The organism is Jeotgalicoccus huakuii (genome assembly GCF_036665975.1).
Classification (GTDB): Bacteria; Bacillota; Bacilli; order Staphylococcales; family Salinicoccaceae; genus Jeotgalicoccus; species Jeotgalicoccus marinus.
The window spans coordinates 1-57,671 of record NZ_JAVIYN010000010.1; the positions used below are offsets into that span (position 1 = coordinate 1).

Consider the following 57,671-nt stretch of genomic DNA (forward strand, 5'->3'; position numbering starts at 1 on the left):
AAGTCAAATACGCGCCAATGAACGGGTCACAATGGCGCGAAAAGTCAAATACGCGCCAATGAGTAGATCACAATGGCGCGAAAAGTCAAATACGCGCCAATGAGCGGATCACAATGGCGCGAAAAGTCAAATACGCGCCAATGAGCGGATCACAATGGCGCGAAAAGTCAAATACGTGCCAATGAGCGGATCACATAGGCGCGTACATATCATAGAATCAATATATATTTACTTATCTTTCAAGTGTGTCATTCCGTTAACAAACTCGATACGACCTTCTTTTAAGAGACCGCCTAAAGCGCGTTTGAACTGACCTTTAGATAGGTTGAAGACACGCTTGATGTCTTCGGGTGAACTTTTATCGTTAAATTCCATCATGTCATCATGCATCTGCATGTATTCGACGATACGTTCTCCGTCTGTACCGAGACGTTTATAGGATTTTTCTAGGAATGAGCCATTGACTTCACCCTTGTCATTAATGCCAATCAATCTAAAGGAAACTTCTTGACCGAGGCGTGGTTCTTGCTCTCTTTCACTCTCGTGAACGAAGACCTTGTAGCCCTCATCTGAAATCAGGAAGGTTCCGACTTTAAGTAAGCGGTATGGACGACCTTTTAGCCACTTGTTACCGAGGGTCTCATAGTCCTCACGAGTCAATTTCTGGAACTTTTCACTTACTTCTGTTTCAGTAATTAGGCGGCCGTACAACTGATCATCTGCCTCAACACGAATCGTTGCGTAGACCATATCATCGACAGCTGGCCAAACTTCCTTCATCCGTGGAAGATCAATCCAAGGAATGAGGATTTCACGTGGTGAGCCAATGTCTAAGTATGCCCCATCACGATTGACTTCGCTCACTCGTGCGTAGCCGAATTTGTCCGCTGTAATGCTCGGGATTTTAGGGGTTGCGAAGAGTTCACCTGAGCGGTTTGGATAGATAAAGACCGGCACCTCTTCGTCAATATCATAATCCAAGTCCCCTTCTATTTCTGAACGGTTCATACGGATATACTTTTCATCTTCAGTTACAAGATGATAGGTTGAGCTTTCTTTTTTGATTACTTTTAAAAATTGTACTGTACCTGATATTTTAGTCATTTTAAGTCCTCATTTGTTTCACAAATTGTTTTAATATTATTTGTTTTATTTTAGCAATGGCCTCATTGGTTTCAAAGGTTAACTATATTCCAATAATATCATATTTATGGTATCATCGCTTATGAATGTAAACTTTTAAAACGAATGTTTAATATAAAGGAGAATGCACATGCTGCAAGTAAGTGACGTGAGTCTGAGATTTGGAGATAGAAAACTTTTTGAAGATGTAAACATTAAATTCACACCAGGAAATTGTTACGGTTTAATCGGTGCAAATGGTGCAGGTAAATCTACATTTCTTAAGGTTTTAACTGGTGAAGTTGACTCAGATGGCCACGTGATTTTAGGACAAGACGAACGCATGGCGTTCTTAAGACAGGATCACTTTGGTTATGAAGACACAAGAGTCTTAGATGTTGTCATGATGGGCCATGAGAAATTATGGAATGTCATGAACGAAAAAAATGAAATCTACATGAAACCTGATTTCTCAGATGAGGACGGTATTAGAGCGGCTGAACTTGAAGGAGAATTTGGTGAGATGGGTGGTTGGACTGCAGAAAGTGATGCAGAGTCCCTACTCCACGGTCTTGGAATTCCCCACGACTTAGTAGATAAGAACATGTCTGAACTCGATAATACACAAAAGGTAAAAGTACTTTTAGCTCAAAGTCTATTCGGTAATCCTGATGTACTGTTACTCGATGAGCCGACCAACGGTTTAGACATTGAAGCGGTACAGTGGTTAGAAGAGTTCCTAATCGATTTTGAAAATACTGTAATCGTCGTATCCCACGACAGACACTTCCTAAATAATGTATGTACACATATTGCGGATTTAGACTTTGGTAAGATTAAAGTTTATGTTGGAAACTACGATTTCTGGTATCAATCTAGTCAGATGGCTCTACAAATGGCCCAAGACCAAAATAAGAAAAAAGAAGAAAAAATTAAAGAACTGAAAGACTTCGTTGCTAGGTTCTCAGCCAACGCTTCTAAATCTAAGCAGGCAACGAGTCGTAAGAAAATGCTTGATAAGATTGAACTTGAAGATATTCAACCTTCATCTCGTCGCTATCCATTTGTTAACTTTACTGCAGGTAGAGAAATCGGTAATGAGCTCTTACAAGTTACTGGACTATCCTACTCTATTGACGGAGAAAAAGTACTTGATAATCTATCGTTTACTTTAGCACCTTATAGTAAAGTCATTTTAACAGGTGGATCAGAATTACAAAGAACGACCCTACTCCGAATTTTAGCTGGTGAAATTGAAGCAGATGAAGGCGAAGTTCGCTGGGGTGTCACAACATCACAATCTTACTTCCCTAAAGATAATAGCGAATACTTTGAAGGTGTCGACTTAAGTCTTGTTGAATGGTTACGTCAGTATGCACCACCAGAAGAACAGACTGAAACATTCTTAAGAGGCTTCCTAGGTCGTATGCTCTTTTCTGGTGAAGAAGCGAAGAAAAAAGCGAGCGTATTATCAGGGGGAGAGAAGGTACGCGCCATGCTCAGTAAGATGATGTTATCTCAAGCGAACGTCATTCTACTTGATGAGCCAACAAACCACTTGGACCTAGAAAGTATTACTGCTGTCAACGATGGCTTGAAGAAATTTAAAGGTTCTATGATCTTTACATCACACGACTTAGAGTTCATCAATACAATTTCAAACACAGTCTTAGACATCTCTGACAACAAGGCAATCGTTAAGGAAATTGGTTATGAAGATTACCTTATAGAAAAAGGAATTATCAAGAAATAAGAACTTTCTGTTTACTTTGAATATTACCTTATGTATAATGACATCTAACGACAAAAAACTAAATATTATTAAGATGAGGCGCATCAATCATGAGTACTCATATACTTAACTTCTGCGAAAGTGTATATGATTAAAGGGTGAGATGCCGAAATGAATGGTAGAAACGCAGCTACCACTCGTTGGATTCGTAGGTTAAGAGCTAAGGATTTGTCATTATTTTCACGGATAATGGAGTGCATCACTTGTATATAAATTTTAAACAAGTCTGGTCACCCAGGCTTGTTTTTTTATTTACATTTTTGAATGTACTTAGAAAACTAGGAGGCATGTTATGAAATTAGCAGTAGTTGGTGCAACAGGTGTTGTAGGTACAAAAATGTTAGAAATGATTGAGCAATATGAAATTCCTTTTGATGACTTGGTCTTATTTTCATCCAAGCGTTCAAGTGGTAAGGAAGTTGAGTTTAAAGGACAAACTTACATTGTCGAAGAATTAACGGAAGATAAAACAAAAGATGGCTTTGATTACGTCGTCATGAGTGCAGGGGGGCGGGCGAGTGAAAAGTTCGCCCCACTCTTTGAAGACAATGGCGCAATCATTATCGATAACTCAAGTTTTTGGAGAATGAAGGATGATATCGACCTCATCGTTCCAGAAATCAATGAGCCTAGATTAAATAGAAAGATTATAGCGAATCCGAACTGTTCAACAATTCAATCTGTGATTGCCTTACAACCGCTCTACGATAACTTTGGTATCAAGCGTGTCCATTACGCAACTTACCAGTCGGTATCTGGTTCAGGTGCAGGTGGTATTAGGGATTTAGAAGAAGGTGCCAAAGGTGAAGCACCGACAACATATCCGAAACCCATTTATAATAATGTGATTCCTCAAATTGACGTCTTTTTAGAAGATGGTTATACAAAAGAAGAAGTCAAAATGATTGATGAAACGAAAAAGATTCTTGGAAATGATGATATTCAGGTCACTGCAACTTGTGTGAGAGTACCAGTAATTTCGAGTCATAGTGTTCAGATCAATGTCACACTAGATAAAAGAGCAACAGAAGAAGAAGTTAGGGAAGCTTTTAGAAACGTACCACACATTGTCTTGATGGATGATCCTAAAAATGGTGTCTACCCTACACCTTTTGAAGCATCTCATCAAAATGAGATTTACGTCGGTCGTATTAGAAAAGACCCTACACTCGAGAACACCTTCCACGTATGGTGTGTCGGAGACAACTTACTTAAAGGTGCCGCACAAAACACAGTTCAAATTCTTAAAACGCTAATCGATAATAAATAAGGAGCGGATATATATGACCCATATTTTTGAAGGTATTGGTGTCGCAATGACCACCCCATTTTCGAATAATCAAGTGGATTACGAAGCATATAAAAATCATATTGAATTTTTAATAGAGAACAACGCACAAAGCTTAATTATCAATGGCACAACTGGAGAATCCCCTACCCTTGCAGATGATGAAATCAAAGGACTGTTAAAAACAGCGATTGAAACAGTGAATGGTCGTGTTCCAGTGATTGCTGGGACCGGAACAAACTCTACAGAGCGCTCAATTGCCCTATCGAAATATGCTGAAGAAGCGGGTGCTGACGCAGTCATGTTAATTACGCCTTATTACAATAAGAGTAATCAACGCGGTTTAGTCGCACACTTCACAACGATTGCAGATGCCATTAACATTCCGATTGTCTTATATAATGTGCCGTCCAGAACGAACTTATCAATTGAACCTGAGACGGTACTAGAACTCAGCCAACACAGAAATATTGTCGCTTTAAAAGATGCTGTTGGTGACTTAAACTACACAATCAACGTCTTAAACTTAGTCGATGAAAACTTTGCCCTTTACAGTGGCAACGATGATAATTTCACAGACTTTACAGATCTTGGCGGTAAAGGTTTAATTTCAGTAGTCGGTAATGTGATTCCAAAAGAATTACAAGATGTCTACGAGCGTCAAACTAATAATGACCGTGAGACTGCAAGAGCACGTTTTAAAGATTTAATGCCGGTCATCAATGCAGTACAAATAGACGTCAACCCAATCCCAGTTAAAGCACTCACAGCAGAACTTGGTTTTGGTCAATATGAATTAAGACTTCCACTCCTACCATTAGATGAAGCAGTTAGACAGACTGTTGTTGAAGTTTATCAAAGTTATAAAGAAGGTGTCAGAGTATGAAGATACTCTTGATTGGTTACGGGACGATGAATCAAATTGTTAGTCGTCTCGCTAAGGAAAAGGGACATGAGATTATCGGTGTGATTTCATCATCGACAGATGCCTACCCAAATTTTACGACTATTGATGAAGCAGGTGCAGATGTTGCAATTGATTTTTCAAATCCTGAAAGATTGATTCCTTTGATTTCAGAAGATTTTAAAACACCACTCGTCGTTGCAACGACAGGATCTAAAGAAGAGATTGTTAGCTTACTGGAAAAGAGAGCTGAATCGTCTCCTGTGTTCTTTAGTGCCAATATGAGTTATGGTGTAAATGTCTTAAATAATTTACTTAAAAAAGCCTTAAGTGAATTGAAAGACTATGACCTAGAATTAATTGAGCGTCACCATAATAAAAAAGTTGACGCCCCGAGTGGTACTTTAGTTAAACTGTTAGATACAGCACTTGAAGAAAGACCAGGAAGCTATCCAGTTTACGATCGATCCAGTGCTACAACACCACGCAGTAAAGAAGAGATTGGTGTAAGTGCCATTCGAGGTGGGACGATTGTCGGTACCCATGACGCAATATTTGCAGGTCATGATGAGGTTATTGAACTGAGACACACCGCCCAGTCAAAAGATATCTTTGCAAACGGTGCAATAAAGGCAGCAGAGGCTTTGATTCATAAAGAAAATGGATTTTATAACTACAACAATTTATTTTAAGGAGAAATTTACACATGGAGAAATTTACAGCAGAAGAACTTATTAATTACATTTCAGAGGCAGAAAAAGAAACACCTTTAAAGATATATATCAATGGAGATTTTTCTGATGTCACTTTTGATGCGTCATTTAAAGTATTTGGTACGAATGAATCTAAAACGATTTTTGCCGACTCAAAAGATTGGCAAGCCTTTTACCCTTCAATTGAAGACAAGGTAACTGATATTGTCGTAGAACAAGATCGTCGTAACTCAGCCATTCCACTCATGGACCTTACTAATACAAATGCACGTATTGAACCCGGTGCTTTCATTCGTGAACATGCAGTTATCGAAGATGGTGCGGTAGTCATGATGGGTGCTTCTATTAATATTGGTGCCATCGTTGGTGAAGGTACTATGATTGATATGAACGCTGTTTTAGGTGGCCGTGCGACGACAGGTAAAAATGTTCACGTCGGTGCTGGAGCAGTACTTGCTGGGGTGATTGAACCGCCAAGTGCCTCACCTGTTGTTATTGAAGACGATGTATTAATCGGTGCGAACGCTGTAATTTTAGAAGGTGTTACAGTCGGACAAGGCTCAATTGTTGCAGCTGGTGCAATCGTGACTGAAGATGTACCTGCAGGTTCGGTTGTTGCAGGCACACCGGCAAAAGTCATCAAACAAGCAAGTGAAGTGACTGACTCTAAAAAAGAAATCGTTCAAGCACTGAGAAAGTTGAAATAAGATGACTAGTGCAACAAATGAAGAATTAGAATTCGTTATTAAACATAGAAGACATTTACATCAACACCCTGAGCTAAGTATGGAAGAATTCGAGACGACTGAATATATTATCAGTGTGCTTGAGGCACTTGATGTGCCCTACTACCGTGTGCTAGAAACGGGTGTGATTGTTGAATTAAAAGGAAATAGTGATAAGATTCTTGGCTTTAGAGCTGATATTGATGCCCTACCGATTCAAGAAGTGAATGACGTAGAGTATAAGAGTCAAGTAGATAATGTAATGCATGCGTGTGGCCATGATGGCCACACGACTGCCCTCTTACTCTTTATAAAGCGGATGAAAAAAGTGTTTGATCAAGGGGAATTAAAGCACAACTGTGTCTTTATCTTTCAACCGAGTGAAGAAAGTAACGCAGGTGCAAATCTTTTACTTAAGGCATGGGAGAATAGACCGGAATTTGATGCCATATTTGGCATTCATCTAATGCCAGATGAACTAGAAGGTACAGCGCACTATAGGGATGAGGAATTAACTGCGAGTGCGAATGAGTTCCACTTTACTGTTGATGGTACTAGTGCGCATGTGGCTCAAAAACATCAAGGGCGTTCTGCACTTGAGGCAATCATTAAAATTGCCAATGAAGTTTCAAATATTCAACAGTTCCACCTGGATGGTTTAAATAGAAATATTGTACACATGGGTGAACTACAAGCAGGAGAAGCAATTAATACAGTACCAGCTAAAGCTTCTCTTAGAGGAACAATACGTACTTATGAAGAAGCGGATTTAAGTCAGATTAAAACACAGATGGCTAAAATAAAAGAAGCTTCTGAGCTACTCTACGGTGTGAGAACAGATTTAGCATATAATAGTGGCTATCCTGCGGTAAGAAATAATGGAAGTCTTAAAGGTTTAGTAGAAAAATCCTTATCGTCAATCGGCATGGAAGTGAATGACATGGAAAAACCTTACTTATTCGGTGAAGATTTTTCATTCTACGGAGAAATCGCACCGGCGTATTTTGTTTTTATCGGTTCGAGAAATATCGATCAAGGTTTCGTTACAGGACTACACACCAATACTTTTAACTTTGATGAACGTGTCCTGATTGATGTAGCGAACTACTATGAAGCAATTTTAAATCACTATTAACGGTCAGGAGTGGCGAATATGGGCGGCGTATTTCAAGTCGATCAGGCTGAATTTATTGAACAAGCAAAACAATTTCAGCTAGAGGGTCAAACAATTGCGGTTGTAAAAAATAATGCATATAACTATGGTTTAGACTTCGCAGTGAAGGCCTTTGCCATAGCAGGCATAGATTATTTTGCAACGACTTCAATCGAAGATGCAATTTATATCAGAAAAATTTGTGGGCAGAAGGTTAATATCTTTCTCCTAAACCCGACAACTGATTTTAAGCGGGTCAAACAGCATCGACTTGAGATTACCCTACCTTCACTTGACTATTATATGTCCTATAAGCATGAATTAGCGGACATTGACTTACATATTGAATTCGAGGGACTATTTAAGCGCTCAGGGTTCGCTAAAATCAATGAGGTCGAAGCATTTTTAAAAGATGCAAAGTTTGAAGATTTTGACTTAAATATTAAAGGACTATGGACACATTTCGGTTATGCCGATGAATTTGATGGTGTATACGAAAAGGAAAGACAGCTATGGCTGGATTTTGTAGAAGGTGTTTTTGAACTGGGGGTTCACCCACCAGTGATTCATGCACAAAATAGCGCGTCATATAAGCGTGATGGCCTTTTTAATAATCATAGTCATGTTCGCCTCGGCATCGGCTTATATGGATCCAAACCCTTTAAATCATTAGATAGTAAAGACTTCATACAAAGTGTGTCTGTCACTGCCCCAATTGTCCAAATTAGGCAGTTAAAAGCGGGAGAATCACTTGGCTATAGTAAAGCATTTACGGCGACAGAAGATTGTAAGGTCGCTATTGTTGATATCGGCTATGGTGATGGTATTTTAAGAGAAAGAATTAAACATGGCTGTGAAATTGGTGATCGTTCATATGAGATTGTTGCCTTGATGATGAGTCACATGGCAGTTTTGGTTGATGATCACGTTAAGATGCACATGCCGGTTTACTTATATGGTAAAAGCCAAAGGATTGATTACTTTACAGCACTTGGAGTCGGTGCAAACTCAGAACAACTCGGTGCTTTTAATTACAACTCGATGAGGAGAGAAATTGTTTATGACGACTGAATACGAAAACGGACAATTAATGATGCGGGGCCATAAAATTGCAGACCTTGCAAAAGAATATGGCACACCATTAATAATCTATGATGAGGATAAAATGACTTCAATGATGAATCAATATCATCAAATCTTTAAAAGACATCAAGTCCCCTACTCAATTTCTTATGCCTCCAAAGCATTTTCAAGCATTCAAATGATTAAACTTCTAAATCGTCAACAAATGGAACTGGACGTTGTATCAGTTGGAGAACTCTATACCGCACTAGAGGCAGGTTTTCCAGTAGAAGATATTCACTTTCATGGTAATAATAAGACGCCATTTGAAATCGACTACGCGATTAAAGCGGGCGTACGATTTTTTATTATCGATGCGATAGATGAGATAGACTTGATTAATGCGCTTGCTAGTGATCTAGCTGAAACCGACCGAATCAATGTCTTGATTCGTATCAATCCAAGTGTTGAAGTCAATACACATGAGTATATTTCAACCGGCCAAGAAGACAGTAAATTTGGCCTGTCCTTATCTAACGGTGCAGCTAAAACGGCGATTGATTTGATTCAGCAAAGTGAGCATTTAACGTTTAAAGGTATACACTACCATTTAGGCTCGCAGCTGTCAGAGAGTAGACCGTTCATTAATACCATTACCAATGTCGTTACTTGGCTAGATGAAGAGGATATTAATATTGAAATCTTAAACATGGGTGGCGGTTACGGTGTGAAATATACACAAGATGATGTGCGTTTCCCTATAGAGTCCGGATTTGATGAGATATTAACACATTTAGAAGAAACTTTAGAAGCGTCTAATCGTCCAATGCCTCACTTAATGATAGAGCCAGGCCGTTCAATTACCGCAGAAGCTGGGCTTACAGTATATGAAGTGGGCACTATAAAAAATATCCACGGTATTAGTAAGTACGTATCCATCGATGGAGGTATGAGTGATCATATTCGTACGCCCCTTTACGGTGCAGAATACGAAGTCATCCCAGTAAAACTTAGCAATGATAACGCTCAAGTCTCAACACATGTCGTCGGTAAGTTATGTGAATCCGGTGATGTCATTGGTAAGCACAAGATGTTACCGCACGACTTAAAACGTGGGGATCTCCTGGCCGTTAGGTCAACAGGTGCCTACCATTACTCCATGGCTTCGAACTATAATCAAATGCAAAAACCAGCCGTTATTTTTGTTAGCGATTCAGGTGTTCGAGAAGTCATTAGACGTCAAAGTTTAGCACAATTAATAGAAAATGATGTGAGATGATATCATACCTCCAAATTGTTAAATTTGGAGGTGTTTTTCTTTGAACACTGCTTTTGTTGAACAAATACGATCTCGCCTTTCGAATTATCATGAGTTTACTACTCGTATACTCTGCGATTAGTATATTTCTGTGAGTTGTGGGTGGATTAAGTGGACTGGAGTTCAACGGTGAACTGGTGTTGACCTTCAGGAGTGTTAGGAGTTCAACGGTGAACTGGTGTTGATCTCCAGGAGTGCTAGGAGTTCAACGGTGAACTGGTGTTGACCTTCAGGAGTGCTAGGAGTTCAACGGTGAACTGGTGTTGACCTTCAGGAGTGTTAGGAGTTCAACGGTGAACTGGTGTTAACCTTCAGGAGTGCTAGGAGTTCAACGGTGAACTGGTGTTAACCTTCAGGAGTACTAGGAGTTCAACGAAGAACTGGTGTTAACCTCCAAGGTTACATTCAATCATTTAATATGATCTCTGTACCTCAATTTAACAGTGGGTTCTTTTAAAGCATCATCGAAATCAAAGTATTTAAACATATATGTACTTTGATTACCCATATTCTTTTGAATACAATGTTTCTTCAGCATTCGTTTAACAATACCGACTGAAATTTCATAATCAATAAACGCCATCAAATCGTTTCTGGTCATTTCTTCTTTGTAGAATAAAAATTTATAGTCACTCATTGCTCTCAGAAGGTGTGTTTCATTGCTTTCAACAGACCCACACTTGTTACAGACGAGATGGAATCTTTTTCTATTTAAGTTAAAGTGACCACATGAACCGAAGTAAAGACCGAGTTTCAGGCGGGTTTTATCAGTTGAAGGGTTAAAATATGGATTTTCTATTATAGATTGGCTGACCAAACGGGAAATATAGTTAGCCTTATTCCCTAAACGCTGACTTGAACGATTGAGTTGTCGGAAGTATTCACGCATGCCAGAGCGTAAAATAATCTTATTACAGTTTGAAGAATCATCGGTCCGTAGCACTAACGAGTCGTTAGGAAATACCAACTTCCCACTTATATTAAAATCACTCTGCCCTGAATTTCTTAGATCCATTAATTTTCCTAGTGACCGGTTGAGTTGACTAAAAGCATCGTTTGGCAATTGATAGTTATTATTGAACCAAGTGCCATTTTCAATTGTGTAATTCCCAGTAAAATTTTTAACTTCGTTACTAATAATGCCTTGGTCAGTGATGATAAGCGTGTCGTACTGGGTACAAGAATTACCAATCTGAAGATAAAGATCTCGGTATATGTACAAGTAATCATGACCCATACGGTCAAAAATCCTGTCATACAGGCACTCACCTTCATAACCCTTTATAGCATTTTTGTATTTAAAATCCTCACTTTTCGTTAATTTAACACGTCGATTCAAGGCTTCATAATGTAGTAATTCATGGGGTTTATTTCTACTATTTATAAAAATTGCTATCCCTCCTAAAAGTCCATCTACTCTATATATACAAAAAAAAAGCAGCTTTTCTTTTTTTCGGACAAGTTTATACAAATTTTATAAAATTGCTTAAGTTTTCACCTCTCTTAACCGATAAAAGTTAAATTTCCCCAAAAATATATTTCAATAAGTCTTACTTAAGTAAATAAGCACAAAAAAATAGGACCCCAATAACTGGGATCCTGTAGTTTACAAATTATTCTAATGAATCAATTTATAATTATAGTTTAGCAACGTTAGCAGCTTGTGGACCGCGGTCGCCTTCAACTACTTCAAATTCTACTTCTTGACCTTCTTCAAGTGATTTGTAACCTTCTTGGTTAATAGCTGAGAAGTGTACGAATACATCGTTTTCGCCTTCAACTTCGATGAAGCCGAAACCTTTTTCTGCGTTAAACCATTTTACTGTACCTTGTTTCATTAATAAAATCCTCCAAAAGACGTTAATTATCAATAAGCATAACTTACTGATAATTCATATTATACAAGAAGGATTGTTATATTGCAATCTCATTTTCAGGACTTTTCTTTAATTGTCTTCATAGTTGAAAAATTCATTATTTTTAGTCATCAATGGCGTATAGTAAATTTGCATATCTTCTTCGCAGTCTTCGCAATACTCTATATCACAAGCATTGAAAAAAGCAATAATATTATATTTTCCTGTTATATGGCTATTATACTTTTGTTTCATCTCGTCGATGATTGTATTGTATGCGTGCAAGAGATTATTTAAGTCAGTCGCCTGATACCGTTTGATGATATCTTCTTGCCAACCATCAAATAGCCACCAACCTTCATAATCAGCCTTTATGATTACAACTTCATACATGTTTAAAACTCCATTTCACTAGCCTATCGTTGAAATCATTATAAACGCGAATAATTAGCATTATCAAGCATTACGCTTTATAATTGTAATAAATAGCCACATTTTATTAAGGAGTTTTGAACGATGAAAGGTAACTATTCTCATTTCATTGCTTCTGTGATCGCCGTACCTATAGGACTGATTACCTGGGTACTCTCCTCAAACATATTTGACATTCATATGTTTCTCGATGTAGTGCTAGGTATAGGTGGTTTTGGTGCATCCTACCTCCCCTCACATCGAATCGCTCACAATAAGCATTTAGAAGAAATAAACTTAACGAATAGTGAATATAAATATATCAAGAGCCAGTTACATCAGGTTGATGAACAGATGAAAAGGCTGAGATCCAGCTATATGAATATTCGTTCGATCAAAGATGCAAAATTAATTTTTGAAATCAATAGAATAATTAAAACAATCATATCTTCAGTTGAAGAAGAGCCTCGGAAGTTTTATCGAGGTCAACAGTTCTTTCACTCTAACTTAGAGTCTGCAGTTAATACGATTGAAAAGTATTTATATTTATATAAGATGCCGGGTAAATCTAAAAATGAACGTATCCAATTACATGAAACCCGCCTTTCGCTATTAGAGCTGAAAAGAACTTTACAATCGAATTTATCTTACATGAATCAAGCGAGTTATAATGATCTCGATATAGAAAGAGAAATTATTAGAAGAAATGCATCGAGATCAAAAAAACGCCAAGCAATGTTAGGTAACAAGCTTGATAAGGAAAAAGTAAATCTAAAACGTGAAGAAAAAGAAGATGAAATACTATATCGAGGTGAACAGAATGACGGAAGATAACTTAAAAAATGAACTATTAAAAGACCCATTTAAAAGTATAAATGAACCTGGTGAACAGGATGACTTCGTACTCCAAAAGGAAGTTCAACCAGAGACAAATAGTCAATCTAATTCAGTACTGACGACTTTTCAAGATCAGTTCTCAGAAGAGGATTTAAAGACAATCAAAGACATCAAAAACAAGATTCAACCGCTTGATAACGATGCCTTGATTACTTACGGTGCGAATGCACAGCAGGCAATGTCTAAGTTCTCTCACCAAATGTTAAATGAGGTTCAATCAAAAGATGTTGGGCCGATCGGTGATACGCTTGAAGATTTGATGAAGAAGCTTAAAGAGATTGACCCTGAAGAGTTAACGAATGAAAAAAGTAACATCTTTAAGCGTATGTTCGGTAAAGTCAAACGCTCAGTCAATGAGATGATCTCAAAACACCAAAGTATTGCTTCACAAGTAGATCGTATCTCAATCCAACTTGAACATGCTAAAGAAGTATTGGTTAAAGATGTGAACATGTTAGATGGTCTTTATAACCAAAACAAAGATTACTTTGATGCCATTAATATTTATATTGCAGCGGCTGAACTTAAAAAAGAAGAGCTTGAAAATGAAGAGCTACCAAGACTTAAAAAGAAAGCAAATGAATCGAATAACCAGATGGATGTTCAAGATGTGAATGATATGATGCAGTATGTAAATCGTCTTGAAAAACGTATACACGATTTAAAACTGTCTAGACAAATCACATTACAATCTGCACCTCAAATTCGTATGATTCAAAATATTAATCAGACCTTAGCGGAGAAAATTCAGAGTTCAATTTTGACTTCTATTCCATTATGGAAGAATCAAATGGCGATTGCCCTGACCCTACTTCGTCAAGAATCGGCATCTAAGGCACAACAAGAAGTGACGAATACAACCAATGACTTATTAACGAAGAATAGCGAAATGCTTAGACAAAATTCACTGAGAACAGCAACTGAAAATGAACGTGGTATTGTAGATATTGAGACATTGAAACTGACTCAGGAGAATCTTGTATCCACAATTGAAGAAACATTAAAAATTCAGTCCGAAGGTTCACAGAAGCGTAAATCAGCTGAGGCTGAACTTGTAACAATGGAAAAAGAATTGAAGGAACGACTCTTACAATTAAAAGATGAATATAGATATTAATTAATAACTATAATAATCGACACAAAAATGGGAGCTAGCAAAATCGCTAGCTCCCGTTTTTTATGTTTTAAGAGTACTCTACTTTTGGTTTATTCAGTGCGATAACATAACCAAGAATGTAACCGACAATCATGAATGGTAGCCATTCAAAACTTGCACTAAACAGAGGTAATACTTCTAGCCAATCCATTGTCAGCCATCCGTTTCGGTGAATAACTGAAAGAATAGAAAGAATTGCAACTAATAATACTGGAATTTGCAAACTCAGTTTTGGTGATGGTACAAAGTATGTTAGCACTAGTAGGACGACTGTTGTCATTGCAACAGGATAAATAATCGACAAAATTGGAACGCTTGTTGCAATAACTTGGTCTAGACCTTGGTTGGCAAGACCAAATGAAATAAGTACGAATAAGACAACCCATACTTTGTAAGGTACTTTAGGTAAAATGCTATTAAAGTAGCCAGATACAGAAACTATCAATCCAGTTCCAGTAGTTAAACAAGCTAAGAATACTATAGTACCTAATAAGATTGGTCCAAAAATACCAAAAATATCAGAACTCATGAAAGTCAGTAAGAACGTACCTAAGTTTTGGTCATCAACAGCTGCCCCGCCGAGATCAACTTTGTTCGCTAACCAACCGAGTGAGATGTATATGACACCTAGTAAAATCGCTGCTAGAAATGCTGACTTGATTGTGCCAAACAGCAAATCCTTTCTATTGGTAATTCCAAGTTGACGAATAGAATTTAAAACTAAAACACTAAAGGCAATTGCTGCGATTGCATCCATTGTTAAATATCCCTCTGTGAAACCAATAGAGAAAGGTGAAGTCGCTTCAAATGTTTCATTTGCAGGATTAATTGGATTATTAAAATATGCAATACCTGCAAAGATAATTAATAAAACAATACTGATTAATAGTAAAGGTGTTAATACTTGCCCAATACTATTAACGAGTGAGCCTGGTTTAATACTAAGTAAAAATACGATAATAAAGTACACAAGTGAAAATATTAATAACCATAATCCAGTATTTTCACTCAAGAACGGTACTACTGCCATTTCATAAGCTGTTGTTGCTGTTCTTGGAATGGCAAAGAATGGTCCAATCGTTAAATAAATAACAACTAGGAAAATTACTGCAAATGCTGGATGTATATTTTTAAGAGACTCTCTATATCCATCTTTTGAAATTGAACCAACAATGACACCTAAAAGTGGTAAACCTACCCCAGTTAAGACAAAGGCAATAATTGCTGTCCAGAAATATTCTCCGCTAGAAAAACCGAGAGCAGGTGGAAAAATTAAATTACCTGCGCCAAAAAACATGGCAAACAGGGTGAAACCTACCATTATGACTTGCTTCGTACTCATATGCATCCCTCATCTAAAAATTAGTATGCAATTAGTCTACACTAGAACGTATAAAAAATCTATGAGTTATTTAAATTATCTGAATTATTTTCTAAGAAAAGTAAGTTTTGTAATATCCAGCAGGCTTTCCTGAATTGTCTATAACAAAAATATATTCTTCAGTTTCGTTAATGACTCTATACTCCTTACCTACAGTTAACATATCAGAGACTTTAAACTTTTCTGCATCTGTATGTTTAACTGTGACAGTACCTAGATTATTATCTTGCCAATTTTCTTGAATCATATTATTCCTCCTATAAAAAAGAAAAGGTATCCCTTGGATACCTTTATCTTTAAAAGTATTTAATAAATTAACCTTCTAGTAACAGGTCTTCTGGATTTTCGATTAATTCTTTAACAGTTTTTAAGAAGCCAACTGATTCTGCACCGTCAATGATTCTGTGGTCATAGCTTAATGCAATGTACATCATTGGGCGGATTTCAATGTCATCTCCAACCGCGACAGGACGTTTTTGGATTGTGTGCATACCTAAGATTGCAGCTTGTGTACCATTGATGATTGGTGTAGACATTAATGATCCAAATACCCCACCGTTAGTAATTGTGAATGAGCCACCTGACATTTCATCAAGAGAAAGTTTCTTCTCTCTCGCTTTTGTTGCGAGGTCAGCAATATCGTTTTCAATTTCAGCAAATGTTTTTCTATCTGTGTTACGTACTACCGGTACAACAAGTCCTTCTTCTGTAGATACAGCAATCGATACATCAAAGAATTCTTTATAAACTAAGTCTGTGCCATCAATTTCAGCATTTACAGCTGGGTACTTACGAAGTGCGGCTGTTACAGCTTTAGTAAAGAATGACATAAAGCCAAGTTTAGTACCATCATTACGTTCCATGAATGATTCTTTTTTGCGTTTTCTTAATGCCATAACATTCGTCATATCTATCTCGTTGAATGTTGTTAACATTGCAGTATTTTGAGAAACATCTAATAGACGTTTAGCAATGGTTTGTCTACGGCGTGACATTTTTTCACGTCTAACTGGTTTTTCAGGTGTTGTATTTTGTTTCGTCTCAGCTTTAGGTGCTTCTTCTTTTTTAGCAGCAGGCTGACTTGAAGCTTGACCGTGATTTTCAACATCTTGGCTACGTACAAGACCGCGTGGATCAGCAGCATTGATGTCTGAAAGGCTAATGCCTTTTTCACGTGCAAGTTTTCTAGCAGATGGTGTGGCAACGATTGTACCATCTTCAGTTTTCACAGTTGTTGTTTCTTCTTCTTTTTCTTTAGGTGCTGAAGTAGATTCTTCTTTTGCTTCAGCTTTAGGTGCTTCTTTTTCTGAACTTTCTTCTTTTGCAGGTGCACCACTACCCTCACCGACTACGGCAATGACTTGACCAACTTCTACAGTGTCACCTTCTTCAGCTTTAATTTCTGAAATGACACCAGCTTCTTCACTGACAATTTCTACGTTTACTTTATCAGTTTCTAATTCAAGGACGTTTTCACCTTTTTCTACACTGTCGCCTACTTGCTTAAACCAAGTAGATATAGTTCCTTCTGTAATTGATTCTGCTAATTCAGGCACGATGATTTCAGCCATTTATATAATACCTCCTATTATTTTAAAGCGTTCTCGATGATACTTTGTTGTACTAGTTTGTAAGATCCACCGTTACCTTCGGCTGTTGAAGCACTTGGTTTTCTTCCTACATAATTTAATGTCGCTTTAGATGGTACGATATCGAGCAAGTACGGTAGAACGAAGTGATATGCACCTTGGTTTTGTGGCTCTTCTTGAACGAAGCGTACTTCACTAAGATTCGTTAAGCCAGATAAGATTTCTTTAATTGCCTCGCTTGGGAATGGATATAGCTGTTCAAGTCTAATGATGAGTAATTCATCGTTAGGTGATTCGTTTTTCGCTTCTGCTTCAAGTATATCTACAGCGACTTTACCACTTGCAATTACAACAGTTTTAACTTTAGTTTTCTTGTATTCCGGAACAATAATTTCTTTGAATTGACCGTTTACAAATTCACTTACAGGTTGGCTGGCTGTTGAGTTTCTAAGCAAACTCTTAGGTGACATTACAACGAGTGGACGCATTTTTTCAGTGTTCAAGTATTTCGCTTGTCTACGTAAAATGTGGAAGTAGTTTGCACTACTAGACAAGTTAACCACTGTCATATTATTTTCTGCACATAGCTGTAAATACTTCTCTAAACGTGCAGATGAGTGTTCAGGACCTTGTCCTTCTTGAGCATGTGGTAGAAGTAAAGTTAAGGCAGTTCTTTCACCCCATTTAGAGTGGGCACTTGACATAAATACATCAAAAATTGCTTGGGCCATGTTGGAGAAATCTCCGTATTGTGCTTCCCAAATTGCCATAGCTTCATTGTTCTCAACGTTGTAACCATACTCATAAGCAACAACCGCCATCTCAGTTAATGGTGAGTTATAAAGTTCAAATGATGCTTTAGAATCACTGATGTTGTGAAGTGGTGTATGTCTTTTACCTGTCTCTGGGTCATGTAAAACAGCATGACGTTGAGCGAATGTACCACGTTCTGCATCTTCACCTGTAAATCGAATTGGCGTACCGTCTTGGTTAATTGTTGCAAATGCAAGGGCTTCAGCATGTGCCCAGTCAACAAGTGCTGTGTCGTCTTCAAATGGTTTCTTACGACGATCTAAAACATTACCTAATTTCTTAAGTGGTTTGAAGTCCTCCGGGTATGTTAACAGCTCTTCATTGATCTTCGCTAATCTCTCTCTAGAGATTTCAGTTTCTTGATCATTTGACTGTCCTTCTAAGATTTCATCAGGTGTCTTGATATCTTTAGTGACAATCGTATCATCTTTGTTGATCTTGTCATGTTCCGCTCTTAATTCATCTTGAATTGCTTGCATAATCGATTCTTTGTCTTCTTTTGTTAAGACACCCTCTTCAACAAGTTGATCACCGTAAAGATTATCAATAGTTGGATATTCATGAACTTCATTATAAAGTTTAGGGTTTGTTGTCATTGGCTCATCCATTTCGTTATGACCATAACGACGGTAACCAATCAAATCAATTACAAGGTCTTTTTTGAATTTCTGACGATATTGTATTGCAATATCAATGACGCGTAAAACATATTCCGGGCGGTCAGCATTGACGTGGAATACTGGCATATCAAAGCCTTTAGCGATATCAGATGCATATAGTGTTGAACGTGCATCCCACTCCTCTGTTGTAAAGCCAATACGGTTATTCGTAATGATGTGAAGTGCCCCACCAACCGTATAGCCTGCGAGGTTTGATAAGTTCATTGATTCAGGGTTAACACCTTGTCCAGGGAAGGCTGCGTCACCATGAATGATCACACCAAGTGAATTATCAGTATCATGTACTGCTTTACCACTTTGGTTTGTTGAATCTTGTTGTGCGCGCGTACGTCCTTGGACAACGGGTCCAACAATCTCTAAGTGTGATGGGTTATTAGCAAGTGTAACAGTCTGTGTGATTCCTTTGTCTGTTCTTGTTTTCACACCACCTAAGTGATATTTAACATCGCCCATCCAACCATTCGTCAATTCTAGTGAACCGTCTTCTGGTAAGAATTTCATTGGGTCGGTAGACATAAATTCACTTAACATCATAGCGTAAGGTTTTTGTAATGTATGTGTGAGTACATTTAAGCGACCACGGTGTGCCATTCCAATTTGTAGATGTGGAATATTTTCATCCGCCATGCGTTGTAATAAGTGATCTAACATGGGTACAAGTGAGTCTACACCCTCAATAGAAAAACGTTTTGCACCAACAAAGTTTTTGTGAAGGTATTTTTCAAATCCTTCTGTTTTAACAAGTTCTTTAAACAGATGAAGTTTTTCTTCTTCTGATAAATTCACTTCGCCTTCACTTTCAATAGCGTTTTGTAACCATTCTCTTTCCTCGCTATTGTTGATGTGCGTATATTCATAAGATAAAGGAGACGTGTAAACCTGTTCTAAATAACGTGCTGCATCCAAGGCATTATCGAACTTATCAGCCATCGCTTCTGATACGATACTTGCTGGTAGAGCTTCTAAATCCGCATCCTGGAAGCCGTATGCATTGAAATCAAAATCTGGTGCATTATCAATTTCTGGAGCATATACTGGATACACATCGGCTTTTAAATGACCATATTGACGAACGTCGTTTAGCCATTGTAAAATCCCTTTAATCTTGTCTTGTCCTGCAGCAGATAACTGCTTGCCGTCCTGACGAGTATTACCTTCCTGATCAGTTGAAATGTTATCAAAAAGATACTTCATTTCATCTGATACTGAATCTGGGTCATTCTTGTACATGTCAAAATATTCAAGAATTAAACCAAGATTTGTACCAAATCTAAGTGGTGCATTCTCAAATTCTCTTTCTTGCATTGTACTGCCACCTCGTTTTATTTTTTTAATACTCTTTATACCTAAACTTTACCATTTTGTGCCTCTTCTTTAAAGCACGAACATTGATAAGTGTAAATTTAATCTCGCTTATTTTTGAACTTTTGGAAATTTGATATGAACAGTGGTCGATTGACCTTCAACACTAGAAATCCAGACCTGTCCACGGTACAATTCTGCTACTTTTTTAGCAATAGAGAGACCGAGTCCATTGCCACCTTGTTGACGACTTCTTGATTTATCAACGCGGTAAAAACGATTAAACACTTGATCGATTTCATCTTTAGGAATACCGATTCCACTATCGCTTATTTCAATCAATACATCACCCTTATTATCAACTTCAGTTGATACTGTGATATGTTTGTTTTCTTTATCGAATTTAATGGCATTATCTAAGAAGATAATGAGCATCTGTTCAAAGTGATAGTTGTTGATAGGATACATAAGATTCGCCTTAGTAAAGTCGGTTGTAAACATGTAGTCTGGATGCACTTTTCTAAGGCTTGATAAACGACTTTCAATCTCATCATTAATGTTAACCAAATCGGGTTGTACATACTCCGAACCTTCATTTTTAGTCAGTAGTAATAACTCTTCAACTAGACGATTGATTCGCTTTAATTCATCTATAGAGATACCGAGTGACTCATCGAGTACTTCAGGATTATTTCTCCCCCATCGATTGATCAACTGTAGGTGACCCTGAATAATTTGTAGGGGTGTTCTAAGTTCGTGTGAAGCATCTTCAACGAATTGCTTTTGCTGATTATAGGATTCCTCTAGGGCATCCATCATATTATTAAAGGATTCAATCATATAGTCTGTTTCAACAATATTCGTTTTTAGTTCCAAACGTTCAGCAAAGCCTTGGTTTTCAATCTTTTTCAGTTGATTGGTAAATCGACCGATGGGTTTAACCATCTGGATTGAAAAGAAGTAAGAAATAACAGACGTAAACGTGATAGATAAGAACCCGATAATTGTTGCGATGAACAGCATCATTCGAATAATTGTATTATACTCATTGAGCGGATGGATGACTGCAACATAGCCATGCCAAAAATCAGATTGAATCATCTGAGTCGCAACTAAATAATCATCCCCCTCAATACTTTTCTCATTAATCAAAGGGTTGTCCGATTGCTGAAAATCCAATTCAAAATACAATTCAGAACGCGCTGGCCATCTGTATACTTCCTCACCACTTAATGTATATAAAGCCATCTGTTGGTTGTCAATTAAGCTAGAGTATATGTCTCGCTCAGTAATGGTATTAAAAGCTTGATTGGCATAGAGCGTACTCACATCATCCAATGCCCTTGAAACAGATCGGTATTCTTGATCTTTTAAATAAACACTCGTGGCATAAATTAAAAGTGAACTAAATAAAAGATAGGTAATTGTAATGATAAGTATAGATAATTTTAGCCACTGGGAACGTAATGATTTGTTCGTATTCATTGTCGAATCACGTAACCGACGCCACGAACCGTTTCGATAACCTTATCCTTCTCGAAAGGTTTAAGCTTGTTTCTCAAATATCTGATGTATACATCGACGACATTGGTCTCAACTTCACTATCATAGCCCCAGATAATATCTAAAATCTGTTCTCTTTTCATAACAATACCAGTGTTCTTAGCAAGTAAATAAAGTAACTCATGCTCAGTTTTTGTCAGTTCAATCGGCTGATCATCAATCGATACAGTATAGGCGGTTGTATCGATTTGGATGCCATGTAATTCAACAGTGTCATGGTTCACTTCAACAGATTGGTTTCTACGCATTATCACGCGAAGACGCGCCAGTAACTCTTCTATTTCAAAAGGCTTAACAATATAATCATCTGCACCATAGTCTAGGCCGACAACCTTATCATAGGTCTCCCCTTTTGCTGTAATTATAATAATCGGCGTATTCTTCGTTTTTCTTAATTTACGACACACTTCTAGTCCATTCAGCTTTGGTAACATTAAGTCTAAAAGAATGGCATCGTAATCATTATCATAAGCAAGATTAAAACCCTCTTGCCCATCATCTGCAATCGTTACTTCATAGCCTTCATGGCTTAATTCTAATTCGATAAAACGTGCTAAATTCGTTTCATCCTCTACTACTAATATTTTCGGCATCTTTACCCACCTCATTTTCTATAATATTATCATGAAAATGAAAACTAAAGAAATATGAGCATCAGTCATAAATACATATACATAAAAGTAAAAAAAGCGGAACTTAAATAAGTTCCACTTTTTTACGATATAAAGATTAACTCACTATAGTAGATGGCGTTTCCATCATATAGCTCTGTTGTTTAATTAATAAGTTCTTTTTAACTTCAGGCCATTCGTCATCGATAATTGAATAGATAATCAGATTTCTAGGAACACCGTGTAGTGCACGTTCCTTTCTTATAATGCCCTCTTTTGTAAAACCAATGCGTTCGATCGCTTTGTTCGAACGCTCATTTCTTTCATCTGCTCGTACTTGAACCCGCATGAGGTTCAATACCTCAAAACAATATTCGAGTAATAGGAATTTGCTGTCGGAGTTAATGAAGGTGCGCTGGGCTTTAGTACCAAACCATGATGCACCGATTTCACAGCTCTGACGCTCGTAATCAATATGTTGGATTCTCGTTGAGCCAACGACTTCTCCTGTAGATTTTAAGACGACAACAAAGGGAATTGTATTCATCTCACCACGTAAGTCTATGGCACTTTGAATCCATTCACGCATTGTATCTTCTGTAGTCGCTTGAAAAAGCATATAAGTCCAAATACTGTCATGGTTTATTGCCTGTAATTCTTCTGCATGACTGAGTTGCATCGGAAGAAGTCTAATTCTGTCGTTTTCAAGTGTGATGTTTTCATATAAATTTATCACCATAAAATCACCTGCCGTCTTAAAATATTTCTAAAGCAAATCAATTATAATTCCCCTACTCACCTTTAGCAATCAAAAAAATTACGGCTCCGATCTTAAAATCGAAGCCGCTTTTTAAACTTGTTGTGCATGAGCGCACTGGTGCCAATAACAACGGCAAGACCGATGATGACACCGGCTAAGACGTCGGTTGGATAATGGACACCGAGGTAAACTCTTGAAGACGAAATCATCAAGATGAAGGTAGCGCAAATGGTCATTAATAGCGCCTTATTATTTAAATTCGTTTCTTTTATGACGTGAGCAACGGAACCAAAAAATATGGTGGAACCGACTGCATGGCCGCTCGGAAAACTGAAACCTGAGATTTCAATTAATCTTAAAAAGCTTGGACGTTCTCTATCAAAAGAATTTTTTAATACTGGGATTAAAACTGTTGAAATCAACATTGAAATAATGAAAAACAGTGTATGAATTTTAAGTTTATACAGCATTAAGATAGAAATCATTATTAATGACATAACAATCATAGATAAAAGTTCACCAAGCTGAGTAAAACCTAGCATTAATGCTGTGGTAATGAAGCTTTCAGAGGCATAGATAAATTCATAGACTTCTCGGTCGATCCAGCGGCCGAGCCTAGACTCATGGAATATTGCTATGACACCAAAAATTAAAGTGAACACTAAAAATAAGGATATTTTCTTTTGTCGGCTCACTTCTCTGCCTCCTCGATTAGCTTATCTGCGAATTCACTTGGTTGATAAGCGTGTTTAAACTGTGTCATTTTAATCGTAATTTCACTGTAATTCTCATCGATGTGTGTCAATTTATTTTGTAGGTTGTCTAGATTTAAATCATCTTCTTCAATTACTTCTGCATAGCCATGCTTTTTAAAATGCTTGGCATTTTGGATTTGATCCCCACGACTTTGATCTAAACCAAGTGGAATTAAAACCATTGGTTTTTTAGCGAGCAGAAATTCAAAAATTGCATTTGAACCTGCTCTTGAAATTACAACATCAGAAATTGCGAGTAGATGCTTTAAATCCTCATCTGCATACTCCAGTTGAAGGTAGCGATCATGCTTCACACTGTCGTTTTTGTTTCCCTTACCCGTAAGGTGAATAATTTGATATTTGTCACACAGTGTCGACAAGTGACTCCATACAAATTCATTGATTTTCTTTGAACCAAGTGAGCCACCCATTATTAATAGAACTGGCGTTTGACTTGTGAAATGGCTGATCTCATAGCCAGTTTCGTTATTACCAGTATTCAGTTCTGTTCTTAATACTGGTCCTAAGTATTCTGCCTTTACGTCAGTGAAATGACGTGTTGTTTCTTCAAATGTACAGAAGACCTTAGTTGCAAATTTACTTGCAATTCTATTTGCTAATCCAGGTGTTAAGTCGGATTCATGTATATAGACAGGGACATCTTTTGCCGCTGCTGCTAAAACGACAGGGACTGAGACAAAGCCGCCCTTAGAAAAGACGAATAAGGGTTGTTCTTGTTTTAAGATTTTTTTTGCATCAGTCACACCTTTTAAAACTTTAAAGATGTCTTTAAGATTCTCAAAAGATAAATAGCGTCTTAGCTTTCCACTTGAAATTTCATGGAATGGAATATTAGTGGTGCCAATAATTTCTCTTTCTATTCCTTTTTTAGAACCGATGTAATGTGGATCTATCCCTCTTTCTATAAGTTCAGGAATAAGTAATTTATTGAGCATAACGTGCCCGACTGTTCCACCACCAGTGAGCATTGCTTTTTTATTTGTAGAAACCATAAGCGCCTCCATAATACTTGTTAATCTTAACTTTAAACTATTTAGATAAGCTCTACAAGAAAAATTCCGTACAAGATTATTGTACGGAATTTAGTCTTATTCTTCTGTCTCTTCGCTATCATCTCTAAGGTTTTGTTCTTCCTCTTCAACAACAGGAATGTGTGTGGCATTATTTCTCGCTTCTTGTTCAATTTCCATAATAGACATGTCGCTATTAATGTAATCAATTAAATAGTTGAGCTGAGCATCCTCTTCTTGGATGAGTGATCTAACATCTGAAATAATACTTGTTGTTGTTTCGCCAGTTACGATACCGTCTACTGGTAAATCGTTGGCATTTTGATAGGCTTCAACCTGACTTGTAAGTTCTTCATCGAAGGTCGAATTAAATGTTGAAATATCATAGCCGAGTGCATCAAGAGCGACTTTAATAGACAAGATTTTCTCATTTGTTTGACCTTCAGTGAACACTTCATCTTCAGTGAGCAGTTCGATTCTGTAGTGATCAGGTGTGATCAGCTCAATATCCGGTGTAATACCTTCATCTTGTACCCATGTCTTATTCGGTGTTAGCCATTTAGTATTCGTATATTTCAACATGGAATTGTCTTTAAATTCACTCGTTCTTTGTACGACACCTTTACCGAATGACGTTGTACCGACTGTTTTAATGTCGATTAAGTCAGATAGTGCACCTGTAAACACTTCTGAAGCACTTGCTGAACCCTCATTGATGAGTACATAAACTTCATCGAACTGCTCAGCATTCGGATTCTTTTCATTCTCTGTGAGGAGTTCTTGCTGATTACCTTGATTATCTTCAAGGTAAAGTGCAGTGGTGTCCTTATCAACGAATTGGTTAATTAGTGTCACTGCTTCGTTTAAGAGTCCACCTGGATTATAACGGAAGTCGATAACGAGTTCTTCTACCCCATCTTCTGCAGCTTGATTAAAGAACCTCTCAAACTCTTCAGTCGTGCCTTGTTGGAATCTGTTAACAGAGATGTGCCCGACGCCTTCAATTTCTTCATACGTTACACTATCAATGTGTATAGTATTACGGGTAATAGTGATATCACTTGGACTAGCTTCACCGCGTTGGATCGTTAAGGTGACATCTGTTCCCTTTTCTCCACGAATCAACTGGACAGCCTCAGTTGTTGTCATACCTTCTATTGACTCCCCATCAACTGCAAGAATCTGATCGCCTGGTTCTAGACCTGCCTCTTCAGCGGGCGACCCTCTCATTGGACTAGAAATTAAGATTTTGTTGCCTTCTTGCATGATTTCAGCGCCAATACCTTCGAAGTCACCTGTAATACTTTCTTCAAATTCTCCAGTCTCGTCGATATTCATATATTCACTATAAGGGTCATCTAAACCTTCAACCATACCTTTAATTGATGATTCAATTAGAGCATCTTGATCAACATCTTCATAATAGTTTTCAGTTAAAGTGTCATAGACATTATATAGCTTGGCAAATTCAGTACGCGTATCAGTGCCAACGTTAACTGCGCGCTCTTGGTTATTAGACATCGCGACAGCTGTAATCACTACGCTGATTATAATCGTCGTCAGTATAATAACGATAAACCAAAAGACATTAATCTGTAGAGATTTAAGCCTATGGCCGACATTCTTTTCATTGTTTTCTTCGCTCAACTTATGCACCTAATTTCTACTACGTATATTACTCATATATTATCAGTTTCTTTCATCAAATAAAAGAAAGAACAGTGAAATCACTGTTCTTCGATAAATGGTACTGCTGCATCAAGTGCAACTTCAATCATATCGTTGAATGTTGTTTGTCTTTCCTCAGCAGTTGTTACTTCTCCAGTTATTAAGTGGTCAGAGATTGTTAAGATTGCTAGCGCTCTTGCTTTGTACTCTTGAGCGATTGTAAATAAGGCTGCTGACTCCATCTCAACTGCAAGTACACCGTAATCTGCAAGTTGTTTTGTGTCAGTCTTAGTATCATAGAATGAATCGGCAGTATAAACGTTACCTACCTTAACATCTAATCCACGCTTTTTAGCTTCATTGTAAGATGTTAATAGTAAGTCAAAGTCTGATGTTGGTGCATAAGAAACATTGTTGAAAAGTTTAGCATTTTGATAAGAATCTGTCGTTGCACTTTGGGCAATGACAACATCTCTAACTTTTACTTCTTCTTTAAGGGCACCAGCAGTACCAACACGAATTAAGTTCTTAACACCGTATTCACGCATAAGCTCGTGAATGTAAATAGATATAGATGGGACACCCATACCTGTACCTTGAACTGAAATTCTTTTACCTTTGTATGTCCCGGTATAACCGAACATGTTACGAACTTCGTTATAGCAAACAACATCTTCTAAAAATGTTTCAGCAATATACTTTGCACGTAGTGGGTCACCTGGTAGTAAAATAGTGTCTGCAATATCGCCTTGTTTTGCATTAATGTGAATACTCATCTTGTCATCTCCTTAAGATTTTAGCCATTCTTTATATTCAAAAAAACTTTCATCGAACGTATCTAATGATATATGAAGATAAGGGTTCTTTTCAAGATAATCTGAAATTTCTCCGTAATCTTTTGAGTGCTTGGGAAATGATAGATCTTCTGAAATGTGTGTTGCAAGTTTACCGATGTCCGTTTTTGCACCCACTTCAGTTTTCATATATTGGTAATATGAGCGATCTTTCATCTATTTATTTTCTTCCAACAAATTGACAAACTCACCGTAACCTTGACTCTCGAGCTCACTTTTTGGAATGAAATCAATTGCCGCTGAATTAATGCAGTAGCGAAGTCCACCTGTTTCCTTTGGACCGTCAGGAAAAACATGGCCTAGATGTGAATCAGAGCTCTCACTTCTCACTTCTGTACGACGCATACCAAAAGAAGTGTCTACATGTTCAGAAACATCCCCTTCATCAAGAGATTTAGAGAAGCTTGGCCAACCACATGATGAATCAAATTTATCTTTAGATGTGAATAGAGGTTTTCCACTTAACTTATCTACATAGATACCTTCTTCAAAATGCTTCCAGTATTCATTTTCAAATGGTGCTTCCGTTCCATTTTCTTTCATGACCTGACGTTCTAAGTCAGATAATTCTTCTACACTTTTTCTTGCCATTATTTTTCACCCCATATATTTTCTATAAATCCTTGGCGACCAGAACCTTTATAATACGCCTTGTAGTGACCTTGGTTTTTCTTGTAGAAGTCTTGGTGCTCCTCTTCTGCTGGATAGAAGTTTTTATAAGGTAGCACTGGCGTTTTAATTGGGCCAGGGAAAATGTTTTGTGAATCGAGTTCTTCTATGACTGCTTCTGCAGTTTCCTTTTGTGCTTGATCGTGATAGAAGATTGCTGGTCTGTACTGTGGACCTCTGTCTCCAAACTGACCGTTAGTATCAGTCGGATCAAATGTTTTAAAGAAGATTTCTAAAACTTCTCTATAGGAAATGATAGAGTCATCAAATTCAACTTGAACAGCTTCTACGTGATCTGTTGTTCCTGTTGAGATTAATTCATATGATGGATTTTCTTCTTCACCGTTAGAATAGCCTGATGTAATCTGTTTCACACCGTCCCACTGATCAAATGGTTTAACTAAACACCAGAAACATCCGCCGGCTAAAGTTGCTATTGTCATAATGTGCCTCCTAGAAAATGTTGTTAATTGAAAAATACCATGTGTCGGCTTCATAGTCTATTTTGTTGACTTGTAGGCCGATGCCAAAATACTGTTCAAAGATCTTCGTATCAATGATAAGTTCTTTTTTACCATCCGCCATGGTGATCCCTTCAGGTAAATCTAAAAAGGTCTTAAGTGCAGAATATAAGGTGTCTTCACTTAAGGGTAAATCCGCTAAGTTTAAGTCTGTTAATGGAATGACAATGTTGTCGCCATCAACAATTGGTGCACCTCGAACTGATGAGCGAATGGGAATGCCTAAGACCCGAGATTCAATATTGACCGTTACTCCTGATGTGTCTATGTCAACATTAAAGTTTTCATAGGGTAGATTGTCATTGATTAGTGTTTCTATTGTTTGGTTCGGTAAGATGAATGTAAGTGCTTGAGGCGAATTTTCTGTTCCCGTCAAATCACTTTCCTCATAGTCCTGGTTAAAAAATGAGGCGACAATGACAACGATAATTAGGTTGATTAAAAGTAGCGTAAAGAATAATATCATCCATAGTTTGTGCATCATACTTTACCTTCTCACAAGATGATAAAAGGTATGAGGATATATATTCTTATCATCTACTACGCCTTTTTCTTCGTCTTTAATTTCCCAATCATTCATATTATAATTCGGGAAAAATGTGTCACCGCCGAAAGTCTCATCAATGACTGTGACATACATCTCGTCAACTATATGCATGGTTTGTTCGTAGATGGTTGCTCCACCGAAGATAAATACTTTACCAGGAAGTTTTTCAATCTCATCAATGTGATGAATGATTTCAACACCATCTCTTTGATAGTTTTTATCAGAAGTTAAAACGACATTTGTCCGATTTGGTAAGGGTCTCCCTAGAGTATCGAATGTTTTTCTTCCCATGACGATAGTTTGATTGGTTGTCAGCTTCTTAACATGCTTTAGGTCATTTGGCAGTGACCAAGGCATGTCGCCATTAAAGCCGATAACATTTTGATTAGCGTGTGCAACAATTAATGCAACCATAGTGCCTCCTAAACTGCAATCGGCGCTTTAATAGCCGGGTGCGATTGATAATCTATAATTTCTAAGTCTTCATATTCCAAGTCAAATATTGATTTGTCAGTGTGAATGACAAGTTTTGGAGGGTCATAGCTCGTGCGTTCAAGCTGTGTATTGACTGCTTCAAAATGATTAGAGTAGATATGGGTATCACCAATTGTGTGAACAAACTCCCCAACCTCATAACCCGTTTCACGAGCAATTAAACAAAGCAGTAAGCTATAACTGGCAATATTAAACGGTACCCCTAAAAATACATCGCCTGAGCGTTGATAGAGCTGTAAGCTTAACTTATTTTCACTGACGTAAAATTGGAAGAGTGTATGACAAGGCGGCAGTGCCATCGTTTCGATTTCAGCTGGATTCCATGCACTGACAATATGACGTCTCGAATCAGGTTTAGTTTTAATCCCCTCAATCAAATTTTTGATTTGATCGATGACGACGCCGTCTTTGCCTTCCCAATGACGCCATTGTTTACCGTAGACGTTACCCAATGTGCCGTATTTTTGGCTAAATTCATCATCGTTTAAAATACGTGCTTTAAATTTCGCCATTTCTTCATCATAAACTGCTTTAAAGTCCGGGTCTTTCAAGGATCGGTGTCCAAAGTCAGTCATATCTTCACCAAGATAATCATTAGACTCTACATAATTTTTAAAGGCCCATTCATTCCAAATATTATTATTGTATTCAAGTAAATACTTGATGTTCGTATCGCCTCTTAAGAACCAGATTAGCTCTGTTGCAAGTAATTTAAAAGATACTTTCTTGGTCGTTAATAAGGGAAACCCTTCACTTAAATCAAAGCGCATCTGATGACCGAAAATTGATTTTGTACCTGTATTTGTGCGATCATTCTTAGTCGTTCCCGCATCTAGTATGCGTTCGAGTAACTGGTGATAAGCTAGGTCAAAGGAATTCATAAAACCACCCTTTTCTTTTATAGTTTAATTCTATATAATTAATATTAATGAATGAGTAAAACAATTAGTTTGGAGTGCTGAAGATGGAAATCTTATTTACAATTGGTTTATCTTTACTAGCATTATACATGATTAGTATGTGCATTTACGAATAAGTCATTCTAAAAGTGTAAAAAAGGAAAGGGAATATTCCCTTTCCTTTTTATTTTGCACAATGTGTATCAAAAGCGTCTTTGATGTCTGTCATAATATCTTCGATAGCTCTGTTCTCTATATCTGAACGACCTAAGAAACTTACGAGTTCCTGTCCTTTAAATAAGGCCATAGATGGACTCGATGCAGGTTTATCTATATACCCTCTTAGCGTTTCAGTTGCAGGTCTTTCTTGACCAGCGAAAACTGTTGCCAAACGGTCTGGCTTAATCGGATTTTGGCTGGCAACTGTTACTGCTGCTGGACGCGCTAAACCTGCTGCACAACCACAAACGCTATTAATCACAACAAAAGTGGTCGTATCATCATTTGCGTCTTTCATATATTGATCTACGTCCGATGGCTCTAAGAGTTCAGTAAAGTCATAGTTCGTTAGTTCTCGTCTCATCGGTTCTGCTATTTCTCTCATGTAAGCTTGATATGCATCCATACTTATCTCTCCCTGTTCTGCATTTGTTTCCACACACTGCCGAGTGCTGACTCGCCTTCTTCGATTCTCGTAATCGCCATTTCTATTTGTAATCTGACGTCATATTGAGGGTCGTTTTGGTGTGTCCTTAAAATAGGTAGACTTGATTCATCACCGGTCTCATAGATAAACATCGCTGCACGCCAACGGATGATCGGGCTTGTGTCATTTAGGGCTTGGTACATATCATCTAGCCCTTCTTTAAAGCCTAAGTCACTATAAGCATCTGCTGCCGTACGTCTAACAGGAATCGCTTTGTCTTCTATTGCTTTATTTAAATAAGGCAAGGTGTTTTTAGACTCAATCATCGCCAAGAGGCCAACCGCCATACGACGTACTTGAAGCTTTTCATCTTCTAGTGCATAAGCTAAAAACTCATAGTCACTTTCATCTGGTGTGTCGTAGTGATTTAACATATACAGACGAGTTTTCCAGTCCGGTGCATTTTTAAAGTCATCTATTGATACTTTAAAGTATTTTTTCGGTTCTGGCTGAATTTTTGCTTGAGCCTCTTTAACTAATTGATCGAGTCGCTCCATAGGGTAGAGCGCATCCATTTCTTCAGTCAATTCTTCAAGGACTGCTTCGCTCGTACCATATCTGACTTGTAAATCCACCCACTTACGGCCGAAGATAATATTGTCTTCAGGAAGTGTCGCTTGTTCAACCGCCTGTGTAAATTTTTCAGATAAAGCACGACGATGTTCCTCACCATCATTTATTTTTAATTGATAAGGAATATTTTTAAACATGAGCACCTGAGCGGTCACTTCACCAAAGTTAGACTCAGGTGTTAGACTTTTTTTGAATCACCATCCGAGCCTTCGTTAAATACTGCTTCAATTTGTGGAATTAAAGTGTCCCAATCCACTTTAGGACTCTTATCTACTGATATAAAATCCATAGCATGAAAGACGCTCGTCACATCTTCTAATTCTAAAACACGCGCAATAAAAGCTGGCGTATCCTCTGTGATTTCTCTATACGTCGATGATTTCATATCGTCTTTCGGTTCACTTACAGTAATTTTCATAGTATTTGGACTTGGTGTTGGTTCTATTCTTACAATTTCCATATTGTTGCCTCCATCTATAATTTGTTACCTTGCATTTTCATTTCAATACCCACTGAGCATTCACTGATGCAAAATGCATGAGCACTGGCCTTGCTGCCTTCCTCACGATTTCTTTGTTTAAGCAGGCAGCCTTTACAATATCTTTTCTCTAAGTAATTAATTTTTTCAAGTGCTTCTGTGTTCATTGTCATACCTCATTACTAAAATTCGCTAGTGACATACTTCTACTTAATAATTATAGACTTTTCTTCTCTTTATATAAACGGTCTTTTGCAATTTGATCTGCTCGACTGTTCTTCTTTCTCGGTGTATACGAAACGATAAACATATCCATATGCCGTGTCAATCCAATGACCTGATCAAAATAAAATTTAAATACTTTATTTTTGACGAAGTTTTTATCGAACGAATCAACAATAATTTTAGAATCAGTATAAACGATTAGTGAGGTAATTTTAAGTTTTAAGGCTTCTTCAACTCCAAAGGCCAAACTTGCCCATTCCGCTTGGTGGTTATCCATCTCTCCTAAGAATATGGAGGCACTGTGGTCAAGTTTTTCACCCGTAATCACAATGCCACCCGCTGAGAGCTTTGGCGACATACTAGCAGCAGCGTCAATATACATGATTGCCATAATTATACTAACTTCAATGAACCTAAGTATTTTTCAGTGATTCTTAGGTCATAGTCCTGGAGTACTTTAATCGTTTGAGCTTCATCATAGATATACTGACTATTGGCTAGAAGCTGATCCATTTTTAAAGGCACATCCTTAATGATTTCAGCAAGACGAAGTGACATATTTAGTGACTCTAAGTCAGCCTGTATTTTGTCTTGCATTTTTGGTGTGAGTGTATCAAGTGTGTTTAGAAGATTTTCAACTGAGCCATGTGTCTGAATTAATTTTAAAGCTGTCTTCTCTCCGATACCCTGAACACCTGAATAGCCGTCGCTCGTATCACCCATCAAGGCTTTCACATCAATAAACTGCCGTGGGTGAATGCCGAACTGTTCTGTAAAAGTCGCCATATCGTAGTGATGATACTCTGTATAGCCTTTTTTTGTTAAAAGTATTTTATTGGTGTTGTTAATTAACTGTAGAAGGTCTCTATCTCCACTGACAATAGTTAAGTCATCTATATGTGTAGAGACCGTCCCTATCACATCATCGGCTTCATATCCGATGACGCCTTCTTGATGAAAGCCGAGGTCGTGCATGACGTTTTTAATCAGATCGAACTGGGGTTTTAATTCCTCAGGCGGTGCTGGACGGTTTGCTTTATAACCATCGAACCACTCATTACGAACTGATTTTGAGCCCATATCCCAGGCGATGATCACATTTTTTGCACCGGTAATTTCTAAGAGTTTAAAGGTATGTCTCAACATGCCTTGTACACCGTTTGTTGGTTGGTCTTTACTGTTATACATGAATTGATTACGAAAGCTCGTAGCAAAAAAATGTCTAAATAAGAGTGCCATGCCGTCGATGATGATAGTTTGTCCAGTCATTACTTCACTCCTCTATTATTAAATCAGTAAGATTACTATAAAGTGTTTGATCGGCTTTATAATCTTCTTCTGAAATTTCTTTTACAGGTTCTCTTAGCGCTTTATAAACTTGAGCTTTTTCATCCATAAATTGCAAATCCAGTCGTTCAAGATAGTCTTTTGTTAAGGAAACCATATCACCTTCAAGTGCCTCTATATTAATACTCGCACTTAAGTCCTTCGCTAAATCGAGTAAGGTATTTCTAAAGCTTGATGAATCCTTACGGTTTTTATAGAGTGCCTTTTCATATGATTGAAGCACAGTTTCGTCAATTTGAATTTTGGGTTCATCCGCATATGCGGTGTCTATTGATAATGAACCAGCACTACCAAATTCACCGAGACGTTCATTAAACTGTATCAATCTTTGATTTGTTAAATTATCTGCTTGTCTATAAATCGCATTAAAGGCAACGCCAGTTTCCAGTGTTAAATAGCTATCTATATTTTTACTAACCAAGGCAGAATGTTTACTCAGATAGTGCTTATCTCTCATCTCAGAAACTGTAATTAAACCTTTTAGATGATCATAGACTTGAAGTTCTAAACGTTTTGGTAGATAAGTTAAGATAATATCAATTTCTTGTTTTAATACTTTTATAAATTGCTTGGCGCTCAAGCTTTCTATCTCTGACTTTAGCGCATTTCTACCTTCAATAATTCTTTGGCGCTCTTGTCCACTATCTTCAAACTGTTTAATATTACTAGCAACAGTATTGATTAACTGATTTGTCGTTTCACTTAATGTTCTTAATTGAACATTCCTTGCTTGTTGATCAGCGATTTTTCTGATGTCAGTTTTCGCTAGATCGAAGTCGTGATCACCAGATTGGATCGCTTTTTTAGAAGACACAGGATATATAACATGTTTAATCTGTAATTTATTTAAGGCATTCGCCATATAGTCGATGACTTTTTCCTTGTCGTCTTCTGACTTCATAAGATCTACCGCGTTAATAATAAAAATCAGCGGGAAATCTTCCCCTTTTAATGATTGAATATATTTCAAGAAGGTTTCGTCTGAACGTGAAAATACATGATTGTAATAAGAAACATAAATAATCATATCACTTTGACTGATGATATCTCTTGTTTCTGATGTATGTCTTTGGTTGATTGAATTGATACCTGGTGAATCAATGAGATTATAATGCTTAGTAATTTCATTAGGAATAGATACATTTGCTTTATGAATGAAGGTGGCATCCTCATCATTACTAATCATTTCTATTAAGGTATCTGTATCAAAATCTTGCTTACTATTTAGAATAGGTTCGTATTGATCGTATTTATTTAATAAGCCTCTAAGTAAGGGTTTATAAGTTTCTTGAACTTTATCAATGTTTGCTTTCATCCATTTTTTATAACCCTTTACTGTGTCATGTGTTTCACCAGATAAGGTTTGTAGTGTTTCAGTGAGATCTGCTTCTGACTTCATCTCCCCTGAACTCGACTTGTTATCGTTGATTTCTGTTATAGTCGCGGTCGTTGGATTCGGACTTGTTGTTAGACGGGCCTGACCCAGTAAGGCATTAATAAAGGTCGTCTTACCCGCACTAAAACCACCAAACACACTGATATTCGCCTTGCCAGTTTCTATTCTATGCACTTTATGATCAATTAAGTGCTTAAAGTTGTTATAGCGAGGTAAATTTTCTAGTTGTTGACTCACTTGTTTAAAATAATCAACTGAATATGTTTCATTATTATCGACAGTAAAATTATTATGTCTACTTTCTATATCGTCTTGAACTATATCTGTTGAAGTATCAATTTCGATTTCTTCTGTTAGATTCAGCTTATCTAATTCGTCATCCATATGAATATATAGATGCTGGTAGTTTTTTGTTGTAAGAGATTCGAGTAATTCAAGAAGTTGTTTGACTTCGACGTACAAAGATTTTTCATGTTCTAGTGTAGAAGATGCTTTTGTCTCCCCCATATTCTCAACCGTTAGTTGAGAGAGGTGGCTTTTTGCTTTTGTTGATACTTCTCTTTCTAAAGTAGATTTCAATTTGTCAAAGTAGTTTTTAATATAGCTCTGGTTTAAGGAAATATTTTCATCTTTTCCAAGTAAGTCGCTATGCCACTCATATTTAAAGGGTGGACCACTTAAGCCGAGTGTTTTATAGAGATTGTTCACATTGGCGTTGATTTCTGTATCGATAACTTTCTGGATGACTTCCTTTATATCATTTACAGATGTATTTAACATCTCTTCTTCTTTTTTCTTTTTACCAAATAGTCCTGTAGGTTTCTTCTCACCTGCTTGTATCTTTAAATATTCTATGATGGTATCCTTAACTTGATGGGGAAAAATATAAGCGTCTTTCACTAGCTTTCTTACATTATCCTTAACATGGTCTTCTAATACTGCTTGGTCGGATCTTAAATCGTCCAAATGTGCTTCGTTAATTTCTTGTTCCAAGTAATGGATTCGTTCTTTAGCACGTTCAAGGTTTAGTGGACGATCCGTATTCAAATTATGTTCAACCGCGTCTATCTTGTCTTCTAAGTATTCAATCTGTTTCTGTTCGATATTATGCATAATTCTCTGGTCGTATCGTTCGGCCATTTCCTTACGACTTTCTATTTCTTTAATATAAGTTTTTAAGTTGTCAATCTGGTTATAAGGTGTGTCGTATATAGATGTAGTAAAAATGTGTTCAGGATGAATGTCCCAATTATCTAGTGTACTTTTTACACGACTTAGAAATGTATCTAAAGTCAGTTCATGGTCATCATGCTTATCAATCTGATTGATGATGAGACATAGTGGAATGTTCAATTCCTGTATCTCTCTCAGGAGTTTTAAATTATGTTCACTTTCCACATGATTATATTCCACAGTAAAGAAGATGACATCACTGTTAAGTAAAAAACGATTGGCAGATTCTTCGTGGCTACTTGTGTTAGAATCTACACCTGGTGTATCTTGAAACACTGTATTTATATTGAAATCATCATGTTGAACGTCCATTGTAATTGCTTGGATATCTAGATCTAGAGTGTTGAGAATTTTTAACTCATCATAATCATTTACTGTTGCATATTGATATTGATTAATAAAAGCCTCAATCTTATTATCTTCACTGATTTGAACACTGACTGTGTTACTTGTCGTTGGTACCGGTGAGGATGGTAAAATATCCATACCAATTAAATGATTGATTAAGCTTGATTTCCCCGCAGAGTAATGGCCAATAAAAGAGAATACTAGTTGTTCGTTGTATGTCTTTTGTATGGCATGATCAATTTGAGATACAAGTACATCATTATCTGATTTTAGTATTTCTTTTTTTAACTTATATAAACGATTTAGTGTTTCTTTTTCTTCCCCTTGTGCTGACAACGATTACTTCACTCCCCAGTATTGGTAAAAGGTTGTTTCAATATAGCCATTAAATAATTTTCTGCGTTTTGTCGCTTTCTTCCCTACGATTTGTTCAAATTCTTTGTTTGAAGTCATTAGATATACATTTAGGTTTGGGAAATTAGTCATTAGTTCCCCTATTTTGGCGTACATTTGTTCAACGGCTTTCGCCTCACCAATGCGTTCACCGTATGGTGGATTGGTAATTATTTGTGCATGCTCATCAACATGATCTAAATCATGTATGTCTAATACGCCAAAATGAATATCATCATCTAGGCCGACTTCTTCTGCATTTTTCTTAGCGATCTTAATCATATCGATGTGGATATCAGTCGCATATATTTTAACTTCCTTATCGTAATCCGCTTGTTCTTCACATTCAGTGCGTAACTGTGTCCATAAGTCTTCAGGGATAATATCCCATGATTCACTATCAAAACTGCGGTTCGAACCTGGTGCAATATTTCTTGCCATCATCGCTGCTTCAAGCGCAATCGTTCCTGAGCCTGTAAATGGATCATAGAGTGTATTTGTACCATCGTAGTTTGCAAGTTTTAACATGCTTGCAGCGAGTGTTTCCTTGATTGGTGCTTCCCCTTGCCCGACACGATAACCACGTTTATGTAGTGCATCACCACTAGTATCAACAGTAAGAATCGCGCGGTCTTTTAGTATATTAATATCGATTTTATATCTTGGTCCGTCTTCTGGTAGTTTCCCCGTCATTTTAAAGGCATCCTTTAAGTGTTCAACAATTGCCTTCTTCGTGATTCTCTGCACGTCAGGTACACTATATAAAGTCGACTTATGTGAACGTCCTGTTACTGGGAACATTGCATTAGGCCCGAGCACATCGGATAGTGGCAAAGCTTTAACCTTCTCGAATAGTTCGTCAAAGGTCTTGACCTCGAAGTCTCCAAGGATAATTCTAATACGGTCAACAGTACGTAACTTTAAGTTGGTTTCTACAATGGTCTTCTCATCCCCATTAAAATAAACACGTCCATTTTCTAATTCTGTTGAAAGCCCTAAAGATTTAATTTCTTCTGAAACCACTTTTTCAAGTCCCATCGGTGTATTAACAATAAATTTAAAGTTCATATAAGAAGCTCCTAAAGTTTGATTTGTCTATATTATAGTATGAAAATAGGCATAAAAAAAGCTCTCCTGTTCGGAGAGCGTCTAGTCCGGTTTCTCTATAAGCCATGTTCTGTACCGCTGTGCTAATAGCGTGCACTAGTATACACTCGCACATTGGTGATAATCATCTGTCTATATTATTTAAAAATAATATCTCTCCGTCAGTTGAATTCCTGTTGGAAAGTGCTCCTACCTAATTTGGATTGCTCACTCGAGGGGTTTACCGCGTTCCACCTTCAGCATTTCTTTTGAAGTTCGTCACTGTGGCACTTTTAAAGCTACTCTATTCATATGATAAAATCACTTAGAATATTTCACAGCCGTCAAGATATAAATATCATTGCCCAGACTTATTGTTTCGTCTGGCACGAACACTACGATCATCTCAGATCGTGTGAGCATGGACTTTCCTCTATACATCAAAATGCATAGCGATTATCCGAGTTACCGTTCATTTACTTGCTGTTTACTTTTCTGATTTACCAAATACCTGTTTTTCAAGACTAGATAAACGTTTTAAAATATCGATTTGTTGACTCTGCCCACCAGAACCTTGAGTTCTAGAATTGGTTGCTACCCTCACACGAAGATCTTCAACCTCTTTTTTTAGACGAGCGTTTTCTTCTTCTAATTTCTTAATGTTGTTATTCATGTCTGCCATTTTTTGATAGTCGCTGATGACATCATCAAGAAAACTATCTACTTCGATCGGTTTAAAACCTCTCACCGATTTTTCGAATTCCTTTTCGAATATATCTTTAGCAGACAGCTTTAGCGTATAATCACTCATCTCTTACACCTCTCAACTATCATATCTATCGTTGACGAAATAATTAATATCGTCAAATTGTATTCTTTCAATATTATACTGATTCTTCTCATTTAATTCAAGCATAAGACTAAATATATATTTTAAGTTTGTCTCTGTTTCACTATCATAGACAATATAACCATAGTCTGTATGTTCAGTAATAAAGGCATTAATGGCTCTAAACATTGATGGGTCCTTATAGGGCCGGTCAAAGATGAATTTATGGAAATCAGCGTGTGCTAAAATATTATTGAGTTCGATCTTATGGCTTTCAGAATAGCGGTCATCAAATTCATGAAATGGCTTTAAGACGCCGAGCTTAATATCATAGTCTTTTTTTAAGTCTATAATTTCATTGGCTGCGTACATTTCTATACCTGTGTAGCCTTGAATAATAAACCATTCAGTACCTTCCTCAATTAAGCGAATAATTGAGGACCTAAGAAAGTCTCTTAATACTTTTACTTCAGGTTGACTATCCTTAAAGATACCGAGTTCATAATGCCGGTAGCCTGTAATGAAAACTCTCATATTAAACCTTCTTTATGGGCATGGTTAATCCACATATTTATATATTTGTATTTTTCATGATACAGCTTTAAACTAAAACGTGAAATATGACAACTCATTAAGAGTTCCATAAGCTCTTCAAACATTGTAATTTTAACCTTTTCAGTTAAACGATGATCAGTGTTGAAGTTTTCGATGTTATAAGCAAGCTTTTTATTTTTATCGAGAAAAGGTTTGATGTCTTGGTCGAAATCGAAGACTTCTCCTTCCTTGCTGAGTGCATAACGTCGATCGAGTTCATCTAAAAGATGATGATAGTCTTCGAATGTATACTCACTTGACATTCCTTTTTCACCACCTATAATAATGAAATGTTAATCAAATTCTAATAAATATATTATAATTAGTATATATAATAATAGTTTGGAGTGCGAATAAATGAAATATCCTCAGGGCATTAAAGCACGTCAAAAACCAAAATCAAATGGCAAAGTGTCTTATGGCCAACGCGGGATGACCTTAGAGAAGGATATTGATAAGACGAATCAGTATTATTTGGATACGAAAAAAGCGGTTATTCATAAGAAGCCAACACCGGTCCAAATCGTTAATGTTGATTATCCTTCTAGAAACAAAGCAAAGATTACTGAAGCGTATTTCAAGGTTCCGTCAACTAGTGACTATAACGGCATATATAAAGGGAAATACATCGACTTTGAAGCGAAGGAAACTCGTAATAAAACACGCTTTCCTTTCATTAATATACACGCCCATCAAGTCGAACATATGAGAGCATGTCATAATACCGGTGGCATTGTCTTTTTAATTATTAAGTTTACAGTCTATGATGAAGTATTTCTTTATCCTTTTGAACATTTTGTCAAACATTGGGACAACTTTATGGCTGATGGACGTAAATCAATACCTTATGAAGATATTAAAAATGAGAGTATTTTACTACCAATAAAATACAATCCGCGTTATGATTATTTAGCTGCACTTGAAGAATTTTATAGTGAAATGGAGTAATATATATGGAATCGAATTTTAAAAGGAGCAAAGACCCGAAAAATAAAGATAAGAATCGGTCTAAAAGCTCATCTAAATCATCGATTATAAAAAAGGTACTATTATATGGTGGACTGATTGTATTAATTGGATTAGTTATCGGTGCAGTCTTATTTGCCTACTACGCTTCACAGGCACCCGCATTTAGTGAAGAAAAGTTAAAGGACCCTGTCCCAGCGGAAATATACGACCGTAATGATAATTTAGTCACCACCTTGCATACTGGACAAAAACGGGAGTATGTCAGCATTGAAGATGTACCTGACCACGTGACTGATGCCGTCTTAGCGATTGAAGATAATCGTTTCTATGAACACGGTGCGATGGACTTTGTTAGGTTGGGTGGTGCAGTCATTTCTAACTTTACAGATGGCTTTGCCTCTCAAGGTGCGTCAACAATTACACAACAAGTAGTTAAACGTGCCTTCTTAACTGAAGAACAGACGCTAGAACGTAAAGCTCAAGAAGCATATTTAGCCTACCGACTTGAACAAGAGTATTCAAAAGATGACATTTTAGAGATGTACTTAAACAAAATATACTATTCAGATGGTATATACGGTATTCGTACAGCAAGCCTCTACTACTTTGATAAGGAACTTGCAGATTTAAACTTAAAAGAAGCGGCGTACTTAGCAGGTTTATCTAACCTGCCTAACGTTTACAACCTTTACGTTGATCCAGAAGCCGCACAGTCTAGAACAGAAACAGTCCTATACATGATGTTAGAACATGAGAGAATTACACAAGAACAGTATGATGAAGCGATGAACACAGACTTAACAGCAAACTTAGTTCAACGTGATGAGTCAGATCGAGCCGTTGCTGAAGAAGAAGATCCTGAATATGCATCTTACATTAATTACGTTAAGACAGAAATCCAACAACATGATGAATTTAGAAACAGAGATATCAATGAAGTCTTAAATAGTGGAATTAAGATCTATACCAATATGGATTCTGAAATTCAGTCGTATCTACAAAATATGGCTAACAATAGAAACTATTACTACAATGAGAAGTTCCAAAGTGATGACTTTAATCTAGCATCAACCATCTTAGATACAAATTCTGGTGGCTTAGTAGCAATGACTGGTGGCCGTGATTACCAAGAAGTTGTGGATCAAAACTTGTCATTAGTTCAACATAATGTCGGTTCAACTATGAAACCATTCTTAAGTTACGGACCTGCAATTGAGCATATGGACTGGGCAACAAATCACCAACTACAAGATGAACAGTCATACAACCCTGAAGATAGTCCAAACAACACGGTATATAACTATGACAATCAAGGACACGGTAATGTCACTATGAGAGATGCCTTGAGACAAAGTTTCAACGTCCCAGCAGTTAAAGCCTTTGAAGCGGTTCAGGAAGAAGCGGGTAACGATGTCCCTAGAGAATTCGCAAAAGAAGTTGGTTTAGATTACGATACTAAGCTTGACGGTGAATACACAGTATCATTTAATGATGTACTCGGTGGTGGAGAATCACGATTCAGTCCCCTACAGATGGCACAAGCCTATGCAACTTTAGGTAATAATGGTGAATTCAATGAAGCACAATCCATTCGTCACATCGTCACTGATGAAGGTGAGACTGTCGAGTTTGAAAATGAATCCCATCAAGCCATGAAAGATTCAACAGCTTACATGTTAACAGATATGTTGAAAGATACTTTTGCAAACAATGGTAGTGCAGACTACATTCAAATGAATGGCCTAAACATTGCAGCGAAAACAGGTACAACATCACTAGATACTTCCATACTTGAAGAAAATGATCTGCCTTCAAACAGTGCCAAAGACGCTTGGATTGTTGGATATACACCAGAATATACAATGAGTGTATGGACAGGATTCGATAATGCCAATGCAGGATATTCAGAAGACAAGCTATTTATCGGAACAGATGAACACATTACACCACAGTGGTTCTTTAGAGATATTATGCAGTACATTAGTACATTTAATGGCCAGGACTTTGAACAGCCAGACTCCGTCGAACAGATTAATGGTAACGAGCTTGCTGTTGCAGATGCGAGTGGCGGTGGATTATTTAACAGAAATAATAACTCAAATAATAATTCAAACAGTAACTCTAATAGTAATAGCAATAATGATAGCGATAGTAACAGTGATTCATCAGGCGGTGCCTGGTCTTGGCAATATAACGAAGATGGGGAAATTGAAACTGAAGGTGACGTGCCAGAAGGTGAATTACCGGATGATGCAGAACTCGCAGAACCATCTGAAGACAGCGGATCTTCAACGACTGAAGAAGAACCAACTGATGAGGAGACCGAATCAGAATCAAGCAGTGAACCAGAACCTGACTCTGAACCTGCGGCAGAATCCGAATCACATTCATCATCAGAAGAAGAATCCACTACTACAACTGAAGAGGAAGAATAAAAAAACGCTAGACTCTTTCCTGAGAGTCTAGCATTTTTTATGGGTGCGTGTATGAAGTGGTGATGAAGAATGCTCATCACCAACCAAACACAAACCCCGTAAATATCACGACTACTTTACCAGACCTTTTTTCAAGCGTTTTTGCCCTTCTCTACACTCTTCTAAGAGCGGACACTCATGACACTTAGGTGCCCTGGCTAAACAGTGGTATCGTCCAAAGAAGATGAGTTGATGATGGGTCTTACTCCATCTTTCAGGCGGAATTTTGCGCATTAAGGTCTCTTCTACTTCTAAGGGTGAATCTTTATAACGTGCGATGCCTAAGCGTTTAGAAATGCGTTCGACATGGGTGTCAACAGCAATTCTTGGCGTGTCAAAAGCTACAGATAATACAACATTTGCAGTCTTTCTACCCACACCTGCTAAGGAAATTAGGTCATCGTAGTTATTGGGAATTTCTCCATTGAATTTTTCGATTAAGTCTCTGCATAATTTTTGGATATTTTTTGCCTTATTACGATAAAGTCCAATCGTCTTTATATATGACTCAATTACTTCGACGTCGACTGCTAAATAATCTTCTGGAGTTTTAAATCTTTCAAATAAGCCTTTAGTCACTCGGTTTACACCAACATCTGTCGTCTGTGCACTAAGTAAGACTGCAATCGTCAACTCGAAGGGGTTCGTGTAGTTTAATTCTGCTTCTGCCTCTGGAAACATCTCCGCAATCACATCGATCATTTCCATTGTCTTTTTCTTACTCGTTGTCAAGTCTTTCCCCCCGATCTAGCCATGAAATTACAGGTAAGCCTGTTCCTTTTTGGTCTTCACTTTTGGATGTACTTAGTAAAATTCGTTCAACATATTGCAGCGATGTAATATTCGATTTATATGCCACGTCTACAGCATTCATTATATCTTCAACTTGATAGTTAGAATCATTAATCCAACTGTTTAGACGCTGATACTCATTTGGACTAATCGTACGGCCATAGAGATTTTCAATATAGTCGAACATTTCTCTTAATGATTTTTCATCTTTTTGTGGTGCTTCAACAGTGTTATAAATAAAATCTTCTAAACGCTTGTATAAAGGTTCAAAGTTAAAGCGTTCAACATAGCCATCTTCTTTTTTTATGGTCTGGAGTTCGATGCACTTTTCTTTAATTAACAATTGAATAATCCGAGTGAGTTCACTTTGATTTAGTGTGGTGCCCTTAATCAGTTCACTAAATTCAGGGGCTTCGTCTGTCTGACGATCATTTTCAATCATCTTTATTAGGATAATTAAACTTTGTTCGTCTAATCCTAATTCACTATAGTGATCAAGTAAGATTTTGTTTACCGGAACTGTAATGTATTTAATATAAGATTGTTCCATAGAATAATCTCCAATCATATAAAGGAGACATTAGCTGTGCTAACGTCTCCGTGTCATTTATGGGTATAGACGGTTTAATAATCTTGGGAATGGTGCGGTTTCTCTAACATGTTGAACACCTGAGAACCATGCAACTGCACGCTCTAAACCAAGACCGAAGCCTGAATGCGGCACACTACCATATTTACGTAGATCTAAGTACCATTCATAGGCGTCTAGGTTTAAGCCTGAATCGATGATTCTTTGTTTAAGTTCATCGTAGTCATGAATACGTTCACTACCACCGATAATCTCACCGTAACCTTCTGGTGCAATTAAATCTGCACAAAGTACTGTACGTGGGTCTTCAGGGTTAGTACTCATATAGAAAGATTTAATTTCTTTTGGATAATTTACGATAAAGACCGGTTTCTCAAAGCTGTTTGCAATCTCAGTTTCATGTGGAGAACCGAAGTCATCGCCCCACTCAATATCATCAAATCCTTTTTCGTGTAAGAGGTCAATGGCCTCTGTATAAGTGATTCTAGGGAACGGTGCTTTGATCTTTTCAAGCGCTGTAGTATCACGTCCAAGAGCCTCTAAATCCAGTTTACAATGCTCTAAAACATTTTTAGCTAGATATTCAACATATTGTTCTTGAACAACTAAGCTATCCTCGTGATCATAGAACGCCATTTCTGGTTCAATCATCCAAAACTCAATCAAGTGACGACGCGTTTTAGACTTCTCAGCACGGAAAGTAGGACCGAAAGTAAAGACTTTACCATGCGCCATTGCAGCAGCTTCAGCGTACAACTGACCACTTTGTGAAAGGTATGCATCTTCATCAAAGTATTTAGTATGGAAGAGTTCAGTTGTCCCTTCTGGAGATGAACTTGTTAAAATTGGTGGATCAATTTTTTTAAAGCCATTTTCATAGTAGAAGTCATAAGTACTTTTGATAATTTGATTTCTAATATTCATTACAGCATGTTGTTTTTTAGAACGTAACCATAGATGTCTGTTATCTAGTAAAAACTCAGGCCCATGTTCTTTTGGTGTAATTGGGTAACCATCTGCACTTTGGATAATTTCAATACGAGAAACTTCCATCTCATAGCCAAAACTTGAACGGTCATCTTCTTTAATTACGCCAGTCACATACATAGAAGTTTCTTGGTTTAAACCTTTAGCAAGGGTAAATAAATCTTCGTCGTTCGCTTTTACGACGATACCCTGCATGAATCCAGTACCATCTCTTAATTGTAAAAATTGAAATTTACCTGACCCACGTTTTTGGAGTAACCATGAGCCGATTGTGACTTCTTGACCCACGTAGTCTGGTGCTTGATTAATTGTGATTTTCATTCTTACCATCCTTAGACTGTCGTTTTTTTATTAATAAATGTTTTAATTCTTTCAATGCCTTCATTGAACTTTTCTTCAGAGACTGAATAGCTAATACGTGCATAATCTTTTGCACCAAAAGCTGCTCCAGGCACAATTGCAACGTATTGGTCTGTTAAAAGACCTTTAACAAAATCATCTACACTGTCATAACCACACTGACTTGCAATATCTTTTAAATAAGGGAACAAGTAAAATGCCCCTTCTGGTTTGATACAGCGAACGTGTGGCACTGTCATGAGTTTTTCATAAGCATTGTCACGACGCGCTTTAAACGTGCTCACGTAATCATTTTTAAAGTCGTCTGACATGTTATATGCCTTAATCGCAGCATATTGTGAAGGTGATGCCACACTCGTCGTAGATTGGGAAGATAAATCCCCTAATGCTTTAATAACATTCAATGGGCCACAAGCGTAGCCAATACGCCAACCTGTCATCGCATGTGATTTACTAAAGCCATTTACGATAATCGATTGCCCTTTAATTTTCTCGCTTAAACTCGCAATCGAAATATGTTCACGCTCATAGGCCAAGACTTCATAAATCTCATCGACGACTACTATTATATCAGTATGTTCTAAAACATCTACTAAGGCCTGTAGTTCCTCTTTACTGTAGATGCCCCCTGTTGGGTTATTAGGTGAGTTTAAGACAATCATTTTAGTCTTTTCAGTGATATGTGCTTTTAAAAGCTCAGGAGTCAGTTTAAAGTTTGTGTCTTCTGTTGTTTCAATTGTGACAGGCTCTCCGCCCACCATTTTAATCTGTTCAGAATATGATACCCAGTAAGGTGCGGGTAGAAGCACTTCATCAGTCGGATTTAAAGTAGCTAAAAAGATATTAAATAACACTTGTTTTGCGCCATTACCTACGTATACCTCGTCTGGAGTATACTCTAGATTATTATCTCTTAACATTTTGTCTGCAATCGCTTGTCTCACTGCTTTAATACCGACAGAAGCTGTATATTTTGTATGGCCATCAAGTGCGGCTTGATGGGCAGCTTCGATGACTTCTTCAGGTGTATTGAAGTCGGGCTCACCTGCAGATAAGCTGATAATATCATAGCCATCAGCTTTTAGTTTTCGAGCTGTGTTTGTAATTTCAATCGTTTGGCTCGGTGTAAGCGACTTAACTTTCTCGGATAATTCCATCTTGCGGCAGTCTCCTAACAATTCGTTTTCCTTATTATAAATCAAAAAGCAATGCTTTAAAAGATGTCCGATCATCATGGATAATATTTTTCTCAGGAAAATATTTTAAGAAAGCATTCTTATATGGTTTATTTATTATCCTATCATCAAAGAGCATGAGAATACCCTTATCTTCTTCACTACGTTTTAATCGACCTGCAATCTGTCTAAAGTGAATGACAGCCTCTGGTAAATCTTCAGAATAGAAATGTGAAAAGCTGTCCTGGTTAGGCACTGGGAATGGTAATTTAGTCAGCATGAGTGTCTTATCTTTTTCAGATACTAAGTTGACCCCTTCTGTAAAAGTGTAGGTCCCTAATAACAGGCATTGGCTAAGCTGATTGTACTGATTGAGTAATTTATCATTATTAGAACCACGCGTCTGTTTTAAGACAGGAATCTGATCAAATAAACCGACTTCCTCAGTATAGCTGTAGACCTTTTCTAGTAGTTCGAAATTAGAGAAAATAACAATGAGTTTACTGTTCGTTTCACTTAAGTACAGGGATAGGTAATCCAGAATATCGATAACATAATCAGGATTGTTCATATCGTAACTGCTGATGTCGTTTGGAATGAATAACTTTATGTCATCAAACATTTCGGTATTATCCATTATTGTCGTATCATATTCGTGATCACCAAACCAATATTTCAAATGCTTAAAACTGCCATTTACTTCTAGAGTTCCTGATAATAAAATCTGGCCAGGAATCTTAGTTAAAGTACTTGCTAATTCATCCAGTACGTCAGTTCTAATTTCAACTTCTGTACGTGTCGGATTGGCATGAGTTTCTATATGACAGTCATCGTATATAATCGCATGCTGAAGCCTTTTTAATGATTGTTCAAAGAAATGCATGTGATTATAAAGTGCTTGGTAGTTCTTCGTACCTCTTATTGTACTTAAAAATAATTGTGTATACTTAATGATGCTTTCTAAGGTCTCACTCGCTTTTTTAATTTTACTTTTAGAAAAATGCTTAAATAATTCATCAATTTGTCTATGCAAATTGACGACAATATCTTCTAGTAAATATAGGGATACGGCTTTATTATCTTCAGCATAGGAACTTAATAAGCGAGATTGACTCAACTGTCCGATTTGACCAATAAAAAACTTCATCTCACTATAAGTATATTTTCTTCTTTCTTTTAAATCTAAGGCAGATTTTAACTGATGCGCTTCATCGATTATTAAGGCATGTACATCATACAAATTATTAATACAATCATTAAGGAAATAATGGTTCGTCACAATAACAGGCACTCTTTTAGCATTGTTTAAGGCACGTTTAAAATAGTAGTGTTGCTTATTGTCACCATTCTGGATGCACATCGTATCGTAGTATGATTTTTCGGGTCCACGTAGATTTAACTCAGATAAGTCACCTGTTTTCGTAGATAGCAACCATACCAAAATGCGCATTTTTAAAAAACAAATTTCTGGATTATTATCTTCTGATTCTAAGAGTGCAGAAAAAGCATCTAAATCAATATAATTATTTCTTCCTTTTAATAAGACAAAGGGCGCTTCTAATGAAACAACACTTCTTAGACGCGTTAGTGAAGACTCTATTAATTGGTTTTGTAATATTTTTCTCGATGTGGAGACGACGACTTGCTGATGATAATTTGAGTAATAACAAATTGCTGCAATTAAAAAAGCATCACTTTTACCAAGACCAGTGTAGGCTTCAATGGCATGAAATTTCTCATTGACTAGACTATCGTAAATTAATAAAGATAAGTCATATTGATCTTGGCGGTACTCATGATTGGTTTCATGTAGATATTTTTTATATAGCTCATCTACAGAAATCGGTTTAATATCGTGTGTGCTTAAAGTAAAGTCCTTGATATAAAACTGCTTATAACTAACGATGTCATCTCGATCGTTGTCTATATTAAGACTTAAGACATTAAAGAGTAAATCAGTAATATTAGTGGGTAAAGACTTCGTTAAATGATAAATCGTAATCAGCGTTTGTCGATGTAGATTTAGAATTAAGTCAAATATCTTAATCAGAACTTTAGCAGTTGCTAAGGCATCTTCGTCTGCCCTATGTGCCTGTGATAATTTTATATCTAAAAATTCAGCGACTAAATGTAACTGATACCCAGGAACTGTAGGCAGAAAGATTCTTGAAAGTTCGACCGTATCTATTTTATAGGTTGGGTTATATTTAATACCACATGCCTTAAATGCAGTCTTTAAGAAATTGAGATCAAAATCTACATTATGTGCAACAAAGACTGAGTCCTTGAGCATGTCCCTAATTTCCCAAGCGATATCTTGAAACTTAGGGGCGCCAATCAACATGTCAGGTGAAATACTTGTGAGTTCCCGAATAAAGGGTGATATGGTCGTTTTATCACTTAAGAAAGTATTGTATATGTCCACAATCTCATTGTTTCTCACAAAGACAATACTAAGTTGAATAATCTTATCTTTTTGTAGGTTGTTACCGGTCGTTTCTAAGTCTACGACGGCAAAAGTTTTATTTAACATCATATCACCAAATTAAATTTCAATATCTGCACTGATTACCTGATGTATATTTTGTTCTTCATCAATAATGATTAGGTAACCCTCATCATTTACATCAAGTGCCTTACCATTAATCATACCATTTGAACTGCTAATCTTTAATTGACGATTAAAGATTATGGAATGCTCTATCCATTCATCTCTAATTTCTGAAAAAGAAGTTGACATAAATTTGTTATAGTAAATTTCTATATTCTTAAATAACTCACTTAAAAATGAATCGATATCTAACTGCTTTTCAGATGGTAATTCAGCATTAAGCGCAGTAGCAGTCGACAATGATTCGATATCTGTTGAGGGTTCAATATTGATACCCACACCACATATAATGGTTTGAACGGTGTCTTCTTCAGAAACAATTTCTGTTAAAAAGCCGCATACTTTCTTATCACTGATATAAATATCATTAGGCCATTTAATTCCACTTTTTAAACCTGTGTTCTTTCTAATCGTTTGACTAATTGCTAAAGACATGAATAAGTTGAATGTAATCATATCACTATGTTTTATATTCGGCCTTAAGACGAGTGACATGTAGAGACCAGTTTCTTTAGGAGACAGCCATTGCCTTTTAAACCGTCCCCTACCTTCCGTCTGTGACTCACTTACTATTACTATGTTATCATCATTTTTATGTAAAATGTTAAAGGCTGTATTTTGTGTAGAGTCAACAGTCTTTTTATAGATGAGTTGATCAAATAGTGTGGATTTGTCAATAATCGATAGCAGTTTGGCTTGATTAATATTTTGAGATGCTCCGACTAATGCGTAGCCCTTATTCTGAACAGCTGCTATTTGATATCCCTCATTTTTCAAAGCTTGTATATTTTTCCAAATCGCTGTTCTAGAAACATTCAGTTGTTCTGCAAGTGAATTACCAGAAACATATGCTTCACTTTGTAAACAATCTAATATTTTACTCTTCGTACTTTGCATGATTTTTCACCCAGTTAATTATTTCGTTTTGGTCATTTTCCAATTGACCGAGCACGACTTGTTTTTCTATCTCTGATAATAGTGTTTTTAACCATGGTCCGCCTTGTCGTTCTAGTACCTGCATTAAAACTCGACCATCAACATATAGGTCACTACGACTGTTTATAACAAGTTTGTCTCTCATTGTGATGGCATTTAAAAGTATGTCGACTGAATCTGTACTTAGTACGTCATTCTTTTGATTTAAGTGAAGGACTAAATCCATAATTTCCTTGTTGTAATAGTAGGCAATTAATTTAGAATTTACATTCATTGACAAGTCATCAATTAAAGATAAGCTATCACGTATCTGATTTTTTAAGTGGTTCGATGGCTTGAGCTCATTTAGGAACCTTAACAAGTATTGGTCATGGTAAACGTGTATTACGAGTGCTTCTTCAATATTTGATACGCATGCACTAAGATATGTGTCTTTATGGACATGCTTAAAGAAAGGGATATATTCCAGTAAGCCAGTTTCAACTATAATATTTTGTGCGGCCGACGGATTTAAGCCTGCATACATTTTCTTAAGTTCTGTAAAAGTACGCTCACTCGCAATATGAGCAAGTAAAGCCTTATTTTTATGAATCGCGGCCTTTACATTTTCAGTTAGTTTAAAGTCTAATTGGGACATAAATCTAACAGCTCTCAGCATGCGAAGTGCGTCCTCACCAAACCGTTCATCTGCCTCGCCTACTGTATTAATAACATTTTCTTCTAGGTCATCTTGACCGTGATAAGGATCAAAGAGTATCATATTTTTCATCATTGCCATTGCATTGATCGTAAAATCTCGGCGACTTAAGTCATCTTGAAGATTTTCTGTGAAGAATACTTTGTCTGGTCGTCTAAAATTACTGTAGGTACCTTCTGTACGGTAGGTCGTTACCTCAAAAGGTGTATCTTCTATTAGAACAACAATCGTGCCATGTTCTTTACCCACATCAATCGTCCGTTCGAATAGCCGTTCAATTACATCAGGTAAGGCATTTGTTGTTATATCTACATCGTTAATTGGCCGATTCAATATATAGTCACGCACTGCCCCGCCTACAAAATAGCCTTCATAGCCGTTTTTCTCTAAGATGTCTAAGATCAAGCCTGCCTGCTTAAACAGTTTATTCATGTGCATCACCAGAGATTAAATGGTTATATAAATTCTCATATTGATCAACAATTTCTTCCATATTAAAACGTTCTTTTATATCTTTTAACATAGCACCTTGCATAGTTTTAAATTGGTCTTCATGGGTTAACAATTGAACAATACGGGCTGCTGCTGTTTTATAATCACCAATTTCAACTGTATAGCCTGACTCATTATCTTGAATTACTTCAGATATCCCACCGGCAGTTGAACCTATAGGTACAGCACCACAATACATTGCTTCTAGCATCGCTAGGCCAAAGCTTTCTTTTCTGCTAAGTAAAAGGAAAATATCTGCGAGTTTATAGTAGTCTGTGATATCAGAAACTTGGCCTATGAAATGAACGCGGTCTTCTAAATCTAATGATTTTACAAGTTGTTTTATAGAGAAAAGCTCTGGTCCATCTCCGACATATACTAAGTGACAATCGACTTCTTTTAAAGCTTCGTTAAATGCATATAAGACATGATCGACATTTTTAATCTTTCTGAAGTTTGAACTATGAACAAGCACCTTTGCTTCATCTGGAATGCCGAGCTTAATTTTTGTTTCAGCTTGAATCTCTAAACGACTCTCTGTATTAAAACGAGTATCGTCAACAAAGTTATAGACGGTCTCTATTTTAGTTTTTGGCTTAATAAGGTCATAGGTCTGCTCTCTTAGACTATTCGACACCGATGTCGTTAAATCAGACTTATCAATCCCAAAACGAATCGCATTTACCAATGACATATCGTGACCGAGTACAGTAATGTCAGTACCATGTAAGGTTGTTATTATACCCACATCTTTTTTCTTAGACATTTCACGAGCCAAGATGCCACATACAGCATGAGGAATCGCATAGTGCATGTGAATAACATCTAAATCAAATTCATCTATCACTTCGGAGATTTTACTAGATAAGGTAATGTCATAAGGTGGATACTTAAAGACACTGTAGTCGTTAACTTCTGTCTTATGGGTATATATATTATCGTGGTTTGCTCCAAGTCTAAATGGCACACTGGATGCAATAAAATGGACCTCATGACCTCTATTTGCCATTTGTATGCCAAGCTCTGTTGCAATGATGCCACTCCCACCTACACTTGGATAACATACAATTCCTAACTTCATACCAATGCACCTCAACTACTTATAATTTATATCAGTCTTAATTATAGAGAAAATTTATCGATAAAGGAAACGAATATTACTACAAATAAAAAACGACCGAATAAACGGTCGTCTATAATCTAATTCTAATTGTTTCTTGCAATCATAATAAAGCGTAGAAGTTCAGCCACAGCGACTGCAGTTGCTGCAACATAAGTCATTGCTGCTGCATTTAACACTTTCTTAGCATGACGATACTCTTTACTATTAACAATATTTAATTCTTCGATTTGATTCATGGCACGTTTAGAAGCATCGAATTCCACTGGTAAAGTCACCACTTGGAATAATACTGCAAAGGCCATTAAACCGATCCCTGACCATAAAAGAATTTCGCCTAGTCCCCCACCTGCAGCACTTTGTGCCGCAGTTAAGATAATACCAGCGATAATTAAGAAATACGAGAAGTTAGAGCCTAATGTCGCTAATGGTACCAGTGCTGAACGGAAGCTTAGGAATTTATAGCCTGTTGCATGTTGAATTGCGTGACCAACTTCGTGTGCGGCAACTGCTGTACCTGCAACACTTGGATTGTCGTAGTTACCTGGAGATAATACGACTTTTTTGTTTTTAGGATCATAGTAATCAGTCAAAGTACCTTGTCCACGTTCGACACTTACATCGTAAATACCATTCTCACGTAAGATATCTTCAGCGACTTGTTTACCAGTCATACCACTAGTCGAACGCACTTTAGAATACTTGTTAAATGTAGATTTAACATTCATCTGTGCAAGCATTGGTACTATCATTAAAATTATAAAATAGATTATCAGATACACATTTGTCCCTCCGTCTTGTTCATAGTTATATTTTACTAAAGTGATTTTACATAAGTCAATTATTACGTCTATCTACAAGCTTCCATAATAGTATAAGCACGATTATTGTTAACCAAAAAGCCAAGTATCCTATTTGATTTGCAAATCCATGCAAGTTTCCGTATCTTGGATACTGCATAAAGACATAATCGATGACGTCATTATGAAATAACCATAAGGCAGTCACACCAAAGTGCCAAATTTTTATTTTCATATGGGGAAGAAACAAGAACGCTTGAATCGCCATTGCCAAGTGGGATGCAATCAGCATCAAGCCAACTAATGAGACAAAGCCCATGTCAATAAAGTTCCAAATGTTCATAATCACTGCCCAAACACCATACTTAATCAAGGTTGTAAATGCTAGAGCATCAACCAACCCTGAATGCTTATTAAACAAGATTAAGACAATAAGTACACATAAGAACAAAGTTGCAGTCGGGCTATCTGGTACAAATGGGTAGAAATACCACGGTGTAACGGAAAGTTGTCCACCATACCAAATATAGCCGTAGACTGTACCTAAAAAGTTTGAAATCAGCAATAAGACTAAGAATTTTCTGTTAAACATTAAGTTATATATGTAGTTAAATAGCATAGTTTCTCCTACAAGAAGACCCCTCTGTTACCAGAAGGGTCGTTATTATTTGTATTATTCAGCTGATTCTTCAACATTGCTTGCTTCGTCTTTACTTGTTAGTTCAAGTCCAGCAACATATTCAGAAATCGCAGTGATTTCTTCGTCTGTTAATTGACCTTCAAAGGCAGGCATTTCACCACTACCACTTCTAACAAAAGCTTCAACCATTTCAGGTTGTAAATCAGGTTCAATTAAGTTCGGGCCTGATCCACCAGCAAGTTCCCCACCGTGACAACTTGTACAGTTTGTACGGATTAAGTCATTGAAGACAGGATCTTCTGCATCTAAGTTAGAGAAAACAATCTGACCTTGTTGGTTTTGTTGTTCCCAATCATGGTAAGCAACTGATTCCCAAGTTGTGTAGAAGATAATACCTACAGCTATGAGCATCATACCTGTAGCAACTGGACGTTTTTTCCAGTGACGTTCTTTCTTACCGTCAAGCCATGGTGCAAGTAATAGAGCACCGAATGCGATACCAGGAATGATAATCGCACCTACTACGTTAAATGGACCAGACGCATAAGTGTATTTTAAAATCTGATAGAGGAAAAGGAAATACCAGTCAGGTAGCGGAATATAACCTGTATCAGTTGGGTCTGCCATGCGCTCTAATGGTGCAGGGTGTGCAACCGTTAAGCATAGGAAACCGATTAAGAATACTGCACCAGCCATCCATTCTTTAAGAAGGAAGTCTGGGTAGAATTCCTCTGTACGACCAGGGAATTCTGAATAATCACGATTTAATTTTGGTTTGTCATACTTTTGTACACGTGAATCACCTACAAAAGTTAGACCTTTACCGTGTTTCATAAATAGTCCCCCTCCTTCTTATAGTGGTCCTGCAATACCTTGTCTACGTATTAAGATAAAGTGAATAGCCATTAATACAAATAGCGCAGCAGGCAGGAAGAACACGTGGATAGCAAAGAATCTAGTCAGTGTTTGAGCACCGATAATTGTCGCATCACCTGCAAGTAGAGTCTTAATCCACTCACCGATAAACGGAACACTTTCAGCGATATCTAAACCTACTTTAGTAGCGAATAGAGCTTTCATATCCCATGGTAATAAGTAACCTGTGAACGCAAGGCCAAGCATAACTGCGAATAACAGTACACCGACAACCCAGTTTAATTCACGTGGTGACTTGTATGCACCTGTAAAGAATACTCTTAGAGTATGTAGGAACATCATTACTACGACCAAGCTTGCACCCCAGTGGTGCATACCTCTAACAATAACACCAGCTGCAACATCCTGTTGTAGGAAGTAAACAGAGTTCCAAGCGTTAATGATATCTGGTACATAGTACATTGTTAAGAACATTCCAGACAAGATCTGGATTACTGTAATGAAGAACGTTAAACCACCAAAACAATAGACGAAAGCTGAGAAGTGATAGGCAGGGTTAACATGCTCAGGCACTTCGTGATCTGCTACGTCTCTCCAAATTGGTGTGATGTCAATTCTGTCATCAATCCAATCATAAATACGATTCAGCATCAATTACCCTCCTATACTAATTCATTTTCTTTAATTGCACCGATAGTTAAGAATCCGTCAGATTCTCCAACTTCGTACATATCTAAAGGCCCACGTGGTGGTGTACCTGGTACATTCTCACCATTTTTCTCATAGAGCCCGTTGTGACATGGACAGAAGAAACGCTCTGGATTACTTGCATCGCTTGCCCATGATACAGTACAACCCAAGTGCTTACAAACCGGTGATAGCGCGATAATCTCATCGCCTTCTTTGTAAACCCAAGCGAAGTCTGTAACTTCACTCACATACCAGCCATCTGTTTGCTCGAATGTGAAGTCTACACTGACTGGTTCTTCGGTGATGTCAGCAACTTTTACACTTGTTGCAATCATGTCACTTGCAGATGATTCTTTAAATAGTGGATCTAGAGCAAAACGACCCATTGGAAGAATCATTCCTGCAGCCATAAATGAACCCACACCCATTAGAGAATAGTTCAAAAACTGGCGTCTTGTTACTTTTTGCGACATTAGTCTTTCCCCCCTCAAACGCACATACTTTTACAAATAATATAACTAGGACATTTCAATTTTAGCTTATTAAAACTGACTGGTCAATATGGTTTTCAAAGAATTGACACATCTAATAAATAGATTGTGTAATAATACTTCTAATTATTGATTCCATACACCAATAATTTGCTTGATAACAGATTTTACTTCGTCATTGATTATTGAAATTTTCATTTCATTATCCATATCGCTTATTGGAATACTATTAACCCTAATGTGATCCAAACCATCTAACTCAATATCTTGATAAGCAATGCTCACCACATTTTTAAAGCCATATGCTTTTAATTGATCTTTGTAAGCAATAAGGCTCGTATGGTCATCTGTTACAGTTGTAAAAGCAGGTGTAATCATCAATCTACCCTTCAGCTGTTTTTCTAACTGGATGGATATTAATTGCATGAGTTCTAAATTATTAGCATGTGTGAGAACTTCATTATCAAAAGCAATGCTTACCACTGGCACAATTGCAGTATCGATAAACTCAATTTCATCCTTTAAAACGCGAAGATCCTGTGTATTAAATAACACACTGACTACCCTCTTTCTTTTGTTAATTTTTGTAGCTCATCTGTCAGTTCATAAAATCTAACTTCATCTTTAGATAATAAGGCTTGGTCGATTAAATGTTCGAGTTCCTTTATATCTTCTTGAAGAATCTCATCATTTTTTGTTAGTTCTTCAGACCGAATTTGATTATAGCGAATATCATCTGTTGAGAGTATGAATTCTAAATAAAGACCGTCAGTTTTGTTCAAGTTCAATTCATGGAAGATTGTCTCACCATTGTCTGTGATGATACCGTCTTTTTCGAACATTAAGGTTGGTCTATTTACATTTTTTTCTGCAATCCTTAACTTTCTACGTATAGAAGAATCCGTAAAGGAAATATTATGGGTAATCAGTGGGTGAGATTTAATAAAATTTAAGATCCAAACTGCAGTATGGTCCTTAAAATCATAGTTATAGAGACAATAGTTAATAAAATCTTTTTTAAAGCTCGTCTTCCTCACCTGCTATCTGCTCATAATCCATCTGCCAGTCCGGATTGTCAGGTTCTAGTTGCATCAGTTTCTCTAGGATTTGTTTTTTGTCTGGATGATTAATTTCTCTTAAGTAATAGTAATAATCTACATAGAATTCAAGAGAATCATCTAACAGTGCTTGGGCATCCTTGTAGTATTTTAAGGCTTGACTGTCATTTT

The 57,671-nt window shown here is 37.0% G+C and carries 60 protein-coding genes, 1 other RNA gene and 1 riboswitch (1 of these 62 running past the window's edge); of the genes, 12 read left to right on the forward strand and 49 right to left on the reverse strand.

Annotated elements, in window-relative coordinates; genetic code table 11:
- Positions 1 to 228 precede the first annotated feature (228 nt).
- Positions 229 to 1,104, reverse strand: coding sequence for a S1-like domain-containing RNA-binding protein (locus tag V6E76_RS06410; protein ID WP_247351546.1), 876 nt, complete (start codon positions 1,102 to 1,104; stop codon positions 229 to 231).
- A gap of 169 nt (positions 1,105 to 1,273) precedes the next feature.
- Between V6E76_RS06410 and V6E76_RS06415 the strand changes: the two genes are divergently transcribed.
- The 8 genes from V6E76_RS06415 (at position 1,274) to lysA (ending at position 10,038) form a co-directional block, all read left to right on the forward strand.
- A complete protein-coding gene (locus tag V6E76_RS06415) occupies positions 1,274 to 2,875 on the forward strand; it encodes an ATP-binding cassette domain-containing protein (RefSeq protein ID WP_247351548.1) in 1,602 nt (533 codons plus the stop codon).
- A 65-nt stretch (positions 2,876 to 2,940) separates the two neighbouring features.
- Positions 2,941 to 3,122: riboswitch (Lysine riboswitch) on the forward strand.
- Between the two features lie 84 nt (positions 3,123 to 3,206).
- Positions 3,207 to 4,184, forward strand: a complete 978-nt coding sequence (locus V6E76_RS06420; RefSeq protein WP_247351550.1) for an aspartate-semialdehyde dehydrogenase — start codon at positions 3,207 to 3,209, stop codon at positions 4,182 to 4,184.
- 13 nt (positions 4,185 to 4,197) lie between these two features.
- A complete protein-coding gene (gene dapA, locus V6E76_RS06425; protein ID WP_247351552.1) occupies positions 4,198 to 5,088 on the forward strand; it encodes a 4-hydroxy-tetrahydrodipicolinate synthase in 891 nt (296 codons plus the stop codon).
- Positions 5,085 to 5,798, forward strand: a complete 714-nt coding sequence (dapB, locus tag V6E76_RS06430; protein WP_247351554.1) for a 4-hydroxy-tetrahydrodipicolinate reductase — start codon at positions 5,085 to 5,087, stop codon at positions 5,796 to 5,798. The genes dapA and dapB overlap by 4 nt, the downstream gene beginning before the upstream one ends.
- A gap of 14 nt (positions 5,799 to 5,812) precedes the next feature.
- On the forward strand, positions 5,813 to 6,526 hold the full coding sequence (dapD, locus tag V6E76_RS06435) for a 2,3,4,5-tetrahydropyridine-2,6-dicarboxylate N-acetyltransferase (RefSeq protein WP_026866275.1): 714 nt from the start codon (positions 5,813 to 5,815) through the stop codon (positions 6,524 to 6,526).
- 1 nt (position 6,527) lies between these two features.
- Positions 6,528 to 7,679: a M20 metallopeptidase family protein gene (locus tag V6E76_RS06440; protein WP_247351556.1), complete on the forward strand. Its 1,152-nt coding sequence runs from the start codon at positions 6,528 to 6,530 to the stop codon at positions 7,677 to 7,679.
- Between the two features lie 18 nt (positions 7,680 to 7,697).
- On the forward strand, positions 7,698 to 8,768 hold the full coding sequence (locus tag V6E76_RS06445) for an alanine racemase (RefSeq protein WP_247351559.1): 1,071 nt from the start codon (positions 7,698 to 7,700) through the stop codon (positions 8,766 to 8,768).
- Positions 8,758 to 10,038: a diaminopimelate decarboxylase gene (gene lysA / locus V6E76_RS06450; protein ID WP_247351561.1), complete on the forward strand. Its 1,281-nt coding sequence runs from the start codon at positions 8,758 to 8,760 to the stop codon at positions 10,036 to 10,038. The genes V6E76_RS06445 and lysA overlap by 11 nt, the downstream gene beginning before the upstream one ends.
- A gap of 448 nt (positions 10,039 to 10,486) precedes the next feature.
- On the opposite strand, the gene V6E76_RS06455 is transcribed toward lysA, so the two are convergent.
- The 3 genes from V6E76_RS06455 to V6E76_RS06465 all read right to left on the reverse strand — a co-directional run bounded on the left by V6E76_RS06455 (position 10,487) and on the right by V6E76_RS06465 (position 12,326).
- Positions 10,487 to 11,416, reverse strand: a complete 930-nt coding sequence (locus V6E76_RS06455; RefSeq protein ID WP_247351564.1) for a nuclease-related domain-containing protein — start codon at positions 11,414 to 11,416, stop codon at positions 10,487 to 10,489.
- A gap of 298 nt (positions 11,417 to 11,714) precedes the next feature.
- Positions 11,715 to 11,915 (reverse strand): cold shock protein CspA, encoded by a 201-nt coding sequence (cspA, locus tag V6E76_RS06460; protein WP_026866280.1) that lies wholly within the window; start codon positions 11,913 to 11,915, stop codon positions 11,715 to 11,717.
- A 108-nt stretch (positions 11,916 to 12,023) separates the two neighbouring features.
- Positions 12,024 to 12,326, reverse strand: coding sequence for a DUF1033 family protein (locus V6E76_RS06465; RefSeq protein ID WP_198687632.1), 303 nt, complete (start codon positions 12,324 to 12,326; stop codon positions 12,024 to 12,026).
- Positions 12,327 to 12,449: 123 nt separating this feature from the next.
- Here V6E76_RS06465 and V6E76_RS06470 point away from each other — a divergent pair, with 123 nt between their 5' ends.
- Positions 12,450 to 13,178, forward strand: a complete 729-nt coding sequence (locus V6E76_RS06470; protein ID WP_198687633.1) for a 5-bromo-4-chloroindolyl phosphate hydrolysis family protein — start codon at positions 12,450 to 12,452, stop codon at positions 13,176 to 13,178.
- Positions 13,165 to 14,358 carry a toxic anion resistance protein gene (locus V6E76_RS06475; RefSeq protein ID WP_026866283.1) on the forward strand — a complete coding sequence of 398 codons (1,194 nt, stop codon included), beginning with the start codon at positions 13,165 to 13,167 and terminating at the stop codon, positions 14,356 to 14,358. Before V6E76_RS06470 ends, V6E76_RS06475 begins: the two co-directional genes overlap by 14 nt.
- A gap of 67 nt (positions 14,359 to 14,425) precedes the next feature.
- Here the strand turns inward: V6E76_RS06475 and brnQ are convergent, their stop codons facing one another.
- The 29 genes from brnQ to V6E76_RS06620 all read right to left on the reverse strand — a co-directional run bounded on the left by brnQ (position 14,426) and on the right by V6E76_RS06620 (position 40,006).
- A complete protein-coding gene (brnQ, locus tag V6E76_RS06480) occupies positions 14,426 to 15,739 on the reverse strand; it encodes a branched-chain amino acid transport system II carrier protein (RefSeq protein ID WP_198687634.1) in 1,314 nt (437 codons plus the stop codon).
- Positions 15,740 to 15,830: 91 nt separating this feature from the next.
- Positions 15,831 to 16,025, reverse strand: a complete 195-nt coding sequence (locus V6E76_RS06485) for a DUF6501 family protein (protein ID WP_026866285.1) — start codon at positions 16,023 to 16,025, stop codon at positions 15,831 to 15,833.
- Positions 16,026 to 16,092: 67 nt separating this feature from the next.
- Positions 16,093 to 17,349, reverse strand: coding sequence for a 2-oxoglutarate dehydrogenase complex dihydrolipoyllysine-residue succinyltransferase (odhB, locus tag V6E76_RS06490; RefSeq protein ID WP_166626700.1), 1,257 nt, complete (start codon positions 17,347 to 17,349; stop codon positions 16,093 to 16,095).
- Positions 17,350 to 17,366: 17 nt separating this feature from the next.
- A complete protein-coding gene (locus V6E76_RS06495) occupies positions 17,367 to 20,165 on the reverse strand; it encodes a 2-oxoglutarate dehydrogenase E1 component (protein WP_247351567.1) in 2,799 nt (932 codons plus the stop codon).
- A gap of 108 nt (positions 20,166 to 20,273) precedes the next feature.
- Positions 20,274 to 21,647, reverse strand: coding sequence for a sensor histidine kinase (locus V6E76_RS06500; protein WP_166626698.1), 1,374 nt, complete (start codon positions 21,645 to 21,647; stop codon positions 20,274 to 20,276).
- Positions 21,644 to 22,318, reverse strand: a complete 675-nt coding sequence (locus tag V6E76_RS06505) for a response regulator transcription factor (protein WP_026866289.1) — start codon at positions 22,316 to 22,318, stop codon at positions 21,644 to 21,646. The genes V6E76_RS06500 and V6E76_RS06505 overlap by 4 nt, the downstream gene beginning before the upstream one ends.
- A 136-nt stretch (positions 22,319 to 22,454) precedes the next feature.
- A complete protein-coding gene (locus V6E76_RS06510) occupies positions 22,455 to 23,075 on the reverse strand; it encodes a GNAT family N-acetyltransferase (protein WP_166626697.1) in 621 nt (206 codons plus the stop codon).
- A 92-nt stretch (positions 23,076 to 23,167) separates the two neighbouring features.
- On the reverse strand, positions 23,168 to 23,791 hold the full coding sequence (locus V6E76_RS06515; RefSeq protein WP_247351569.1) for a phosphatase PAP2 family protein: 624 nt from the start codon (positions 23,789 to 23,791) through the stop codon (positions 23,168 to 23,170).
- Positions 23,788 to 24,864, reverse strand: a complete 1,077-nt coding sequence (gene murG / locus V6E76_RS06520; RefSeq protein ID WP_166626696.1) for an undecaprenyldiphospho-muramoylpentapeptide beta-N-acetylglucosaminyltransferase — start codon at positions 24,862 to 24,864, stop codon at positions 23,788 to 23,790. Before murG ends, V6E76_RS06515 begins: the two co-directional genes overlap by 4 nt.
- 96 nt (positions 24,865 to 24,960) lie before the next feature.
- Positions 24,961 to 26,538, reverse strand: coding sequence for a S41 family peptidase (locus tag V6E76_RS06525; protein ID WP_240921832.1), 1,578 nt, complete (start codon positions 26,536 to 26,538; stop codon positions 24,961 to 24,963).
- Positions 26,539 to 26,609: 71 nt separating this feature from the next.
- Positions 26,610 to 27,326, reverse strand: a complete 717-nt coding sequence (gene deoD / locus V6E76_RS06530; RefSeq protein ID WP_026866293.1) for a purine-nucleoside phosphorylase — start codon at positions 27,324 to 27,326, stop codon at positions 26,610 to 26,612.
- A gap of 12 nt (positions 27,327 to 27,338) precedes the next feature.
- Positions 27,339 to 27,560, reverse strand: a complete 222-nt coding sequence (locus V6E76_RS06535) for a YozE family protein (protein ID WP_026866294.1) — start codon at positions 27,558 to 27,560, stop codon at positions 27,339 to 27,341.
- Entirely contained in the window at positions 27,561 to 27,995 is a 435-nt protein-coding gene (gene msrB, locus V6E76_RS06540) for a peptide-methionine (R)-S-oxide reductase MsrB (protein WP_026866295.1), read from the reverse strand.
- Positions 27,995 to 28,516: a peptide-methionine (S)-S-oxide reductase MsrA gene (gene msrA, locus V6E76_RS06545; RefSeq protein WP_166626695.1), complete on the reverse strand. Its 522-nt coding sequence runs from the start codon at positions 28,514 to 28,516 to the stop codon at positions 27,995 to 27,997. The genes msrB and msrA overlap by 1 nt, the downstream gene beginning before the upstream one ends.
- A gap of 10 nt (positions 28,517 to 28,526) precedes the next feature.
- On the reverse strand, positions 28,527 to 29,078 hold the full coding sequence (locus V6E76_RS06550; RefSeq protein WP_247351572.1) for a DUF2140 family protein: 552 nt from the start codon (positions 29,076 to 29,078) through the stop codon (positions 28,527 to 28,529).
- Positions 29,079 to 29,081: 3 nt separating this feature from the next.
- Positions 29,082 to 29,555, reverse strand: coding sequence for a dihydrofolate reductase (locus V6E76_RS06555; RefSeq protein WP_026866298.1), 474 nt, complete (start codon positions 29,553 to 29,555; stop codon positions 29,082 to 29,084).
- A gap of 8 nt (positions 29,556 to 29,563) precedes the next feature.
- The gene (locus V6E76_RS06560) at positions 29,564 to 30,517 is read right to left on the reverse strand and encodes a thymidylate synthase (protein WP_247351575.1); all 954 of its coding nucleotides are present in this window, start codon (positions 30,515 to 30,517) and stop codon (positions 29,564 to 29,566) included.
- A 202-nt stretch (positions 30,518 to 30,719) separates the two neighbouring features.
- Positions 30,720 to 31,160 carry a BrxA/BrxB family bacilliredoxin gene (locus V6E76_RS06565; protein ID WP_247351579.1) on the reverse strand — a complete coding sequence of 147 codons (441 nt, stop codon included), beginning with the start codon at positions 31,158 to 31,160 and terminating at the stop codon, positions 30,720 to 30,722.
- A 2-nt stretch (positions 31,161 to 31,162) separates the two neighbouring features.
- On the reverse strand, positions 31,163 to 31,951 hold the full coding sequence (locus V6E76_RS06570) for a virulence factor (protein ID WP_499797732.1): 789 nt from the start codon (positions 31,949 to 31,951) through the stop codon (positions 31,163 to 31,165).
- Positions 31,952 to 31,992: 41 nt separating this feature from the next.
- Positions 31,993 to 32,274 carry a NifU N-terminal domain-containing protein gene (locus V6E76_RS06575; protein ID WP_499797733.1) on the reverse strand — a complete coding sequence of 94 codons (282 nt, stop codon included), beginning with the start codon at positions 32,272 to 32,274 and terminating at the stop codon, positions 31,993 to 31,995.
- A 14-nt stretch (positions 32,275 to 32,288) separates the two neighbouring features.
- Positions 32,289 to 32,459 carry a zinc-finger domain-containing protein gene (locus V6E76_RS06580; protein ID WP_084145695.1) on the reverse strand — a complete coding sequence of 57 codons (171 nt, stop codon included), beginning with the start codon at positions 32,457 to 32,459 and terminating at the stop codon, positions 32,289 to 32,291.
- Between the two features lie 50 nt (positions 32,460 to 32,509).
- Positions 32,510 to 32,908, reverse strand: a complete 399-nt coding sequence (locus tag V6E76_RS06585) for a ribonuclease HI family protein (protein ID WP_026866301.1) — start codon at positions 32,906 to 32,908, stop codon at positions 32,510 to 32,512.
- A 2-nt stretch (positions 32,909 to 32,910) separates the two neighbouring features.
- A complete protein-coding gene (locus V6E76_RS06590; RefSeq protein ID WP_247351583.1) occupies positions 32,911 to 33,786 on the reverse strand; it encodes a 5'-3' exonuclease in 876 nt (291 codons plus the stop codon).
- 4 nt (positions 33,787 to 33,790) lie between these two features.
- Positions 33,791 to 37,177: a dynamin family protein gene (locus V6E76_RS06595; RefSeq protein WP_247351584.1), complete on the reverse strand. Its 3,387-nt coding sequence runs from the start codon at positions 37,175 to 37,177 to the stop codon at positions 33,791 to 33,793.
- A gap of 3 nt (positions 37,178 to 37,180) precedes the next feature.
- Entirely contained in the window at positions 37,181 to 38,302 is a 1,122-nt protein-coding gene (locus V6E76_RS06600) for a THUMP domain-containing class I SAM-dependent RNA methyltransferase (protein ID WP_166626689.1), read from the reverse strand.
- 93 nt (positions 38,303 to 38,395) lie between these two features.
- An RNA gene (gene rnpB, locus V6E76_RS06605) (RNase P RNA component class B) lies at positions 38,396 to 38,788 on the reverse strand.
- Positions 38,789 to 38,807: 19 nt separating this feature from the next.
- Positions 38,808 to 39,131, reverse strand: a complete 324-nt coding sequence (gene gpsB / locus V6E76_RS06610; protein ID WP_026866305.1) for a cell division regulator GpsB — start codon at positions 39,129 to 39,131, stop codon at positions 38,808 to 38,810.
- Positions 39,132 to 39,143: 12 nt separating this feature from the next.
- Complete coding sequence (locus V6E76_RS06615) at positions 39,144 to 39,683, reverse strand: SLOG family protein (RefSeq protein WP_166626688.1); 540 nt, start codon at positions 39,681 to 39,683, stop codon at positions 39,144 to 39,146.
- On the reverse strand, positions 39,680 to 40,006 hold the full coding sequence (locus tag V6E76_RS06620) for a YppE family protein (RefSeq protein WP_247351586.1): 327 nt from the start codon (positions 40,004 to 40,006) through the stop codon (positions 39,680 to 39,682). The genes V6E76_RS06615 and V6E76_RS06620 overlap by 4 nt, the downstream gene beginning before the upstream one ends.
- Before the next feature lie 94 nt (positions 40,007 to 40,100).
- Between V6E76_RS06620 and recU the strand changes: the two genes are divergently transcribed.
- Positions 40,101 to 40,691 (forward strand): Holliday junction resolvase RecU, encoded by a 591-nt coding sequence (gene recU / locus V6E76_RS06625; protein ID WP_166626686.1) that lies wholly within the window; start codon positions 40,101 to 40,103, stop codon positions 40,689 to 40,691.
- A 5-nt stretch (positions 40,692 to 40,696) separates the two neighbouring features.
- Complete coding sequence (locus V6E76_RS06630; RefSeq protein ID WP_247351588.1) at positions 40,697 to 43,147, forward strand: transglycosylase domain-containing protein; 2,451 nt, start codon at positions 40,697 to 40,699, stop codon at positions 43,145 to 43,147.
- 111 nt (positions 43,148 to 43,258) lie between these two features.
- On the opposite strand, the gene nth is transcribed toward V6E76_RS06630, so the two are convergent.
- The 16 genes from nth to V6E76_RS06710 form a co-directional block, all read right to left on the reverse strand.
- Positions 43,259 to 43,894, reverse strand: coding sequence for an endonuclease III (nth, locus tag V6E76_RS06635; protein ID WP_166626907.1), 636 nt, complete (start codon positions 43,892 to 43,894; stop codon positions 43,259 to 43,261).
- 10 nt (positions 43,895 to 43,904) lie between these two features.
- Positions 43,905 to 44,546, reverse strand: coding sequence for a DnaD domain protein (locus tag V6E76_RS06640; RefSeq protein ID WP_084145698.1), 642 nt, complete (start codon positions 44,544 to 44,546; stop codon positions 43,905 to 43,907).
- A 39-nt stretch (positions 44,547 to 44,585) separates the two neighbouring features.
- Positions 44,586 to 45,875 (reverse strand): asparagine--tRNA ligase, encoded by a 1,290-nt coding sequence (gene asnS / locus V6E76_RS06645; RefSeq protein ID WP_026866310.1) that lies wholly within the window; start codon positions 45,873 to 45,875, stop codon positions 44,586 to 44,588.
- 11 nt (positions 45,876 to 45,886) lie between these two features.
- Complete coding sequence (locus V6E76_RS06650; protein WP_026866311.1) at positions 45,887 to 47,071, reverse strand: pyridoxal phosphate-dependent aminotransferase; 1,185 nt, start codon at positions 47,069 to 47,071, stop codon at positions 45,887 to 45,889.
- 34 nt (positions 47,072 to 47,105) lie between these two features.
- Positions 47,106 to 49,622 (reverse strand): exonuclease domain-containing protein, encoded by a 2,517-nt coding sequence (locus tag V6E76_RS06655; RefSeq protein WP_247351590.1) that lies wholly within the window; start codon positions 49,620 to 49,622, stop codon positions 47,106 to 47,108.
- 12 nt (positions 49,623 to 49,634) lie between these two features.
- Positions 49,635 to 50,597 carry a biotin--[acetyl-CoA-carboxylase] ligase gene (locus V6E76_RS06660; RefSeq protein ID WP_247351592.1) on the reverse strand — a complete coding sequence of 321 codons (963 nt, stop codon included), beginning with the start codon at positions 50,595 to 50,597 and terminating at the stop codon, positions 49,635 to 49,637.
- A complete protein-coding gene (locus tag V6E76_RS06665) occupies positions 50,578 to 51,765 on the reverse strand; it encodes a CCA tRNA nucleotidyltransferase (protein ID WP_247351594.1) in 1,188 nt (395 codons plus the stop codon). Before V6E76_RS06665 ends, V6E76_RS06660 begins: the two co-directional genes overlap by 20 nt.
- Positions 51,758 to 52,906 (reverse strand): N-acetyl-alpha-D-glucosaminyl L-malate synthase BshA, encoded by a 1,149-nt coding sequence (gene bshA / locus V6E76_RS06670; protein ID WP_026866315.1) that lies wholly within the window; start codon positions 52,904 to 52,906, stop codon positions 51,758 to 51,760. Before bshA ends, V6E76_RS06665 begins: the two co-directional genes overlap by 8 nt.
- A 125-nt stretch (positions 52,907 to 53,031) precedes the next feature.
- Entirely contained in the window at positions 53,032 to 53,727 is a 696-nt protein-coding gene (locus tag V6E76_RS06675; RefSeq protein ID WP_026866316.1) for a zinc metallopeptidase, read from the reverse strand.
- Between the two features lie 55 nt (positions 53,728 to 53,782).
- Complete coding sequence (locus V6E76_RS06680; RefSeq protein ID WP_166626681.1) at positions 53,783 to 54,364, reverse strand: DUF1405 domain-containing protein; 582 nt, start codon at positions 54,362 to 54,364, stop codon at positions 53,783 to 53,785.
- Positions 54,365 to 54,418: 54 nt separating this feature from the next.
- A complete protein-coding gene (locus V6E76_RS06685; protein WP_051220459.1) occupies positions 54,419 to 55,219 on the reverse strand; it encodes a menaquinol-cytochrome c reductase cytochrome b/c subunit in 801 nt (266 codons plus the stop codon).
- Positions 55,220 to 55,237: 18 nt separating this feature from the next.
- Complete coding sequence (gene qcrB, locus V6E76_RS06690) at positions 55,238 to 55,912, reverse strand: menaquinol-cytochrome c reductase cytochrome b subunit (RefSeq protein ID WP_026866318.1); 675 nt, start codon at positions 55,910 to 55,912, stop codon at positions 55,238 to 55,240.
- An 11-nt stretch (positions 55,913 to 55,923) separates the two neighbouring features.
- Positions 55,924 to 56,424, reverse strand: coding sequence for a QcrA and Rieske domain-containing protein (locus V6E76_RS06695; protein ID WP_026866319.1), 501 nt, complete (start codon positions 56,422 to 56,424; stop codon positions 55,924 to 55,926).
- A 144-nt stretch (positions 56,425 to 56,568) separates the two neighbouring features.
- Complete coding sequence (locus V6E76_RS06700) at positions 56,569 to 56,997, reverse strand: DUF2487 family protein (RefSeq protein WP_026866320.1); 429 nt, start codon at positions 56,995 to 56,997, stop codon at positions 56,569 to 56,571.
- A gap of 5 nt (positions 56,998 to 57,002) precedes the next feature.
- Positions 57,003 to 57,479, reverse strand: a complete 477-nt coding sequence (locus V6E76_RS06705; protein ID WP_026866321.1) for a YpiB family protein — start codon at positions 57,477 to 57,479, stop codon at positions 57,003 to 57,005.
- A protein-coding gene (locus V6E76_RS06710) for a tetratricopeptide repeat protein (protein WP_026866322.1) crosses the window boundary here: on the reverse strand, positions 57,460 to 57,671 show its 3' end. 1,060 nt of this gene lie beyond the right edge of the window; the window shows 212 of its 1,272 coding nt (coding positions 1,061-1,272); the start codon falls outside the window, past its right edge — the gene reads right to left on this strand; it ends in the stop codon at positions 57,460 to 57,462. Before V6E76_RS06710 ends, V6E76_RS06705 begins: the two co-directional genes overlap by 20 nt.

Bases quoted from the DNA above. Each gene is read 5' to 3' on its own strand.
- V6E76_RS06410 (WP_247351546.1), bottom strand. From the start codon at position 1,104: ATGACTAAAATATCAGGTACAGTACAATTTTTAAAAGTAATCAAAAAA.
- V6E76_RS06415 (WP_247351548.1), top strand. From the start codon at position 1,274: ATGCTGCAAGTAAGTGACGTGAGTCTGAGATTTGGAGATAGAAAACTT.
- V6E76_RS06420 (WP_247351550.1), top strand. From the start codon at position 3,207: ATGAAATTAGCAGTAGTTGGTGCAACAGGTGTTGTAGGTACAAAAATG.
- dapA (WP_247351552.1), top strand. From the start codon at position 4,198: ATGACCCATATTTTTGAAGGTATTGGTGTCGCAATGACCACCCCATTT.
- dapB (WP_247351554.1), top strand. From the start codon at position 5,085: ATGAAGATACTCTTGATTGGTTACGGGACGATGAATCAAATTGTTAGT.
- dapD (WP_026866275.1), top strand. From the start codon at position 5,813: ATGGAGAAATTTACAGCAGAAGAACTTATTAATTACATTTCAGAGGCA.
- V6E76_RS06440 (WP_247351556.1), top strand. From the start codon at position 6,528: ATGACTAGTGCAACAAATGAAGAATTAGAATTCGTTATTAAACATAGA.
- V6E76_RS06445 (WP_247351559.1), top strand. From the start codon at position 7,698: ATGGGCGGCGTATTTCAAGTCGATCAGGCTGAATTTATTGAACAAGCA.
- lysA (WP_247351561.1), top strand. From the start codon at position 8,758: ATGACGACTGAATACGAAAACGGACAATTAATGATGCGGGGCCATAAA.
- cspA (WP_026866280.1), bottom strand. From the start codon at position 11,915: ATGAAACAAGGTACAGTAAAATGGTTTAACGCAGAAAAAGGTTTCGGC.
- V6E76_RS06465 (WP_198687632.1), bottom strand. From the start codon at position 12,326: ATGTATGAAGTTGTAATCATAAAGGCTGATTATGAAGGTTGGTGGCTA.
- V6E76_RS06470 (WP_198687633.1), top strand. From the start codon at position 12,450: ATGAAAGGTAACTATTCTCATTTCATTGCTTCTGTGATCGCCGTACCT.
- V6E76_RS06475 (WP_026866283.1), top strand. From the start codon at position 13,165: ATGACGGAAGATAACTTAAAAAATGAACTATTAAAAGACCCATTTAAA.
- brnQ (WP_198687634.1), bottom strand. From the start codon at position 15,739: ATGAGTACGAAGCAAGTCATAATGGTAGGTTTCACCCTGTTTGCCATG.
- V6E76_RS06485 (WP_026866285.1), bottom strand. From the start codon at position 16,025: ATGATTCAAGAAAATTGGCAAGATAATAATCTAGGTACTGTCACAGTT.
- odhB (WP_166626700.1), bottom strand. From the start codon at position 17,349: ATGGCTGAAATCATCGTGCCTGAATTAGCAGAATCAATTACAGAAGGA.
- V6E76_RS06495 (WP_247351567.1), bottom strand. From the start codon at position 20,165: ATGCAAGAAAGAGAATTTGAGAATGCACCACTTAGATTTGGTACAAAT.
- V6E76_RS06500 (WP_166626698.1), bottom strand. From the start codon at position 21,647: ATGAATACGAACAAATCATTACGTTCCCAGTGGCTAAAATTATCTATA.
- V6E76_RS06505 (WP_026866289.1), bottom strand. From the start codon at position 22,318: ATGCCGAAAATATTAGTAGTAGAGGATGAAACGAATTTAGCACGTTTT.
- V6E76_RS06510 (WP_166626697.1), bottom strand. From the start codon at position 23,075: ATGGTGATAAATTTATATGAAAACATCACACTTGAAAACGACAGAATT.
- murG (WP_166626696.1), bottom strand. From the start codon at position 24,864: ATGGTTTCTACAAATAAAAAAGCAATGCTCACTGGTGGTGGAACAGTC.
- deoD (WP_026866293.1), bottom strand. From the start codon at position 27,326: ATGAGTATTCACATTAATGCAAAACAAGGCGATATTGCAGACACTATT.
- V6E76_RS06535 (WP_026866294.1), bottom strand. From the start codon at position 27,560: ATGAAAGATCGCTCATATTACCAATATATGAAAACTGAAGTGGGTGCA.
- msrB (WP_026866295.1), bottom strand. From the start codon at position 27,995: ATGGCAAGAAAAAGTGTAGAAGAATTATCTGACTTAGAACGTCAGGTC.
- msrA (WP_166626695.1), bottom strand. From the start codon at position 28,516: ATGACAATAGCAACTTTAGCCGGCGGATGTTTCTGGTGTTTAGTTAAA.
- V6E76_RS06550 (WP_247351572.1), bottom strand. From the start codon at position 29,078: ATGATGCACAAACTATGGATGATATTATTCTTTACGCTACTTTTAATC.
- V6E76_RS06555 (WP_026866298.1), bottom strand. From the start codon at position 29,555: ATGGTTGCATTAATTGTTGCACACGCTAATCAAAATGTTATCGGCTTT.
- V6E76_RS06560 (WP_247351575.1), bottom strand. From the start codon at position 30,517: ATGAATTCCTTTGACCTAGCTTATCACCAGTTACTCGAACGCATACTA.
- V6E76_RS06565 (WP_247351579.1), bottom strand. From the start codon at position 31,160: ATGGATGCATATCAAGCTTACATGAGAGAAATAGCAGAACCGATGAGA.
- V6E76_RS06570 (WP_499797732.1), bottom strand. From the start codon at position 31,951: ATGTTTAAAAATATTCCTTATCAATTAAAAATAAATGATGGTGAGGAA.
- V6E76_RS06575 (WP_499797733.1), bottom strand. From the start codon at position 32,274: ATGGAAATTGTAAGAATAGAACCAACACCAAGTCCAAATACTATGAAA.
- V6E76_RS06580 (WP_084145695.1), bottom strand. From the start codon at position 32,459: ATGAACACAGAAGCACTTGAAAAAATTAATTACTTAGAGAAAAGATAT.
- V6E76_RS06585 (WP_026866301.1), bottom strand. From the start codon at position 32,908: ATGGCAATCATGTATATTGACGCTGCTGCTAGTATGTCGCCAAAGCTC.
- V6E76_RS06590 (WP_247351583.1), bottom strand. From the start codon at position 33,786: ATGACTGGACAAACTATCATCATCGACGGCATGGCACTCTTATTTAGA.
- V6E76_RS06600 (WP_166626689.1), bottom strand. From the start codon at position 38,302: ATGAACTTTAAATTTATTGTTAATACACCGATGGGACTTGAAAAAGTG.
- gpsB (WP_026866305.1), bottom strand. From the start codon at position 39,131: ATGAGTGATTATACGCTAAAGCTGTCTGCTAAAGATATATTCGAAAAG.
- V6E76_RS06615 (WP_166626688.1), bottom strand. From the start codon at position 39,683: ATGAGAGTTTTCATTACAGGCTACCGGCATTATGAACTCGGTATCTTT.
- V6E76_RS06620 (WP_247351586.1), bottom strand. From the start codon at position 40,006: ATGTCAAGTGAGTATACATTCGAAGACTATCATCATCTTTTAGATGAA.
- recU (WP_166626686.1), top strand. From the start codon at position 40,101: ATGAAATATCCTCAGGGCATTAAAGCACGTCAAAAACCAAAATCAAAT.
- V6E76_RS06630 (WP_247351588.1), top strand. From the start codon at position 40,697: ATGGAATCGAATTTTAAAAGGAGCAAAGACCCGAAAAATAAAGATAAG.
- nth (WP_166626907.1), bottom strand. From the start codon at position 43,894: ATGGAAATGATCGATGTGATTGCGGAGATGTTTCCAGAGGCAGAAGCA.
- V6E76_RS06640 (WP_084145698.1), bottom strand. From the start codon at position 44,546: ATGATTGGAGATTATTCTATGGAACAATCTTATATTAAATACATTACA.
- asnS (WP_026866310.1), bottom strand. From the start codon at position 45,875: ATGAAAATCACAATTAATCAAGCACCAGACTACGTGGGTCAAGAAGTC.
- V6E76_RS06650 (WP_026866311.1), bottom strand. From the start codon at position 47,071: ATGGAATTATCCGAGAAAGTTAAGTCGCTTACACCGAGCCAAACGATT.
- V6E76_RS06655 (WP_247351590.1), bottom strand. From the start codon at position 49,622: ATGTTAAATAAAACTTTTGCCGTCGTAGACTTAGAAACGACCGGTAAC.
- V6E76_RS06660 (WP_247351592.1), bottom strand. From the start codon at position 50,597: ATGCAAAGTACGAAGAGTAAAATATTAGATTGTTTACAAAGTGAAGCA.
- V6E76_RS06665 (WP_247351594.1), bottom strand. From the start codon at position 51,765: ATGAATAAACTGTTTAAGCAGGCAGGCTTGATCTTAGACATCTTAGAG.
- bshA (WP_026866315.1), bottom strand. From the start codon at position 52,906: ATGAAGTTAGGAATTGTATGTTATCCAAGTGTAGGTGGGAGTGGCATC.
- V6E76_RS06680 (WP_166626681.1), bottom strand. From the start codon at position 54,364: ATGCTATTTAACTACATATATAACTTAATGTTTAACAGAAAATTCTTA.
- V6E76_RS06685 (WP_051220459.1), bottom strand. From the start codon at position 55,219: ATGAAACACGGTAAAGGTCTAACTTTTGTAGGTGATTCACGTGTACAA.
- qcrB (WP_026866318.1), bottom strand. From the start codon at position 55,912: ATGCTGAATCGTATTTATGATTGGATTGATGACAGAATTGACATCACA.
- V6E76_RS06695 (WP_026866319.1), bottom strand. From the start codon at position 56,424: ATGTCGCAAAAAGTAACAAGACGCCAGTTTTTGAACTATTCTCTAATG.